The organism is Rhizobium ecuadorense (assembly GCF_001187535.1).
Classification (GTDB): domain Bacteria; phylum Pseudomonadota; class Alphaproteobacteria; order Rhizobiales; family Rhizobiaceae; genus Rhizobium; species Rhizobium ecuadorense.
Window position 1 is genome coordinate 110221 of sequence record NZ_LFIO01001267.1, and the last position, 55132, is coordinate 165352.

General features: G+C 62.6%; 58 protein-coding genes and 2 pseudogenes (2 of these 60 running past the window's edge). 26 read left to right on the forward strand and 34 right to left on the reverse strand.

Annotated elements, in window-relative coordinates; genetic code table 11:
• Window positions 1-152 carry the 3' end of an ABC-F family ATP-binding cassette domain-containing protein gene (locus AF337_RS26695; protein ID WP_049734493.1) on the forward strand. Its footprint begins 1369 nt before the window's first position, so 152 of the gene's 1521 nt are visible here — the last part of the coding sequence; its start codon lies off the left edge, out of view; it ends in the stop codon at window positions 150-152.
• A gap of 198 nt (window positions 153-350) precedes the next feature.
• Here AF337_RS26695 and AF337_RS26700 read toward each other — a convergent pair whose 3' ends face one another.
• From AF337_RS26700 to AF337_RS26710, 3 genes are read right to left on the reverse strand one after another with little or no spacing between them, the layout of a single operon-like run.
• Window positions 351-1130 (reverse strand): VOC family protein, encoded by a 780-nt coding sequence (locus AF337_RS26700; RefSeq protein WP_049734586.1) that lies wholly within the window; start codon window positions 1128-1130, stop codon window positions 351-353.
• Between the two features lie 52 nt (window positions 1131-1182).
• Window positions 1183-1647: a DUF1579 domain-containing protein gene (locus AF337_RS26705; RefSeq protein WP_049734494.1), complete on the reverse strand. Its 465-nt coding sequence runs from the start codon at window positions 1645-1647 to the stop codon at window positions 1183-1185.
• A gap of 36 nt (window positions 1648-1683) precedes the next feature.
• Window positions 1684-2412: a DUF899 domain-containing protein gene (locus AF337_RS26710; protein WP_049734495.1), complete on the reverse strand. Its 729-nt coding sequence runs from the start codon at window positions 2410-2412 to the stop codon at window positions 1684-1686.
• A gap of 86 nt (window positions 2413-2498) precedes the next feature.
• Between AF337_RS26710 and AF337_RS26715 the strand changes: the two genes are divergently transcribed.
• Window positions 2499-3020, forward strand: a complete 522-nt coding sequence (locus AF337_RS26715) for a MarR family winged helix-turn-helix transcriptional regulator (protein ID WP_049734496.1) — start codon at window positions 2499-2501, stop codon at window positions 3018-3020.
• 272 nt (window positions 3021-3292) lie between these two features.
• On the opposite strand, the gene AF337_RS26720 is transcribed toward AF337_RS26715, so the two are convergent.
• The gene (locus AF337_RS26720) at window positions 3293-3715 is read right to left on the reverse strand and encodes an organic hydroperoxide resistance protein (protein ID WP_049734497.1); all 423 of its coding nucleotides are present in this window, start codon (window positions 3713-3715) and stop codon (window positions 3293-3295) included.
• Window positions 3716-3935: 220 nt separating this feature from the next.
• On the opposite strand from AF337_RS26720, the gene AF337_RS26725 reads away from it, so the two are divergent.
• Complete coding sequence (locus AF337_RS26725; protein WP_049734498.1) at window positions 3936-4424, forward strand: MarR family winged helix-turn-helix transcriptional regulator; 489 nt, start codon at window positions 3936-3938, stop codon at window positions 4422-4424.
• A 43-nt stretch (window positions 4425-4467) separates the two neighbouring features.
• On the opposite strand, the gene AF337_RS26730 is transcribed toward AF337_RS26725, so the two are convergent.
• From AF337_RS26730 to AF337_RS26780, 11 genes and pseudogenes are all read right to left on the reverse strand, one after another.
• On the reverse strand, window positions 4468-4701 hold the full coding sequence (locus AF337_RS26730) for a hypothetical protein (RefSeq protein ID WP_003580252.1): 234 nt from the start codon (window positions 4699-4701) through the stop codon (window positions 4468-4470).
• Window positions 4702-4823: 122 nt separating this feature from the next.
• Complete coding sequence (gene rpsU, locus AF337_RS26735; RefSeq protein ID WP_003569533.1) at window positions 4824-5060, reverse strand: 30S ribosomal protein S21; 237 nt, start codon at window positions 5058-5060, stop codon at window positions 4824-4826.
• A gap of 56 nt (window positions 5061-5116) precedes the next feature.
• Window positions 5117-5401, reverse strand: a complete 285-nt coding sequence (locus tag AF337_RS26740) for a hypothetical protein (protein ID WP_049734499.1) — start codon at window positions 5399-5401, stop codon at window positions 5117-5119.
• A gap of 211 nt (window positions 5402-5612) precedes the next feature.
• Window positions 5613-5822, reverse strand: coding sequence for a cold-shock protein (locus tag AF337_RS26745; protein WP_003546468.1), 210 nt, complete (start codon window positions 5820-5822; stop codon window positions 5613-5615).
• Window positions 5823-6091: 269 nt separating this feature from the next.
• Window positions 6092-6826, reverse strand: a complete 735-nt coding sequence (locus tag AF337_RS26750; protein WP_003569537.1) for a L,D-transpeptidase family protein — start codon at window positions 6824-6826, stop codon at window positions 6092-6094.
• Window positions 6827-7000: 174 nt separating this feature from the next.
• Window positions 7001-7807, reverse strand: a complete 807-nt coding sequence (locus tag AF337_RS26755) for a L,D-transpeptidase (protein WP_049734500.1) — start codon at window positions 7805-7807, stop codon at window positions 7001-7003.
• Window positions 7808-7899: 92 nt separating this feature from the next.
• Window positions 7900-8123: pseudogene (locus AF337_RS26760) on the reverse strand (hypothetical protein).
• A gap of 49 nt (window positions 8124-8172) precedes the next feature.
• Window positions 8173-9093, reverse strand: coding sequence for an alpha/beta hydrolase family protein (locus AF337_RS26765; protein WP_049734501.1), 921 nt, complete (start codon window positions 9091-9093; stop codon window positions 8173-8175).
• A gap of 119 nt (window positions 9094-9212) precedes the next feature.
• The gene (locus AF337_RS26770) at window positions 9213-10838 is read right to left on the reverse strand and encodes a cisplatin damage response ATP-dependent DNA ligase (RefSeq protein WP_049734502.1); all 1626 of its coding nucleotides are present in this window, start codon (window positions 10836-10838) and stop codon (window positions 9213-9215) included.
• 201 nt (window positions 10839-11039) lie between these two features.
• Entirely contained in the window at window positions 11040-12050 is a 1011-nt protein-coding gene (locus AF337_RS26775; RefSeq protein ID WP_049734503.1) for a ligase-associated DNA damage response exonuclease, read from the reverse strand.
• A 46-nt stretch (window positions 12051-12096) separates the two neighbouring features.
• On the reverse strand, window positions 12097-12903 hold the full coding sequence (locus AF337_RS26780) for an alpha/beta fold hydrolase (protein ID WP_049734504.1): 807 nt from the start codon (window positions 12901-12903) through the stop codon (window positions 12097-12099).
• A gap of 116 nt (window positions 12904-13019) precedes the next feature.
• On the opposite strand from AF337_RS26780, the gene AF337_RS26785 reads away from it, so the two are divergent.
• Complete coding sequence (locus AF337_RS26785) at window positions 13020-13991, forward strand: glycerophosphodiester phosphodiesterase family protein (RefSeq protein ID WP_049734505.1); 972 nt, start codon at window positions 13020-13022, stop codon at window positions 13989-13991.
• A gap of 3 nt (window positions 13992-13994) precedes the next feature.
• On the opposite strand, the gene AF337_RS26790 is transcribed toward AF337_RS26785, so the two are convergent.
• Window positions 13995-16292: a sensor domain-containing protein gene (locus AF337_RS26790; protein WP_049734587.1), complete on the reverse strand. Its 2298-nt coding sequence runs from the start codon at window positions 16290-16292 to the stop codon at window positions 13995-13997.
• A 246-nt stretch (window positions 16293-16538) separates the two neighbouring features.
• On the opposite strand from AF337_RS26790, the gene AF337_RS26795 reads away from it, so the two are divergent.
• Window positions 16539-17909, forward strand: a complete 1371-nt coding sequence (locus AF337_RS26795; protein WP_049734506.1) for a TIGR03808 family TAT-translocated repetitive protein — start codon at window positions 16539-16541, stop codon at window positions 17907-17909.
• A 100-nt stretch (window positions 17910-18009) separates the two neighbouring features.
• Window positions 18010-18675 carry a glutathione S-transferase family protein gene (locus AF337_RS26800; protein ID WP_049734507.1) on the forward strand — a complete coding sequence of 222 codons (666 nt, stop codon included), beginning with the start codon at window positions 18010-18012 and terminating at the stop codon, window positions 18673-18675.
• 1 nt (window position 18676) lies between these two features.
• Here AF337_RS26800 and AF337_RS26805 read toward each other — a convergent pair whose 3' ends face one another.
• Window positions 18677-19573 (reverse strand): LysR substrate-binding domain-containing protein, encoded by an 897-nt coding sequence (locus AF337_RS26805; RefSeq protein WP_049734508.1) that lies wholly within the window; start codon window positions 19571-19573, stop codon window positions 18677-18679.
• Between the two features lie 112 nt (window positions 19574-19685).
• Here AF337_RS26805 and AF337_RS26810 point away from each other — a divergent pair.
• Window positions 19686-19874, forward strand: a pseudogene (locus tag AF337_RS26810) (hypothetical protein); the annotation flags it as partial.
• An 81-nt stretch (window positions 19875-19955) separates the two neighbouring features.
• Here the strand turns inward: AF337_RS26810 and AF337_RS26815 are convergent.
• Window positions 19956-20426, reverse strand: a complete 471-nt coding sequence (locus AF337_RS26815) for a GNAT family N-acetyltransferase (protein ID WP_049734510.1) — start codon at window positions 20424-20426, stop codon at window positions 19956-19958.
• A 162-nt stretch (window positions 20427-20588) separates the two neighbouring features.
• On the opposite strand from AF337_RS26815, the gene AF337_RS26820 reads away from it, so the two are divergent.
• The 4 genes from AF337_RS26820 (at window position 20589) to AF337_RS26835 (ending at window position 23124) form a co-directional block, all read left to right on the forward strand.
• Complete coding sequence (locus AF337_RS26820; RefSeq protein WP_049734511.1) at window positions 20589-21566, forward strand: phosphodiester glycosidase family protein; 978 nt, start codon at window positions 20589-20591, stop codon at window positions 21564-21566.
• Window positions 21567-21728: 162 nt separating this feature from the next.
• Window positions 21729-22379: a glutathione S-transferase family protein gene (locus AF337_RS26825; RefSeq protein WP_049734588.1), complete on the forward strand. Its 651-nt coding sequence runs from the start codon at window positions 21729-21731 to the stop codon at window positions 22377-22379.
• Window positions 22380-22462: 83 nt separating this feature from the next.
• A complete protein-coding gene (locus tag AF337_RS26830) occupies window positions 22463-22717 on the forward strand; it encodes a type II toxin-antitoxin system Phd/YefM family antitoxin (RefSeq protein WP_049734512.1) in 255 nt (84 codons plus the stop codon).
• The gene (locus tag AF337_RS26835) at window positions 22717-23124 is read left to right on the forward strand and encodes a type II toxin-antitoxin system VapC family toxin (RefSeq protein WP_049734513.1); all 408 of its coding nucleotides are present in this window, start codon (window positions 22717-22719) and stop codon (window positions 23122-23124) included. The genes AF337_RS26830 and AF337_RS26835 overlap by 1 nt, the downstream gene beginning before the upstream one ends.
• A gap of 46 nt (window positions 23125-23170) precedes the next feature.
• On the opposite strand, the gene AF337_RS26840 is transcribed toward AF337_RS26835, so the two are convergent.
• Window positions 23171-23791: a glutathione S-transferase family protein gene (locus AF337_RS26840; protein ID WP_049734514.1), complete on the reverse strand. Its 621-nt coding sequence runs from the start codon at window positions 23789-23791 to the stop codon at window positions 23171-23173.
• Between the two features lie 332 nt (window positions 23792-24123).
• Window positions 24124-24480: an NUDIX hydrolase gene (locus AF337_RS26845; protein ID WP_049734589.1), complete on the reverse strand. Its 357-nt coding sequence runs from the start codon at window positions 24478-24480 to the stop codon at window positions 24124-24126.
• A gap of 128 nt (window positions 24481-24608) precedes the next feature.
• On the opposite strand from AF337_RS26845, the gene AF337_RS26850 reads away from it, so the two are divergent.
• Window positions 24609-25364 (forward strand): DeoR/GlpR family DNA-binding transcription regulator, encoded by a 756-nt coding sequence (locus AF337_RS26850; RefSeq protein ID WP_049734515.1) that lies wholly within the window; start codon window positions 24609-24611, stop codon window positions 25362-25364.
• Here AF337_RS26850 and AF337_RS26855 read toward each other — a convergent pair whose 3' ends face one another.
• Complete coding sequence (locus AF337_RS26855) at window positions 25365-26372, reverse strand: asparaginase (protein WP_049734516.1); 1008 nt, start codon at window positions 26370-26372, stop codon at window positions 25365-25367. It lies immediately after the preceding gene.
• A 705-nt stretch (window positions 26373-27077) separates the two neighbouring features.
• Here AF337_RS26855 and AF337_RS26865 point away from each other — a divergent pair.
• A complete protein-coding gene (locus tag AF337_RS26865) occupies window positions 27078-28289 on the forward strand; it encodes an MFS transporter (RefSeq protein WP_049734517.1) in 1212 nt (403 codons plus the stop codon).
• A gap of 23 nt (window positions 28290-28312) precedes the next feature.
• On the opposite strand, the gene AF337_RS26870 is transcribed toward AF337_RS26865, so the two are convergent.
• Window positions 28313-28936, reverse strand: coding sequence for a helix-turn-helix transcriptional regulator (locus tag AF337_RS26870; RefSeq protein ID WP_049734518.1), 624 nt, complete (start codon window positions 28934-28936; stop codon window positions 28313-28315).
• A 102-nt stretch (window positions 28937-29038) separates the two neighbouring features.
• Between AF337_RS26870 and AF337_RS26875 the strand changes: the two genes are divergently transcribed.
• Window positions 29039-30466, forward strand: a complete 1428-nt coding sequence (locus tag AF337_RS26875) for an MFS transporter (RefSeq protein ID WP_049734519.1) — start codon at window positions 29039-29041, stop codon at window positions 30464-30466.
• Between the two features lie 160 nt (window positions 30467-30626).
• Here the strand turns inward: AF337_RS26875 and AF337_RS26880 are convergent, their stop codons facing one another.
• From AF337_RS26880 to AF337_RS26900, 5 genes are all read right to left on the reverse strand, one after another.
• Window positions 30627-31406, reverse strand: a complete 780-nt coding sequence (locus AF337_RS26880; protein ID WP_049734520.1) for a class I SAM-dependent methyltransferase — start codon at window positions 31404-31406, stop codon at window positions 30627-30629.
• A gap of 161 nt (window positions 31407-31567) precedes the next feature.
• Window positions 31568-32563: an NAD(P)H-quinone oxidoreductase gene (locus tag AF337_RS26885; protein WP_049734521.1), complete on the reverse strand. Its 996-nt coding sequence runs from the start codon at window positions 32561-32563 to the stop codon at window positions 31568-31570.
• Window positions 32564-32686: 123 nt separating this feature from the next.
• Window positions 32687-34510: a GGDEF domain-containing protein gene (locus AF337_RS26890; protein ID WP_049734591.1), complete on the reverse strand. Its 1824-nt coding sequence runs from the start codon at window positions 34508-34510 to the stop codon at window positions 32687-32689.
• 157 nt (window positions 34511-34667) lie between these two features.
• Window positions 34668-34910 (reverse strand): ribbon-helix-helix domain-containing protein, encoded by a 243-nt coding sequence (locus AF337_RS26895; protein WP_049734522.1) that lies wholly within the window; start codon window positions 34908-34910, stop codon window positions 34668-34670.
• A 162-nt stretch (window positions 34911-35072) separates the two neighbouring features.
• Window positions 35073-35618 (reverse strand): HdeD family acid-resistance protein, encoded by a 546-nt coding sequence (locus AF337_RS26900; RefSeq protein WP_049734523.1) that lies wholly within the window; start codon window positions 35616-35618, stop codon window positions 35073-35075.
• A gap of 157 nt (window positions 35619-35775) precedes the next feature.
• Here AF337_RS26900 and betI point away from each other — a divergent pair, with 157 nt between their 5' ends.
• The 3 genes from betI to betA all read left to right on the forward strand — a co-directional run bounded on the left by betI (window position 35776) and on the right by betA (window position 39727).
• A complete protein-coding gene (gene betI / locus AF337_RS26905; RefSeq protein ID WP_152971205.1) occupies window positions 35776-36414 on the forward strand; it encodes a transcriptional regulator BetI in 639 nt (212 codons plus the stop codon).
• Window positions 36411-37874: a betaine-aldehyde dehydrogenase gene (betB, locus tag AF337_RS26910; protein ID WP_049734524.1), complete on the forward strand. Its 1464-nt coding sequence runs from the start codon at window positions 36411-36413 to the stop codon at window positions 37872-37874. Before betI ends, betB begins: the two co-directional genes overlap by 4 nt.
• Before the next feature lie 203 nt (window positions 37875-38077).
• Entirely contained in the window at window positions 38078-39727 is a 1650-nt protein-coding gene (gene betA / locus AF337_RS26915; protein ID WP_049734525.1) for a choline dehydrogenase, read from the forward strand.
• An 11-nt stretch (window positions 39728-39738) separates the two neighbouring features.
• On the opposite strand, the gene AF337_RS26920 is transcribed toward betA, so the two are convergent.
• From AF337_RS26920 to AF337_RS26930, 3 genes are all read right to left on the reverse strand, one after another.
• A complete protein-coding gene (locus AF337_RS26920; protein WP_049734526.1) occupies window positions 39739-40212 on the reverse strand; it encodes a DUF6644 family protein in 474 nt (157 codons plus the stop codon).
• 18 nt (window positions 40213-40230) lie between these two features.
• Complete coding sequence (locus AF337_RS26925; protein ID WP_049734527.1) at window positions 40231-40617, reverse strand: DUF6152 family protein; 387 nt, start codon at window positions 40615-40617, stop codon at window positions 40231-40233.
• Window positions 40618-40732: 115 nt separating this feature from the next.
• Complete coding sequence (locus AF337_RS26930; protein WP_049734528.1) at window positions 40733-41179, reverse strand: RrF2 family transcriptional regulator; 447 nt, start codon at window positions 41177-41179, stop codon at window positions 40733-40735.
• Between the two features lie 419 nt (window positions 41180-41598).
• On the opposite strand from AF337_RS26930, the gene AF337_RS26935 reads away from it, so the two are divergent.
• From AF337_RS26935 to AF337_RS26960, 6 genes are all read left to right on the forward strand, one after another.
• Window positions 41599-42357, forward strand: coding sequence for a phosphoadenylyl-sulfate reductase (locus AF337_RS26935; RefSeq protein ID WP_049734529.1), 759 nt, complete (start codon window positions 41599-41601; stop codon window positions 42355-42357).
• Between the two features lie 114 nt (window positions 42358-42471).
• Window positions 42472-43425, forward strand: coding sequence for a sulfate adenylyltransferase subunit CysD (cysD, locus tag AF337_RS26940; protein ID WP_049734530.1), 954 nt, complete (start codon window positions 42472-42474; stop codon window positions 43423-43425).
• A gap of 1 nt (window position 43426) precedes the next feature.
• A complete protein-coding gene (gene cysN / locus AF337_RS26945) occupies window positions 43427-44920 on the forward strand; it encodes a sulfate adenylyltransferase subunit CysN (protein WP_049734531.1) in 1494 nt (497 codons plus the stop codon).
• Window positions 44921-45307: 387 nt separating this feature from the next.
• The gene (locus AF337_RS26950; protein ID WP_049734532.1) at window positions 45308-45949 is read left to right on the forward strand and encodes a peroxiredoxin-like family protein; all 642 of its coding nucleotides are present in this window, start codon (window positions 45308-45310) and stop codon (window positions 45947-45949) included.
• A 105-nt stretch (window positions 45950-46054) separates the two neighbouring features.
• Window positions 46055-48346, forward strand: a complete 2292-nt coding sequence (locus AF337_RS26955; protein WP_049734533.1) for a PBP1A family penicillin-binding protein — start codon at window positions 46055-46057, stop codon at window positions 48344-48346.
• A 193-nt stretch (window positions 48347-48539) separates the two neighbouring features.
• Window positions 48540-49493 carry an NmrA/HSCARG family protein gene (locus AF337_RS26960; protein ID WP_049734534.1) on the forward strand — a complete coding sequence of 318 codons (954 nt, stop codon included), beginning with the start codon at window positions 48540-48542 and terminating at the stop codon, window positions 49491-49493.
• A 4-nt stretch (window positions 49494-49497) separates the two neighbouring features.
• Here the strand turns inward: AF337_RS26960 and AF337_RS26965 are convergent, their stop codons facing one another.
• A complete protein-coding gene (locus AF337_RS26965) occupies window positions 49498-50418 on the reverse strand; it encodes a LysR family transcriptional regulator (protein ID WP_049734535.1) in 921 nt (306 codons plus the stop codon).
• A 112-nt stretch (window positions 50419-50530) separates the two neighbouring features.
• On the reverse strand, window positions 50531-51568 hold the full coding sequence (locus AF337_RS26970) for a LacI family DNA-binding transcriptional regulator (RefSeq protein WP_049734536.1): 1038 nt from the start codon (window positions 51566-51568) through the stop codon (window positions 50531-50533).
• Window positions 51569-52125: 557 nt separating this feature from the next.
• Between AF337_RS26970 and AF337_RS26975 the strand changes: the two genes are divergently transcribed.
• The 3 genes from AF337_RS26975 (at window position 52126) to AF337_RS26980 (ending at window position 54267) form a co-directional block, all read left to right on the forward strand.
• Complete coding sequence (locus AF337_RS26975; protein ID WP_049734537.1) at window positions 52126-53631, forward strand: DegQ family serine endoprotease; 1506 nt, start codon at window positions 52126-52128, stop codon at window positions 53629-53631.
• A 43-nt stretch (window positions 53632-53674) separates the two neighbouring features.
• Window positions 53675-53968 (forward strand): hypothetical protein, encoded by a 294-nt coding sequence (locus tag AF337_RS42615; RefSeq protein ID WP_152971202.1) that lies wholly within the window; start codon window positions 53675-53677, stop codon window positions 53966-53968.
• A 98-nt stretch (window positions 53969-54066) separates the two neighbouring features.
• Window positions 54067-54267, forward strand: coding sequence for a hypothetical protein (locus AF337_RS26980; protein WP_049734538.1), 201 nt, complete (start codon window positions 54067-54069; stop codon window positions 54265-54267).
• Between the two features lie 492 nt (window positions 54268-54759).
• On the opposite strand, the gene AF337_RS26985 is transcribed toward AF337_RS26980, so the two are convergent.
• Window positions 54760-54945: a hypothetical protein gene (locus tag AF337_RS26985; RefSeq protein ID WP_049734539.1), complete on the reverse strand. Its 186-nt coding sequence runs from the start codon at window positions 54943-54945 to the stop codon at window positions 54760-54762.
• 154 nt (window positions 54946-55099) lie between these two features.
• Window positions 55100-55132, reverse strand: the 3' end of a protein-coding gene (locus tag AF337_RS26990) for a hypothetical protein (RefSeq protein ID WP_049734540.1). It continues 396 nt past the right edge of the window; the window shows 33 of its 429 coding nt (coding positions 397-429); its start codon lies off the right edge, out of view; its stop codon occupies window positions 55100-55102.

The window sequence follows — 55132 nt, forward strand, 5'->3', positions numbered from 1 at the left end:
GCGAGCTGATGGCGCAGGAGGCGAGTTGCCTGCTGGTTTCGCACGACCGCAGTTTCGTGCGGGCGGTGGGCAACCGGTTCTGGCTAATCGAGAAGAAGCGGCTGGTGGAAGTCGACAGCCCGGAAGGGTTCTTTGCTTCGGTGGCGGGGTGACGGGTGGTGAGGGGGTGCCGTGCAGCCCCCTCATCCGCCATCGCGGCCCGCAACAAATCTCCTTCGGCCCCAAACGGAGGGGACGTGCTCTACGCGAGGTAAATGGGAACCGAGAGGTCCTGGCATATCCCCTTCTCCCCGTTTTACGGGGAGAAGGTGCCGGCAGGCGGATGAGGGGCCACGGTTGAAGTCAACTGTCTACCGCTTCGGCGCCACCAGGCAGAAGAAGGCGCCTTGCGGGTCCGTCGCCTGGATGATCCAGCTGCCGCCGGGGACTTCCATCGGGCCGTTGACGACCTTGCCGCCGCCTGAGGTGACGCGTTCGATCGCGGCATCAAGCGCCGGCACGATGAAATAATAGCACCAGAAGGGCATCGGCATGTTGTCCGGCTTGGTCATCATGCCGCCGATCTGCTTGCCGTTGCGGGCGAAGAGGTAGTAGACGCCCATCGGGCCCATGTCCATTTCACTGTCCTTCGTCCAGCCGAACAGCTTGGAATAGAAGGCGACGGCGTCTTTGCCATTGCCGGCATAGAGTTCATGCCAGCCGATATTGCCTGAAGCATCGGGGGCCAGTTCCGGCCAGGCTTTGTCCATCGGCGCCGGCGTCATTATGCAGAGCACCGCGCCATGCGGATCGGCAACGACGGCAAAGCGGCCGACGCCCGGGATGTCGTCCGGCGGACGGCGGACCGATCCGCCATTGGCGGCGAAATCCTTGGCCGCCTGGTCGACGTCGTCGACATCCACATAACCCGTCCAGTTCGGCGGGATGCCGGTGCCCTCGAGTTCGGCCGGAAATTCCATCAAGCCGGCGACGCCGATGCCGTTCGCCTCGAAGATCGTATAGGGCGGCATGCCCTCTACTTTCATTTCGGAAGTCGTCCAGCCGACGACAGAGCTGTAGAATGTCACGGCAGCCGATGTGTCGGGGGTCATCAGTTCGCACCAGATAAACTTTCCATGCGTCTCAGACATCATACTCTCCCTTTGGAGGCGCCGCTTTTCCGATATTTGCGCGCCGTGACTGTCAGATCTTGCGGGTGTAGCGCGCTTCCATGAACTGCTTCCATGAGCCGTCGGCCTGCTTGACACTGGAGATAAAGGTGCGGTGATCGGCGTCGACGAAGGCAATCTGCTCGCGGTAATCGGCAAGCCCTTCGCTATTAAAGTCGGGCCCTGTGGTATAGAGATCCAGAATGTTGCCCGAAGCGTCGAGCTCGCCCTCGTAGACCCACATGTAGTCCATCATGCTGCCGATCCAGCTGCCGACATATTTGCCTTTGGCGGCGTTGTAGCCAAGCGTCAGGATGCTGGTGCCTTGTTTGCCATCCGGCATGCGGCCCGTGCCTTCGGCAACCCACCAGATGCCGTGCAGCGAGCGGACGGTTTCGGTCCAGGGCTCGTCGCCGGACATTTCCGGTGCGGTGACGGTCCATTCGCCGATCAGCCTTTCCAGGAAGGAATGTTCCTTCAGCGCTTCTGCGGTCTTCATCGTCCTTCTCTCCCTTGCGTGATGTTGGCTTTAACTTCAGTGACAGCAGGATGGCGTCTTGGCGGTCTCCTCATATTCGTCGTGGCGACGCACGAAATTCATCGTGCCGTCCTCGTTGCGGCCCTTCGGGGCACGGTCGAGGATCATCAGGGTGCCGATCAGTTCCTCCGGCCCACGGGCATAACTCGAATAGGTATGGAAGACCTCGCCCTTGTCATTGCGGTAGAAAGCGCTCAGCCCCGGCAGTTCGTCATGGGCCTCGGCCGGCTCGATAGCAGTGAAATTGTAGAGGACCTTGTCTTTGGCAAGGTCATCGGGGCTGAAAGAGACGTGATAATCGAAATTGAATTCGCTGCCGAAGGACGAGACCCAGGGGAATTTCCAGCCCATGCGGCTTTTGTAGGCGGCGATCTTGTCAAGCGGGGCGCGCGAGACGGCGACCCAGGTGACGTCGTGATGGTTGAGATGCGGCAGGGCGCCGTCCACGTGATCGCACAGGAAGGAGCAGCCGGGACAGCCGGCATCCCAATCCGGGCCGAGCATGAAATGGTAGATCAGCAGCTGGCTGCGGCCATCGAAGAGATCGGCGAGCGACTTCCTGCCCTCGGGCGTGTCGAAAACATAATCCTTGTCGACCCTCACCCAGGGCAGCGCCAGGCGGGCGGCATTGACGCTGTCGCGCAGCCGCGTCGCCTCTTTTTCCTTCAAGAGCAGGGCACGGCGGGCCTCAAGCCATTGTTCACGGGACACAACCTCATTCTGCATGGGATGCGCCCTCCTCCGGCGCTGCCGGCGAGCCGGCACATCTCCTTCTCCTTGACTAAATACATTGATATCAATAGAAATGAGGCATGTCAAATTCGGTTGAAATTCCTTTCTCTACAACGCTGCTGGTGCGCGATACCTGCCTCTGCCTGCATGCGCAGCGGGCGGCACGGGCGCTCGCCCGGCTGTTCGACGACGCGTTGCGGCCGGCCGGGCTGACCAACGGGCAGTTTTCGCTGATGATGTCGCTGAACCGGCCGGAGCCGCCGCCGATGGGGCCGGTCGCCTCTCTGCTCGCCATGGACCAGACGACACTGACGGCGGCGCTGAAGCCGCTGCAGCGCAAAGGCTGGGTGATGGTGATGGAAAATCCGAAGGACCGACGCCGCCGGCTGCTTGTTCTCACCGGCGAAGGCAAGGCGGTGCTCGCAAGAGCGCTGCCGATCTGGAAAGAGACGCATGCGATGCTTGACGGCAGGTTGCCGGATGGCGGTTCGGCGCGGCTGCGGCAGGAGTTGCTGGCGGTGTCCGGGATGGCGGTCGAGACGCCGAAATCGGCTGCATCGCTGCGCCGGCCGCGCCACAGCGGACGGGCGATGGGCGAGTAGGACAAGCCGAACATCGCCGTGGATCTTCGAGAAATCGCGTCGTTCACGCCATGCAACCAGAGTGGGCATGTGGGTCCTCGGGTCAAGCCCGAGCACGACGGAGATTGAGGAGCACGATTGGCTGGAGGCGAGAGGCCTCCCCTTGCTCCGTCGTCCTCGGGCTTGACCCGAGGACCCATGCGACGAGCACTACGTTGATATCAGCAACAGAAAAGCGACGGCCCCGGCCGAAGCCGAAAGCCATCGCCCGCATTTCACTGGACGCGCCCGGATCAGGCGACCGTGACCGGAACTTCGGTCGAGGTGCGCATGGCGTGGCTGTAAGGGCAGACGATGTGGGCAGCGGCGGCGAGCTTCTCGGCGGTTTCACGGTCGAGGCCGGGGATGTCGACCGTCAGGGCCACTTCGATGCCGAAGCCGGTGCCATCCTCGCGCGGGCCGATGCCGACCTTGGCGGAGACCGTCGTTTCCTCTGGAATCTTGACCTTCTGCTGGCCCGCGACAAATTTCAGGGCACCGAGGAAGCAGGCGGAGTAGCCGGCAGCGAAGAGCTGCTCAGGATTGGTGCCGGTTGCGCCGTCGCCGCCGAGTTCCTTCGGAACGGCCAGGGTCACGTCCAGAACGCCGTTTTCGGAAACGGCGCGGCCGGCGCGGCCGCCGGTGGCAGAGGCTTTGGTCGTATAGAGAATAGGCATGACGATCTCCTTTGGTTGACCCTTCGATCGGGTTGGATTTTTATTATCGCACAATTAAATTGTACGCAAGTGAATTTTGCAAATTGCATTTCGACAAGGAAAAGAAGACAATCACGGCCTTAAGAGCAGGATGATTTTAGGCCGGCTCGGCCTACGTTAAAGAGTGAGAGCATGATGTCATCCGAAAATCGCTCACACTTTTCGGCATCATGCTCTGGGGATGATGGATATGAAAGCGCAGACGATAAAAACGATGGAGATACCGCAGGAGGAGAAACGGCTGGAAAAGCAGTTGTGCTTCGCGGTCTACGCGACGGCGCACGCCTTCACCCGCGCCTATAAGCCGATCCTGGACAGGGTGGGTCTCACCTATCCGCAATATCTGGTGATGCTGGTGCTGTGGGAACGCGGCGAACTGCCGGTGAAGACGATCGGCGAACAGCTCGATCTCGATTCCGGCACGCTGTCGCCGCTGTTGAAACGGCTGGAGCAGAGCGGGCTGATCAAGCGCCTGCGCGACCTGCGCGACGAACGGCAGGTGATCGTGTCGCTGACCCCGAAGGGCGAGGCGATGAAAGGGGAGATCGATACGATCATGACGGCGATCGGCCAAGCTGCCGGCTGCACCCTCGAGGAACTGGCAGCGATGCGCGACATGCTGCATCGGCTGCGGGGCAATCTCGGCCGGGCCGCCACGAGCGGCGACTGACCGCATCCGCCGGGCCAGCCCAAAACGGGTGTGCGCCCGAGGATCAGGGCCGCTTCACAGCCGCCTTGGCCGGCGACCGGCGTTTCTTGGCAGGCGCCGCTTCAGGTGCTGCCTCGGCCTCCTGCTGCAGACGCAGGGCCTTCAGCTTTTCCGTCTTCTTGTCACGGGCCGATGCCTCGGCCGCGATGATGGCGCGCGCCGTGTGATCGGTCGCTTCCGCCTTGTCGCGCGACGAAAGCTTGGCGGGATTGAAGAATTCTCCCTTGGTGGCGGTCATGTGCCCCTTTCTCAGGTGATGACGGCTGATTTAGCCATGGCCCCGTGGCCGAAACCATGGTTCCACGGCTGTTCACGGCGGGGGCCGTGATTCCACGTTGGCCGCGATTCCGCGGCCGGGGATCAGCGGGCGCGGAGAACCTTCTTCGGTGCCGGCAGCAGGCCTTCGCGCTGCAGCTTCTTGCGGGCAAGCTTGCGCTGGCGGCGAATGGCCTCGGCCTTTTCGCGGGCGCGCTTCTCGGACGGCTTTTCAAAAGCGCTGCGCGCCTTCATTTCCCGGAAAAGGCCTTCCCGCTGCATCTTCTTCTTGAGCACGCGGAGCGCCTGATCGACGTTGTTATCCCTGACGAGAACCTGCAAAACGATATCCTTCCTGTCGGCGGCCAAGCCGCGCTGTGATAGTGAAAACGGCTGGACTACTTGCCCGTCCGGATGCTCGAAAACTTCAGCCAAGGCTCGGCGCCGTCGGATTTGGCCACCGCCTCGGGGGAAAGCCTGGAGGGCGATTCCCCGGTATCGATGTCGGCCTCGGTGATGCGGCGCTCGAAATTCTCCGCATCGAACCGGACGCGATATTGCACATGCCCGTGGTCGTTGGGCAGGATGCTGGCGATCCGGCAGCGCTTATCGGCTTTCGCCGTGCGGGTGAGACCCGATTTCAGCACGATCATATCGCCGATTTGATAGTTTGGTCTGCCCATTTCAGGGTCCCTTCAACTCTTCGGCTGCTCAACCGGTCAATCAGAACGACCGGGAGCCGTTCCGATGACCAGCGATCAAAGCAAAAAGGCCGGGTTGGCACCCGACCTCTTCCAGTCACTCAGCCATTTCTCTGCCAATAGGTCAACTCGCTGCCAGTACATCCGTGGTCAGCGCGCTGCCAGCATCTGGTCAGCATAGGCGAATGACAAATCATGCGGCCTGAAGGTTGTCGGCCGAATTCTTGCCCGACTTCTTGTCGCGAACGAGATCGTAACGGATCTTCTGGCCTTCAACGAGTTCGCGCATGCCGGCGCGTTCGACCGCTGAAATATGGACAAAAACGTCCGTAGAACCATCATCGGGCTGAATGAAGCCGAAACCCTTGGTGCCATTGAACCACTTGACGACGCCTGAATTCATAACGATCTCCTTTTCAACCGTTTGTGTTTCGCTTGCGGAATGTCCGACAAGCCGTATCGATGTTGAGAGGATATCTGACGGAGCGCTTCAGCGCCTGGACAAAGGTCGCAAGCAATTCGATACGCACGATGTAGGTTATTTAGCGAATTAAGCAATGGTTTTTTGAAAATAAAACTTTCCAAGCGGTGGAAAGCGGAAGCTTTTACCCCTGAACGGCCGTCTGGATCAGGCAAGATCGGGCGACCGGATCTCGGCCGCCCGGATTGACATCACTGCCAGACGACGATCGGCGCCTTCGTCGGAACGCGATCGTAGAGATCGATGATATCCTGATTCATCAGCCGTACGCAGCCGGAGGAGACCGCCTTGCCGATCGAGCGCCAGTCGGGATTGCCGTGCAGGCGGTAGAGCGTGTCTTCGCCATTCGAGAAGATATAGAGCGCGCGGGCGCCGAGCGGGTTCTTCAGGCCCGGCTCCATGCCGCCGTTGTCGATCGAATATTTGACGAGTTCCGGCTGGCGGGCGACCATCTCGTTCGGCGGCTTCCAGCGCGGCCATTTCTGACGCCACTGAATGACGCCCGAGCCCTGCCAGGCGAAACCCTCGCGGCCGATGCCGACACCGTAGCGCATCGCCATGCCGTCACCCTGGACGAGATAGAGGAAACGCGACGGCGTATCGACGACGATGGTGCCGGGCGGCTGGCCGGTTGGGTCGAGAACGCGCTGGCGATAGTAGCGCGGGTCGATCTGCTCATAGGGAACGGCGGGGATGAGAAAGCCGCCATCCTCGACGGGGCCATACATGACGGCAAGCTCGGCCCCGCTCGGCACGCTCGATGCTCCCGGGGACTGGAACAGGCGCATCGGCGAACGGTAGATGATCGTCGTATCGCCCGAAGTGACCGTATTGGCCGAAGAGGCGCAACCGGTGAGCGCGGAGGCTGCGGTCAATGCCGAAAAGGAAAGAAAGCTGCGGCGGGAAAGATGTCTATCGAAGCTCATGACGCGGGACTGATTTCCTCTGATGCGGGAGCCGGACGAAACCGCGCGTGAACGGCGATTCGCCCGATGCCGAGAACAACATCAGAAGATCTATCGGCTTGCGCCAAATAAACCATAGCTTCACGCAGACGTGTCCGGCCTCGATCGGACGATATCAGCGGCGCTGTTGCAGCGCTACATCACAACGATCTCCGCCTTGGCGGGAAGCCGGTCATAGAGATCGACGACGTCCTGGTTCAGCATGCGCACGCAGCCCGACGAGGTGGCCTTGCCGATCGACTGCCAGTCGGGGGTGCCGTGGATGCGATAGAGCGTATCCTGCCCGTCCTTGAAGATATACATGGCGCGGGCGCCGAGCGGGTTCTGCAGCCCCGGATTCATGCCGCCGTTTTCGGCCGAAAAGGCGCGAACATCGGGCTGGCGCGAGACCATTTCGACCGGCGGTGTCCAGCGCGGCCATTTCTGCTTCCACTGGATGACGCCGCGGCCCGACCAGGCGTAACCCTCGCGGCCGAGGCCGACGCCGTAACGCATCGCCTTGCCGTTAGCCTCGACGAAATAGAGGAAATGCGCCTTGGTATCGACGATGACAGTACCGGGGCGCTCGGTCGTCTGGTAATCGACTTCCTGGCGCAGGAACTGCGGCTGCACCCGGCTGACCGGGATCGCCGGCAGGGTGAAATCCTCATCGCGCAGCGCGCCATACATCGCCATGTGCACCGGATTGCTGACCGGCAGGCCGTAGGTCTGGTGGAACTGGGTCTGGTAGAGCTCGCGCGTCTGCGGCACCGGCTGATCGGGAATCGGGCGCACCCGGCGCGGATCGACGCCCGGCGGCTGATAAAAGACCGGCGAGGTTTCCTGGACGAAACGGGCGGGCGAATCGGCGGCGACATCGGGAATGAGGATATTGCAGCCGCTCAGCGACGCGACTGCAGTCACGAGCCCGGCAAGCGGGAAGACCCGGCGCAGAATATTCATGGAACCACCCTTATCAACGATCGGCGAGACAGCGAGATCTGGCGCGACGATGGCATGCGCGGCTGGCGCGAGGCTGGTGTTGAGGCGGAAAATCAGGAGACGAGCAGAACACCGTTGCCATAGGCGGCAGCGAGATCGGGATCAGTCGCATCTCCCGCTCAGTCAGTTTGCCTGTATCGACGAAACGCCAGTTGCGTTCATACAACGCGAAGGCCTCGCGGGCAGGCATCGCGCGCAAGGGATCCCGATTCCAGACGAGCGATTTCAGCTCGGGGAAGTCGTTCGGCACGATCACGGTCTCTGCGTTCGTCGTCATGCCAGAAATATAGGCCTAATTGGTCTGCATCTGACGCGACGGCGAAAAATCAGGCCGCCACCCCATGGAAGAAGCGGATGCTCTGTTCGATCTCGGCCGGCAGCGCCGAGGTGTGGTTGCCGGCGACGGTTTCGGTCTCGATATGGATGCCGGCGGCGCGGGCGCGGCGGGCGAGCAGATCGGCCCGGTCGTTGAAATGGACCTCTTCCGTGCCGTGGACGACACGGACGGGACATTTGAAGCTTTCGGCGTAACAGAGCGCCGAACGCACCTCGAACTCATGCGCATTGCTGTCGTCGAAGCGGATATCCTGGGGATAGCGGTCGAAGAAGCGGAAGGCATTGGGATTGCCGGAAATCGGCGCGGCGGCGCGGAATTTATGCGTGCTCATCGCCGTCAGCATGGTCAGCGTGCCGCCGATGCTGTGGCCGGCGATGAACAGGCGTCCGGAATCGACCCCCGGCAGATGCGCCATGCGCTCGGCGGCGGCGAGAACGTCGTCGACCTCATCGTAGAAGCCGGAGAAATTGCCCATCTGGCCGTTTTCGCCGCGCAGTGACGGCATCATCACGACATAGCCGGCATCCATATAGGGCTTCATCAACTCCCAGTGGCCGATGCCCATGGCGTTGCCGCCGTGCAGAAAGAGCACGGCCGGCTTGGCGGTGCGCTCGCGCTTGTACTTCGACACCCAGGCGGCCAGTTCGAGTTCGCCGTAGCCGGAGCGGTAAAAGATCTTCTCGGCGTCGGCAGGCGCGCTCAGCGGTTCGTATTTGTCTGGCGCCGGCCCCTTCTGCAACAGCTTCGTGCGGAAATGGCTGCGCACCTTGGCGTAATCATGCTTGGCAAGGCGCGGCTCGTCCGGGACATCGAAAGCGGCCGCCATGCGCGGCAGGACGAGCGCACCGGCAAGCCCCGCCAGCACGGCGCGGCGTTGGCGGAAAAAGGAATTTCGTTCATGCGAGCTCATAACGCAGCACCCAAATCATTTTCCCGGCACACAAGATTTGCACCGGAAGATCGTTGCCGCCAATACACATCCTGTTGAAATTTTGGGACTGCGTCATTGTTGCGCAGGGCGATCGGAGATTATTCCGGCTTGGCGTCGATCATGGCGATCAGCGTGCGCAGCCGGTCGGCCTCGTAAGGCGGCTTATCGGGGCGAAGGCGGGCGATGCGGGGGAAGCGCATGGCGACACCCGATTTGTGCCGCGTCGAGCGGTTGATGCCCTCGAAGGCCACCTCGACGACGAAGCCGAAATCCTTGTCGGCGCGCACGGCGCGCACCGGCCCGAAGCGCTCGGTGGTGTTGTTGCGCACAAATTTGTCCAGCACTTCGAGCTCGGCATCGGTGAAACCGAAATAGGCCTTGCCGACGGGCACCAGCTGTTCGCCATCCTCGTCGTCGGCCCAGACGCCGAAGGTGAAATCGGAATAGTAGCTCGAGCGCTTGCCATGGCCGCGCTGGGCATACATCAGCACCGCATCGACATTATAGGGATTGCGCTTCCACTTGAACCAGGGACCCTTCATCCGGCCGGCCTGGTAGATGCTGTCGCGGCGTTTGATCATCACGCCCTCGATGACCGGATCCGGCGGGGCGGCGCGGAGGCGGTCGAGCTCGTCCCAGGACGAGAAAGGCACCAGCGGCGAGAGGTCGAAACGGTCGTGGGGGGCGCGATCGATGATTTCGGTCAGACGGTCGCGGCGGTCGGTATAGCTCCGGCCGCGCACATCCTCGTCATCGTCGAAGAGCAGGTCATAGGTGCGGATGAAGGCCGGATAGTCGGCCAGCATCTTCGGCGTCACCGTCTTGCGATTGAGGCGCTGCTGCAGGTCGGAGAAGGTGCGGGTCGGGCTGTTGGAGCGGGCGGTGCCGCCGACCAGCAGCTCGCCGTCGACGACGCCGGAAAAACTGATGGCGTCGAGAATATCGGGAAAAGCGCCTGAAATGTCGTCGCCGGAGCGCGAATAGATCTTGCGCCGGTCGCCGGAACGGGAGAGCTGGACACGGATGCCGTCCCATTTCCATTCGGCGGCGTAGTCGGCGGGATCGAGACCGCTCAAGTCCCCCTCCTCCACCGCGTTGGCGAGCATGACGGAATGGAAGATCGCCGGTGTCGCCAGCACCGGTTTTTCGCCACCGTCCGCCAGCCATTCGAACAGCGTCTCATAGGGCGGCTGCAGCCCGTGCCAGAGGGTTTCGATTTCGGTGACGTCCTTGTCGCCGAGATCGGCCAGCGCCTGTTTGGCCAGACGGGCCGAAACGCCGATGCGCATGGCGCCGGTCGCCAGCTTGATGAAGGCGAACCGGCCGGACGAATCCAGCCGGTCGAGCAGGTCGCGGACGAAGCTGCGCACTTCGGTGCGGCCGAGCGCATTCATGCCGGCGACGACCTCGCCGAGCCGCGGCTGGGAAAGGGCGGAGCGGTCGATATCGCGCTCATTGTCCCAGACGAGCGAGATGGTTTCGGCGAGATCGCCGACATAGTCGTAGGAATAGCGGAACAGCACCTCGTCCATGCGCTCCAGCACCAGCTCGCGCAGCATGGCGGGCTTGACGTTGCGCACCTCCAGCGTGCCGGCGATGGCGGCAAGGCCATAACCGCGGTCGGGATCGGGCGTATCGCGGAAATAATCGGTCAGCAGCTTGAGTTTGCCGTTGCGGCTGGGGGTGAGGACGAGGCGATCGAGGAGGTCGGCGAAGGCTTTCATGAGAGCCGCCTCATTCCGGGGAAAGACCCCTCCCCAACCCCTCCCCACAGGTGGGAGGGGCTAACCCGCGGCACTGCGCTGCCCTCTTTCGACCTCAGCGTTCCCGGCAGTGATTTTGTGGTGGGACGGGTCGACAAGTTAAGCCCCTCCCCCTTGTGGGGAGGGGTTGGGAAGGGATTTTCAGGCAGCACACGGCTCATCTCAATCCGCCTCATCTTCATAGCCCACCAGATGCAGCGGCTTGGCCTTGATGCCCTGCAGCTGGCACCAGCGCACCAGCGCCTCCTCGCGGCCATGGGTCACCCAGACTTCGGCCGGGTGCAGTTGCCGGATGGTTTCCGTCAGTTCCGGCCAATCGCAATGATCGGAGATAACGAGCGGCAGTTCGACGCCGTGCTGTTTGGCGCGCTGGCGCACCATCATCCAGCCGGAGGCGAAGGCCGGCAGCGGCTCGTTGAAGCGGCGGGCCCAGCGGTCGGCGAAGGCCGAGGACGGACCGATGACGACGGCACCTTTGAAGGTGGATTTGTCGCGGCTCTCGATCGTCGCCGGCAGCAGCTCGCCGAGATCGATGCCCTCACCGACATAATAGTCGCAGAGCCTTTCCATGGCTCCATGAATGTAGATCGGCTCGGTGTAACCGGCATCGCGCAGCAGCCTGATGACGCGCTGGGCCTTTCCCAGCGCATAGGCGCCGACCAGATGGGTTCGCTCGGGAAACTGCCGGAGCGAGGCCAGCAGCTTGGCCGTCTCGTCCATCGGATCGGGATGATGGAAGACCGGTAGGCCGAAGGTCGCCTCGGTGATGAAGACATCGCAGGGAACCGGCACATAGGCGGCGCAGGTCGGGTCGGGGCGGCGCTTGTAGTCGCCGGAGACGACGATGCGGGTACCGTTCTTTTCGATGGCGATCTGGGCCGAGCCGAGCACATGGCCGGCCGGATGAAAGCTCACCTTGACGCCGTTGACCAGCAGCTCCTCGCCGAAACCGGTACTCTGCTCGCTGGCGCAGAAGCCCTCGCCGTAACGCAGGCGCATGATGTCGAGGGTCTGGCGGGTGGCGAGCACGTTCACATGGCCCGGCCGGGCGTGATCGGAATGACCGTGGGTGACGAGCGCCCGTTCCACCGGCCGCACAGGATCGACATAGAAGCCGCCTTCCGGGCAATAGAGCCCTTCCGGGGCGGGATAAAGCAGTGCATCAGGTCTCATACAGCAAGAGATAGCGGCAAATGGGCGCGAGGCCAGAGGGAGCCATTCAAGACGGGAGCCCGTCGAGGAAGGACAACACTGCGGCGTTGAACTCGACCGGCCGCTGCAGCGGCGCAAAATGGCTGACGCCCTTGAGAGTGATCATCCGAGCGTCCGGAATGCTGCGGGCGAGATATTCGGCATGTTCCGGTTTGATGAACTCGTCATGTTCGCCGAGCACGATCGCAACCGGCACGCGGATGCGGCCGAGATCTTCGGCCCGATAATTCGGCTCCGTCCGCATCATCAGGCTGACCGCCTCGACGAAGCCATTGAAATCGTCCGGCGTGGCGGACAATGCCGCATAATCCTTGGCGTGGCGACTGAAGCATCGGTCGACGACCGGGGTCGCAACGAATTCCAGCGTGCCGCTCGGATCCATGTTGCAGGCGAAGAAGAAGACGCCCGCGACACGTGACGGCGCCGTCGCGGCGAGAATCAGCGCGATGCAGGCGCCATCGCTCCAGCCGACAAAGGCCGCTTTCTCAAGAGAGAGCTCGTCCATGACATCAAGCACGTCTGCAGCCATCAGCTCATAGGTATAGGGACGTGCATCGCGGCTGCTGCGGCCATGGCCGCGGCTGTCGATCAGCACGACGCGGCGGCCGCTTTGGAGCAGCGCCGGGACCTGATAGCCCCAGTTGCCGCTATGGCCGAGGCCGCCATGCAGCAGGATGACGGCAGGCCCGGCGCCGTAGCTCGCATACCAGATGCGGGCGCCGGCGCGTCCGACATGACCTTCGACAGAAGCCGGTGGCAAGGGCGCGGCGCCATGGGCTTCGAAACGGATGAGTTCGTCGTCCTGTTGTTCCATTGTGATGCCAATCCTCTCCTGAGATAACCGCGCATAGAAAAGCCGGAAAACAGCCCAAGAACAACCAGAATCGCTTTCTAGCTGTTGTCTTCTTCGATGCAATCAGGGGGAGCAATATGGGCAGGAAGCTTTTCTATGGCGCGGTCGCGGTCGCGCTCGCCGCGGCCGGCATCTATCTCAACAATAGCAGCCTGCTTGCCGCGCATCGGCCGGGAAAGCCGGTGCTGCTCGCCCATCGCGGCATCGCCCAGCGGTTCGACGAGACCGATCTGAAGAACGACACCTGCACGGCGAGCCGCATGCTGCCGCCGAAACATGATTACCTCGAGAATACCATCCGTTCGATGCAGGCCGGCTTTGCGGCCGGCGCCGATATTGTCGAGATCGACGTGCATCCGACCACGGACGGCGCATTCGCGGTCTTTCACGACTGGACGCTCGACTGCCGCACCGACGGCCACGGCGTCACCCGCGAGCATTCGATGGCGGAAATGCGAAAGCTCGACATCGGCTACGGCTATACCGCCGATGGCGGCAAGACCTTTCCCTTCCGCGGCCGCGGCATCGGCATGATGCCGACGCTGGCGCAAGTCCTTTCGACCTTTCCGGATCGGCGCTTCCTGATCAACGTCAAGAGCCGCGATCCTTCCGAGGGCGAAAAGCTCGCCGCCGTGCTCAACGGGCTTCCCACCGAGCGGCGGGCAGAGATCATCGTCTATGGCGGCGACGAGCCGATCGATGTCCTGCGCCGGCTGGTGCCCGAGATCAAGACCGCCTCGCGCAAGAGCCTGAAGAGCTGCCTCTTCGGCTACATCGGCTATGGCTGGACCGGAGTGCTGCCGGATGCCTGCAAACACGCGATGATGCTGGTGCCGATCAACATCGCGCCATGGCTCTGGGGCTGGCCGGACCGTTTCCTCAACCGGATGCACGATGCCGGAACCGAGGTCTTCGTGCTCGGCCCCTATCGCGGCGGCGATTTTTCGACCGGCATCGACGACGCCGCGCACTTGGCGCGGCTGCCGGAGAACTATGCGGCGGGTATATGGACGAACGAGATCGAGGCGATCGGCAAACATTTCAGGTAAAGCTCAGAGATCCCGCGCCCGTAGCAATGCCGGGATTTCCCCTGGGGAAACCGGCTTGGAGAAACGGTAGCCCTGCGCCTCCTCGCAGCGCGCGTGACGCAGGAAATCCATCTGGGCGTCGGTTTCCACACCTTCAGCGAGAACCGAAAGCTTGAGCGTCTGCGCCAGCGAAATCACCGCCGAGGCGATGGCGACGGCGGTTTTGTCGCCCGGCAGGGCCTCGACCAGCGAACGGTCCATCTTCAGCCGATCGAAGGGGAAGGTCTTCAGCGCCGCGAGACTGGAATAGCCGGAGCCGAAATCGTCGATCGACAGGCGCACACCGAGCGCCCGCAGCGATTCCATCATGGCGAGCGCACGTTCGGCATCCTGCATCACCACGCTTTCGGTGACTTCCAGCTCCAGCCAGCGCGACTGCAGGCGATGGCGCTCCAGCGCCTCGGCGACATGACTTGCGAAATCCGGATCGGCGAACTGCTTGGCCGAGACGTTGACGGCGATGGTCAGCGGCGCCAAGCCCATATCCTGCCAGTGGCGCGCCTGGCGGCAGGCCTCGTTCAGCACCCAGAGACCGAGGGGAACGATCAGGCCGGTCTCTTCGGCGAGCGGGATGAAATTGACCGGCGGCACCCTGCCCTTGGCCGGATGGTTCCAGCGCACCAGCGCCTCGATGCCGGTGATGCGGCCGGTGGCGACATCGACCTGCGGCTGGTATTGCAGGAGCAGCTGGTCGCCGGTGATCGCCTGGTGCAGTTCCTCCTGCTCGCCGATCGGCATTCCCACCGGCGTGCCGCCGCCATCGTGATGCTGCAAGGTGTTACGGCCGAGTTCCTTGGCGCGGTACATGGCGCGGTCGGCATTGGCGAGAAGCTCTTCCGAGGTCGCGCCGTCGAAGGGGAAGGCGGCGACGCCGATGCTCGAAGTGACGGTGATCTCGCCGCCATCGAAGGGGATCGGCCTGTTGATCGCCTTCTGCAGCTCGCGCAGGCGACGCGTGATGCCGGCATCGTGGCTCGACTGATGAACGAGCACCACGAGGAATTCGTCGCCGCCGAGACGCACCACCATATCGGATGCCCTGACACTGTTGGCCATACGGGCCGCGGTTTCCTTCAGCACTTCGTCGCCGGCGGCGTGGCCGCGGCCGTCGTTGATGTCCTTGAAATTATCGAGATCGATATAGGCGACGGTGACCTTGCGGGTGTTGCGCCGGGCCTGGTCGAGGATATTGGCCAGCCGCTCCTTGAGGAAGGCGCGGTTCGGCAGGCCGGTCAAATCATCATGATGGGCCATGAAATGGATGCGGTCATCGACACGCTTGCGCTCGATGGCAATGCCGGCAATGTGGGTGGCGAGCGCCACCAGCTTCATCTCGTGCTCCGTCGGACGGCGGACTTCCCTGGAATAGAGGGCGAAGGTGCCGAGCACATTGTTCTGCGAGGTGGCGATCGGCGTCGACCAGCAGGAGCGGAAACCAAAGGGCGCGACCAGCGCGCGAAAATCCTCCCAGAGCGGATCGCTCATCACATCCTCGACGATCACGGTCTGGCCGCGCCAGGCGGCGGTGCCGCAGGAGCCGACCTTGGGACCGATGGTGACGCCGTCGATCAGGCGGCTATAGCCGCCGGGCAGATTGGGGGCGGCGCCGTGATAGAGCCTGGTACCCTCGCCGTTCAGCAGCAGCACCGATCCGTCGATGCCGGTCAGTTGCGCCTCGATCATCAGCACCAGCGCCTCGAGGATCATCGGCAGCGGCTCGTTGCGGGCGATCATTTCCAGCAGGTTCGCCTGCTCGCGGTGGAGATCCTCCTGGCGCTTGCGTTCGGTGATATCGCGGGAAACGCCGATCAGGCCGACAATCTCGCCGCGATCGTTGCGCAGCGGGATCTTCGAGGTCAGCCGGCATATCGGCCTTTTGCCGCCGGGCAGGACGTAACTTTCCTCCATGTCGATGCAGGCTTGCCCCGTCGCCATGATCTGCTGCTCGATATCGAAATGGCGCCGTGCCGTCTCGAAATCGAACAGGTCGAAATCACGCTTGCCGGTGATCAGGTCGGCGCTCTCCAGGCCGAGGCTGCTGGCGGTGACGGCGTTGGCGAAGACGAAGCGGCTGTCGCGATCCTTGACGTAGAGGAAATCCGGAAGCTCGTGGACGATCGCCTTCAGGCGCAGGTTCTCGATGCCGTCGGAAAGATGATGGGCGGTCGAGGCCATCATCGCTTCCGTCGCAGCGACGATGCGCCGCGTTTCGGCCGACAGGGCATCGGTCGATTCCCATCGCCTGGCACTCGGTTCCTGCATGCCGCCATTCTCCCCGGCGGGCCGAAGGTCCGCATCCCGCATAATCACCCCGTAAATTTCCCTCTAAAGTAGTCCCCATTCCCTTCGGCTTGCTTAAATGAAAGGGTGAACAAGAGGACAAAATCCGCGGCGATATCCTGCCCTTATCAGAGGCCACAACCGCAATTTCGGTCGCCTGTGCCAGAAAGGGACAGGCCCGTCTGGCATGTTTCGTGCTACAGGCGCCTTATGACTGGAGAATCCGGAATGCCTTCACGCCGCGACATGCTGTTCTTTCTCGCCGCCGCGGCGGTTGCGGGAGGTACAGTGCCGCGCGCATCGGCCGCGACGCTTGCGGCCGCCGGACAGCCCGATCTGCGCGGCGCGATCGACGCGGTGGAATATCGCGCCATTCCCGAAAGCGGCGACCGCAAGACCCGCAACCTGCAGCAGATGGTCGAACAGGCGGCGGCCGAGAATGTGCCGGTCTTCCTGCCGCCCGGCACCTACCGGATCTCCAATCTCAACCTGCCCGACAATACGCGCCTTACCGGCGTGCCCGGCGCGTCGCGGATCGTCTATACCGGCGACGGCCATCTCTTTGCGGCCGAGAATGTGCGGCGCATCGAGCTTTCCAACCTCGTCATCGACGGCGGCAATCGCTGGCTCGGCGACTATGCCGGCGGACTCGTCCAATTTACCGGCGTCGACGAGGTGCTGATCGACAATTGCGAGATCGGCGGCAGCCGCAAACACGGGCTGCAGCTGGAACGCTGCGGCGGGCGGATCGAGCGCAGCCGCATTTCGGGGGCGGCCGAGGCCGGGCTTTATGCGGTCGATTCCGCCAATCTTTCGATCACCGGAAATACGATCGCCGATTGCGGCAATGGCGGCATCCTGGTGCACCGCTGGAACAAGGCGGAGGACGGCACGCTTGTCTCAGGCAACCGCATCTCCAACATCCGCGCCAATGACGGCGGCACCGGCCAGAACGGCAACGGCATCAACATCTTCCGAGCCGACGGCGTGATGGTGGTGAACAATCACATTTCCGACTGCGCCTTTACCGCGATCCGCGCCAATTCGGCGTCGGACATCCAGATCAGCAACAACCAGTGCCGGCGATCCGGCGAGACGGCGATCTATGTCGAATTCGCCTTCGAGGGCGCTGTCGTTTCCGCCAACATGATCGACGGGGCGGCGAACGGCATCTCGATCGCCAATTTCGACGAGGGCGGCAGGCTGGCAAGCGTCACCGGCAATGTCGTGCGCAATCTGACGCTGCGCGGTCCATACAAGCACGAGGTCGGCTTCGGCATCGGCATTGCGGCGGAGGCCGATACGCTGATCTCGGGCAATGTGATCGAGGGCGCGCCGCGCTGGGGCATGCAGATCGGCTGGGGTCCCTATCTGCGCAACGTCGTCGTCAGCGGCAATGTGGTGCGCAAGGCGCCGGTGGGATGCGCCGTCTCGGTCGCCGATGGCGCCGGCACCGCCATCATCACCGACAACGTCTTTCAGGATACCACGGAAGGTGCGGTTTTAGGCTTCCAATGGGAGAAGAAAGTGTCGGCCGAGATGGCTGGCGGCGGCACGTCCTACAAGCAGCTGACGGTCGAGCGAAACCGCGTCTCCTGAAGAGCATCAAAAGCTTTCATCATCTCATCAGCGGCAAGGACTTTCCCGCAGCCGCTGCGGCCTCTACCCTTCCGGACAGTAACATCGAGGGGACAAGGTCATGCTGACAATCTACGGAGTCTATCGATCGCGGGCGTCACGCGTCTACTGGATGGCGGAGGAGCTCGGGCTCGAATTCCGCTCGGTGCCGGTGCTGCAGGCAAGGCGGCTGGCGGAGCCCCTATCCGAGGACGCGCCGCTCAACACGCATTCGCCCGATTTCGCTGCCGTCAATCCGATGGCGCAGATCCCCAGCATCAAGGACGGCGAACTCGTCATGCACGAGTCGCTGGCGATCAATCTCTACCTGGCCCGCAAACATGGCGGGCCGCTGGCCGGACAAACCGTCGAAGAAGACGGATTGCTGACGATGTGGACCGTCTGGGCGGCCTCGCAGGTCGAGCCGCATTCGGTCAGGATCGTGCTGACCTATGATAACGGCCTCGAAAACAGCGAAGAGGGCAAGCAGACGATCGCCGCCGCCTGCCAGGCGCTGCGCCGGCCGCTGGCCGCTCTCGAGGCCCAGCTTGCCGGCCGGCAGTGGATCGTCGGCGACCGCTTCACCGTCGCCGATCTCAACATTGCCGAGGTGCTGCGCTACGCCCAGAGCGAGGAAGCGCTGTTCGATGCGCATCCCAACGTCAAGGCCTGGATCGGACGCTGCCAGTCCCGCGCCGCCTACAAGAGAATGCAGGAGACGCGCGGCAAGGAGCCGATCGAGATCTGAGTTACCGGAACAAGGTGAGCGTGCCGGCCATTTCCTCGCGGATCCAGGCCTTGAAATCCCTGACCTTCTTCGGCTCGCGCGTGCCTTCGGCGGTGACGAAATAATGGCCGAAGCCGGTGCGCGCCCGAATGCCGAAGGGGGCGGCCAGCCGGCCTTCGGCGAGCGCGAAGGCGGCAAGGGTCTGCCAGGCGAGCATGACGCCCTGGCCGGCGATCGCCGCATCGAGGCAAAGCGAGGCGTCGTTGAAGACGTGGCGGGTCGCAGGTGTCGCGCCTGACAGCCCCGCCTCGCGCATCCAGACCTCCCAGCCGAACATGGCGCGGCCGTCGACGACGGCGGGCAGCGTCAGAATATCGGCAGGCTCCTTCAACTGCGCCGCCATCTCGGGCGAGCAGACGGGAAAGACCTCCTGCTCCAAGAGCAGTTCGGCCTTCACGTCAGGCCATTTGCCGGCGCCGACGCGGATGCCGATATCGACGTCACAGATGGCGGGATTGACGAGATTGGTCGTTGCATCGAGCCGCAGCTTGATCTCGGGGTGGCGCTCGGCGAAACGGTCGAGCCGGCAGACGAGCCAGCGGGCGGCAAAAACCGGCGCCACCGAGATGGTCAGGATCGTATCGTCCTTACGCCCTGCGATCGACACCGCCGCAGAGAGGCGGGCGAACCCCTCGTCGAGCGCATGAAGCACCGGCCGGCTTGCTTCGGTCGGGATCATTCCGCGGGCGGTGCGCTCGAAGATTACCAGGCCAAGCTGCGCCTCGGCCTTGATCACCTGCTGGCTGACGGCGCCGACCGAGACGCCGAGCTCGTCGGCGGCGGCCTGCAGCGAGCCGAGACGACCGACGGCTTCGAGCGCCCTGAGGCCGTTGAGATGGACGGAATTCAGGTTCTTCATATAGTTTTTCTATAGCAGCGCCACACTAATCTCAATTGAAAATCCGCTTGGTGGAGCAGACATTATAGCCTGCGGTCACGATCCCATACTGTTGGAGAAAGCGAGGCATACCATGTCGTTGCTGAAGTTTTTCTTGAAGCCTGCCCATGCCATGGGCGACGCGGACACTGCCCTGGCCTGGAAGGACGATCCGCTGCGGCATCCCGAAGTCGAGCGCATGTCGATGCGGGAAATTGCCGATCTGCCGCTCGGAACGGAGACCGGCCTTGCCACCGAGGCCAAACCGCCGCTGGCGAAATGCGTGACGGTGCGCGCCGTTTCAGCCGGCCTTAAAGCGCGTCGCATCACTCGTTGACGCGACGCGTTCTCTGGGCGACTTGCCTCAGTCGATCGATGCCTGCCAGCAAATCAACGGACCGTCTTCCGGATCGATACGCTCCCCCGTTTGGACGAAGCCGTTGCGCTCAAGGACACGCTGCGAGGCGATGTTTTCCACGCCGGTATCGGCCGAAACGAGCCTCACGCGCGGATCCTTCCGGGCCCATGCGAGCAATTCTCCGATAGCGCGGGTGACGTATCCACGCCGCTCGCGGCTCGGAGCAATCCCATAGCCGATATGGATTGCGCCGTTCTCCGGCACACGGATGATGGAGCACAGTCCGACGATTTCGCCCTCCTCGACCATCATCCAGGCGGACGGGGCAAACGCCGCGCCGACCTCGGCTGCAATCCTCGCCAGCATCTCCAGTACCTCAGGCGGCGCGATGGCGCTATCGGGAACCAGCCGCAGATTTTGCGGGGCGAAGCCTTTCAGCAAGGTGGCGAAATCATCGGCAGTCAGTTCGACGATCATGTTTTTCTCGGGGTTCGGGAGGCGCGTCGGCTTCGGCGGATGAGGGTGTTTGCGGGCCGGCCGTAGAAAAACCGCACTTGGCACTTGCATTCGCGCGACGTCACGTCAACCCGGCGTCGCAAACCTACCCATTTGAGCCCCATTTGAGCAAAGAGATTTTCAATGTCAGCAATTCGCAAGACCCTATTCGGACTCGTCGCAATTTTAACGGTCGCGGTTGCCGTCGGTGCCGGCTGGCTCTGGCAGGTCGCGGGTGCTTACGGTTTCAACACTGTCTTGCGGCGCGGCGGGACCTATTGGACCACTATGAAACCTGACGACGAGCGCCTTTCCGCCTCCATGCGATTGGCGTTGAACACGGTGATCCCAGCGGTTCAGCCCGGGCCGCTGACCTGGCAGGAGCCGGAGGCGGGTTTCGAGGTGGCGGAACTGCCAGTTCTTGCCGACGGCCGCGAAGTCGACCGCATTTTTCTCAGCAGAATTGACCCGGCCCGCTTTCGATTCGTCACCCGCAATGCCGCTGCCGGCGATACCGGCATCGACGAATGGGAAAAGGCTTTGCCCAACGCGGTGCTCATCGTCAACGGCAGCTACTACGACATGCACGGCAGGCCCGACACGCCATTCATCAGCGAGGGCGTTGCGATGGGTCCCCAGCAATATGATGCCAAGGCCGGCGCCTTCGTTGCCGATCAAAACGCTGCCGACATCCGTGACCTTACCCGTCAAGACTGGCAGGCCGCCTTTGCCGGCGCGTCGAACGCCATGGTCTCCTATCCCCTGCTCATCGGCGATGACGGGCAGACCCATGTGAACGTGAAAAGCCGCTGGCTCGCCAACCGCACCTTTGTCGCCAAGGACGCGCTGGGGCGTATCGTCATCGGCACGACAAAGGAAGCATTCTTTTCGCTCGACCGGCTGGCAGAGTTTCTGAAGACCTCGCCGCTCAATCTCAAGGTCGCGCTCAATCTCGACGGCGGCCCTATCGCCTGCCGGAGCGTTCGGCTGAATGGCTATCGGCAAAAATTCTACGCTAGATGGGAGGCCCAGGTGGACGACGACAGCGTAAACCTGCTCCGCTGGCCGATTTCCGAGGCCAACTGGGCCATGCCGATGGTGCTGACGGTCGAGCGGAAGTGAGTGGGCCTCATGACCTCCGCAGAAACGAAGTCGCGCGGCTTGCCACGCTGCATATTATCGCGAGCATCGATGTCGGAATCGCCTTTCGCCAGCCGTCTTCAAGCCACAGTATAAATCCCTGGATCGGCATCGATCCAAGGATAAAATCATATGGAGGACGCGATGACGATTACCATTACCGCCTTTGAACGCTCGCCCGATCGCGGCCGGGGTCTGGCGCGCGACATGCGCGTTCGCTGGGCGCTCGAGGAAGTGGGTGAGCCCTACGAGGTTCGTCTCGTTTCGTTCAAGGCGATGAAGGAACCCGCGCATCTCACGCTTCATCCTTTCGGGCAGATTCCGACCTATGAAGACGGCGATCTCGCTCTGTTCGAGTCCGGCGCGATCGTGTTCCATATCGCCGAACGCCATGCGGGTCTGCTGCCTGCGGATGCGAATGCCCGCGCGCGCGCTGTCGCCTGGATGTTTGCCGCGCTCAATACGGTGGAGCCATCGATCTTCGAGCGCAGCCTCGCCACGATCCTCGAGCGCGACGAGCCCTGGTACGAGCAGCGCCTGCGGCGCCTCGAGGACAGCATCCGCAAACGGCTGGGCGGCCTTTCCGCGCGCCTTGGCGACGCCGACTGGCTCGATGGTGCGTTCAGCGCCGGTGACTTGCTGATGGTGACGGTGCTGCGCAGGGCGCAGGGAGCGGGTCTCTTGGAGGACTATCCGAATCTTGCCGCCTATGTCGCCCGCGGCGAGGCGCGGCCGGCCTACAAACGGGCTTTCGCCGCTCAACTGGCAGTGTTCACCGCCGCATCGGGCGACTGACAAAGGTTTGTTTCGAGCATGGTCCCATTGACCCATCCCGCTTCCCCGCCTACATATCTAGACAGTCTAGCTAGGAGCGAAAGATGGAATGGCAGCTGCAGGAGGCCAAGAACAAGTTTTCGAAAGTCGTGCAGAAGGCGCGAGATGAAGGACCGCAGGTGGTGACGCTCCGCGGCGAGCGGACGGCTGTCGTGCTGTCCGCCCGCGACTATGACGCCCTGCGCGCCGGCCGGCCGTCGCTGGTCGACGACCTGCTCGGCGGCCCCACCTGGGACGACGAGCTTGCCGATGCGGTCGAAGCGCGCGTTGCGACGCCAAGCCGCAACGTGACCTTCTGATGTATCTGGTCGACACCAATATCGTTTCGGAGGCGCGACGCGGCACGCCGCAGGCAGTTTCCTGGTTGCGCTCCGTCGATCCGCTGAGCATTCATCTGAGCGCCTTGACCCTTGGCGAGATCATGCGCGGCATTGCTCTCAAACAGAGGTCGGACCCGAAGGCCGCCGCCCACCTCGCCGAGTGGCTACGCAAGCTGCGCCACGACCATGGCGCCCGCATCCTGCCGGTGACCGATCAGATCGCCGTGGAATGGGGCCGCATCGCCGCGATCCGGCCACGCGGCGATATCGACGGGCTGATCGCAGCGACCGCGATCGTCCATGATCTGATCGTCGTCACCCGCAATGTCGGCGATTTCAACGACACCGGCGCATCGGTGATCGATCCTTGGGAGATACCGGCATGAACTCCGCAGCCCCTACGCCCCAAACCGCACCGGGTATGCCAGCCTATCAGCCCCGATCATAGGCCACCGCCCGCTGGACGGCGGGGCGCTGCAGCATGCGGGCATGGTGGTCGCTCACCTCTACGAAGCGGGCGGGATCGACGCCGTCGGAGGGCAGCCAGTCGGTCATGACGAAGAGATAGGGATCGGCAAGCGAATAGGTCTCACCCATCACCCACGGACCCTTGAACATCGTCTCTTCGATCAGGGTGAAGCAATCCGCCATGTTTTGCGGCACCTTGGCCTTCATCGCCTCGATCACCGCCGGATCGTCGGACCAGCGGGAGCCGCGCGGGCGATGGGCATGGTTCACATGCACGGTCGAGCAGAGATAGCTGCTGAAGGACTGCAGCCGCGCCATTTCGAAGGCATCGCCGAGCGGCGCCAGTTTGGCGGCCGGCGCGCTTTCCGCGATAAAACCGAGGATCGCCGGCGTTTCCGTCAGCACGCCGCGATCGGTGACCAGTGCGGGCACACGGCCCTTCGGGTTGATCTTCAAATAGTCCGGCGAGCGCTGTTCGCCATTGGCGAAGCTGAGCTTTCGCGTTTCGAAGGCGAGGCCTGATTCCTCAAGGGCAATAAGGCTTGCGAGCGCGCAGGTTCCCGGCGCGTAGTACAAAGTCAGCATGGTGGTCCACTCCCTTTCGGCCGCTGGTATAGCGCAGGGATGGGTGCGCCGGAACTGGGGAGATGGCGTTTTGTCTCTGCGTGGCGGGGACGAGGAGCAATGATCGGCGTGCCGTGCGGCCCCCTCATCCGACCCTTCGGGCCACCTTCTCCCCGAGGGGAGAAGGGATATTAGGCAGCGCCCCACTCCCTCTCAAAGCGCCTATCGTGGAAACCGGGAAACCAGCTTGCTCTCTCTTCTCCCCAGCGGGGAGAAGGTGGCCCGAAGGGTCGGTTGAGGGGGTGAGCGGCCTAGCCGCGAATGCGCTGAGCGCAAGCGAAGGGCAAAGCCCTTCAACCGCAGCCCGGCACGTCTTCCAGCCGGTGCCAGACCGGGATGCCGCGTTCCCTGGCGATGCGCACGTCATTGTCCGCCCCCTTGGAATCGCCGGCCAAGCGCAGCACGCCTTCGCAAAGCTGCAGCAGCCGGCCGGCGACCGGGTGGAAGATCTCCTCGTAGAGGGTATCGCCGACCGACTTGCCGCCGGCGGCGTGCCAGATCGGCAGGGCCACCCATTCGCCGATCATCGGCACGTGGCCGGCGGCAAACAGCGCGTGCGAAGGCTGCTCCAGCCGCTTCAGATTGGCGGTCATCTTTTCCGGGTCGTCGCCGGTTCCCGACCTGTAAGGGCCGGCAATCAATATCAACATCATCCACTCCATCGCTGAGCATTCCCGGCTTCATGCACGGGATTTCGTGAAAATGCACGGAATTTCTTGAATGTCGAGTCTGTTCGTGCAATATCGGGCCATTATGTTTAACTTCGTGCAGAGAGCTCATGCTGACGTCACAACGCAAAACCCTCATCCTCGACATATTGCGCCGTGACGGCCAGGTGATCGCCAAACGCGTCGCCGAGGATTTTTCCCTTTCGGAAGACACGATCCGGCGCGATTTGAGGGAAATGGCGGCGGAGGGGCTGTTGAAACGTGTGCATGGGGGCGCGATGCCGCTTTCTCCCGATCTGCCCGATTTCACCGCACGCCGCAGCGTCGCCTCAGAGATCAAGGCGCGGCTGGGGGCTGCGGCGGCGGCGATGATCAAGCCGGGGCAGATGATCTTTCTCGACGGCGGCACGACGACGGCGGAGATCGCCCGGCGCTTGCCGCGCGACATGCCGCTGACGGTTGCGACCCACAGCCCGACGATCGCCGCCGAACTCGAGCACCACCCGACAGCCGAGGTGATCCTGACCGGCGGACGGCTCTACAAACATTCGATGGTGGCAACGGGTGCCGCCGCGGCAGCGGCGATCTCGCAGCTGCGCCCCGATCTGTTCTTCCTCGGCGTCACGGCGGCGCATCCGGTGCACGGGCTTTCCACCGGCGATTTCGAGGAAGCGGCGATCAAGCGGCATATCGCCCGCTGTTCGGCCGAAACCCATGCGCTGCTGACGCAGGAAAAGTTCGATCTCGTCTCGCCCTGCCCGGTGCTTGCGATTTCCGAAGTAGCGGGGATGATCGTGCCGGCGGAGATGCCGGCAGAACGGCTGAAACCCTATCGCGACCTCAATGTCGCGATCGCCGCGGCATAGTCACTCAGTCAGGGCCGAGGTGACCCTGATATCGCCGACATGGATGCCGTTCCAATTGCGCATCGAGGTTGCGGCAAAGGCCGTCAGGGCGGCATGAGCCTCGTCTTCGGTCTCGAAGAAGCGGGCGAGCGTGGCGGCGACCATGGCTTCGGCGGCACGGGTGGCGCCATCCTCGCATTTCAGCGCGATGGCGATGCCCTTTTCCGGGATCGCGGCGCAGAAGACGCCCTCGGCGCCGGTTTTGACGAAGATGCGGCCGGGGGCGATCTGCATCAGTTTCGTGCAGACGCGGCCGGAGCCGGCGACATAAAAGGGTTCGGCCATGCAGGCCTCGATCAGCCGGCGGGATGCCCTGGCGCGCAAGGGCTCCAGACCGGTGCCGGTCGCCATTTTGGCAAAACCGTGGGCAAGGCTCCTGAGCGGCACGGCATAGGTAGGGATCGAGCAGCCGTCGGTGCCGCAGCTCTCGGCGCCGAGCACGGCACCGGTCAGGCTTTCCATCGTTGCGCGGATCTCGACCTGCAGCGGGTGCTGATAGCCGACATAGCCTTTCGGATCGATATCCTGGTGGCAGCAGGCGCAGATGAAGCCGGCATGTTTTCCCGAGCAATTGTTGTGCAGCGCGGTCGGCGCATCGAGCGTGCGGGCCTGGTGGATCAGGACCTTCTGGTTCATCGACCAATGGGCGCCGCATTCCAGCGCTTCGCCATTGCGGCCGGCCCGCGCCAGCATGGAGGCCGCAAGCGCCACATGCTCGTCCTCGCCATTATGCGAGGCGCAGGCCAGCGCCAGCTCCTTATCGCCGAAACCATAGGCGTCGGCCGCACCGCTCTCGACCAGCGGCAGCGCCTGCATCGCCTTGCAGGCCGAACGCGGGAAAACGGCGGCGTCGATGTCGCCGAGCGAGAAAACGAGCTTACCGTCGCCGTCGACGACCGCCACCGCGCCGCGATGGCGACTTTCGACGAGCAGGCCACGGGTAACTTCAACGGTGACGGGATTGGTCATGGGCTCTCTTCCGGGTGCTGGCGGGATGCGGCAGGCATAGCGTGTCAGGGCGCGAAAGCCAACGGGGTTTAGGCTTTGCCGGAGTGTCGCAACGGCGTGCGCGGACGGCGGGTTTGGCGGAAACACACCGCCAGTCTCCGTCATCCCAGGCCTTGAGCCTGGGACCATGGTCGCAGTTGATGGAGACGGCGTGGATCCTCGGGTCAAGCCCGAGGAGGACGGAGGGTGGGGTGGGCTTCTGGAGCAAGTACCGCGACAGATGGCGTAATGGGAGATTAGTTGCGTCCCCTGCCGCGCTCAGACCGGCCTTGAAGTTGGATGCCTTGAGACGATATCCTGCAACACAGTTCGCATTCGCAGGAATCGTTTTGCAATCAGGCCTATCCATTTCAGAGTCCATATTGTGGGTATTTTTCACGGTCGCCTCTCTCAGCCTGGCGTGCTGGTTGGCGCGCTGGCCCAAAAGGACAAGCGTTGGAATCATCCTTGGAGCACTTCTGGGGTTGGTCTTGATGTCCATTGCCTCAGTCCTGGTCGGCTTCCTCGCAAATGTTCTGCCCCTCGGCCAAATCGACTTCTGGCTCTCCAATTTGACAGCGCAGATCTGAAGCGGCAACCATCACAGGAATTGACCGCGCCGATCGAAAACTATCGTTTCTCTGATGTACCCGATCCAGCTAAAGGAGGTGCATCAGGAACCGCCCCATGTCATCCACCTTTTCCTTGATCCTGCGCGATAAGCGGATCCGCATTCCGGCCGTGACGCTCGTCGCGCTCGCCTTTACCTATGCCTCGACCGCGCCCTATCAGTCGATCATCGGGATCAACGAACTGGGCTTGAGCAACGGCACCTATTCGGCGCTGATCTTCTTCTCGGCGATCGTCAACGTCACCACCAGCCTGACGCTCGGCATCTGGTCCGACAGGCTGAAAGAGCGGCGGCCGCTGGTGCTGGGGCTTTGTGTCGCCGGCATGCTCGGCTTCGGGTCGATCGCGATCTTTCACAGCCCTGCCGTCTTCATCGTCTCGACGCTGTTGCTGGTGCCGATGAGCAACTCCACCTACTCGCTGCTGTTTGCCAGCCTGCGTGCCAGGACCAACCAGATGGATCGCGGCCAGGCGGCGGGAATCACGGCAACGGTGCGGGCGCTGTTTTCCGGTTCCTGGGCGCTGGCGCCGGGGATGATCGGCCTCTATCTCGTCAATTCGCCGTCGATGACGCCGGCCTATGGGATTGCGGCCTTCGCAAGCCTGACCTGTTTCTGCCTGTATTTTTTCTTTGCGCCCGGAAACGGCACGGCCGGTCCCTCCCCCGATCAGCCCGGGTTCCTGGCGTCGCTGAAGCGGATCTTCATGCCGTATGTCTTGGTCCGTGTCATCGTCATGGCGCTGCTGTTCGGGCTGCAGCGGTTAAACAGCATGCTCCTGCCGCTGATCATCACCCATGCGGCTGACGGAAGCGTGGTCGACGTCGGCTTCATCGCCGGGCTGACGGCCTTTCTCGAAATGCCGTTCATGGTGATGTGGGGCATGGCGCAGCGGCGGTTCCGCACCGTGCATGTGCTCGCCTTCGGCGCGCTGATCTATTGCTGCTATCTACTGCTGCTCGGATTTGCCTCGGCACCCTGGCACATCTATGCGCTGCTTCTCCTCAACGCCTGCGGGGCGGCGGCGATCCTCAGCGTGCCGATCACCTATCTGCAGGACCTGATCGCAGACCGGCCGGGGCTCGGAACTTCGCTGATCTCGCTCAATACCTTCATCGGCACCGGCATCGCCGCCGGGTTGTTCGCCTTCGGCACTGCGATCACCGATTATTCCGGAACCGCCTTCGTCGGCGCTGCCGCCGGTCTCGCGTCGATCGGGGTCTTGCTCTATCTCGAAAGCGCGCGGCGGCAGGCGCGGCAGCCGGCCTGACGGCCGCTTGCGAGCGGTATCGTTCAACGCGGCGTGATGCGATAGGCGCAGCGGCGGGCGCCCAAGAGGATGTGTTCGCTGCGCTCGACGTCGGCGCCGAGAGCGGCGCGGAAGGTTTCGAGTTCGGAGCGGCAAAAGCCGGCGCAGGCAGAAGCGGCTGCGCAGATCGGGCAGTGGTTTTCAACCAGCATGAAGGAGCCGTCCGCCTCCTGCCAGTGATCGGCCATATAGCCCTCGCGGGTGCGGATGGCGGCAAGGCCTGCGACACGCGCGGCAAGGTCGCCGGCATTTTCCAGTTCCTGCCGATAACGCTGCAGCGTCTCGGCCTCGCGGGCGGAGATGACGGTGTCAAGGGCTGTGGGTCCGAGCTGTTCGGTGAGAGTGACGAGCAGGTTTGCCGTCAGTTCGGCATGGCCGTCCGGGAATTGCCGGTTGCCCGCGGCAGTCAGGTGCCAGAGCTGACGCGGCCGGCCCCTGCCCGTGGTCCCGACGGTGACCGGCTCCACCAGCCCCTGCTCCGCCAGCTTGGCGAGCTGCTGGCGGGCGGCCTCGCCCGAAATGCCGAGCGCATCGCCGATCGCGGCGCCGAGCTGCGGTCCGTCGGTCTTTATCAGGATCAGGATGCGGTTGGCGGGCGACTGGCGCATATTTTTCCAAGTCACGTCTTGTTTTAATCGGGGTGGCATGTAATTTTCCAACTTATAACTTGGAAAATAATCCTTCGCCAGCAAAAACATCGAGATCGTCCCATGTCGGATATCGACCAGACTGCAACCGTTCCCAATGCCAGCTCCCTCCTTCGCCTCTTCCTGCCCGAGCATCTGCCGGCAACGTTGATCCTTGCCGGCGGCGTGACGCTTTATGCGGTGGAGACTTACATCATGGCGACGATCGCGCCTTCGATCGTGCGCGACATCGGCGGGCTCGCACTGTTTTCCTGGGTCACCAGCCTGTTCGTCGCCGCCGCCGTGCTCGGCTCGATCTTCGTCGCCATGCGGCCGCGGGGGATCGGGCTTCGCGCCGTCTATGTGATCGCAGCGCTGGTCTTCGGCGTCGGCAGCCTGATTGCCGCAGCCGCGCCGTCGATGCCGATGGTGTTGGTCGGACGCGCGGTGCAGGGTCTCGGCACCGGGGCGCTGGCAGCGCTTGGTTATGCCTTCATCCGCTTCGTCTATCCCGAGCCGCTATGGACGAAGGCGTCGACGCTCTATGCGGCGATCTGGGGTGTGTCGACCGTCATCGGGCCGACGCTTGGCGGCTTCTTCTCCTCCGGCAGCAACTGGCGTTATGCCTTCATTGTGCTGGTGCCGCTCGGCCTGGCGATGGCGGTGCTGGCGCCACGGCTGCTGCCTGAGGTCGAAGACGACCGCGAGCAGGCGAAAACGCCAATTGCCCAGATCGGGCTGCTGCTCGGCGCCGTGCTGATGGTCAGCACCGCCGGCACGATCGAGACCACGGCTGCGAAAATCGCTTTGATCGCGGCCTCGGTCGCCGCGGTCGGCGGCATGCTTTTCATCGAGAGCCGAAGCCCCAACCGGCTGCTGCCCTCCGGCGCGGTCAGCCTTTCCCGGCCGATTGCACGGGTGTACCTGATCATGCTTGCGATGACCGTCGTGCTCGTCAGCGACGTCTTCATTCCCTATTTCCTGCAGGTGCTGCACGGGGTGACGCCGCTTGTCTCGGGTTATCTGGTGGCGCTCGTCGCCCTCGGCTGGACGTTTTCGGCTTTCCTCAGCGGCTCGCTGACCGGCGGCCGCGCGCGGGCGGCCATCGTCGCCGGGGCGCTGATCGAAGCGTCCGCGACCCTTTCGCTGGCGGTCTTTCTCGCGCGCGACAATCCGCAGGCGCATATCCTCTTCATCGTGCCAGCGGCTACGGCCATGTTCATGATGGGTTTCGGCGTCGGGCTCGGCTGGGCGCATCTCGTCGCCATGGTCCTGACGCTCGTCGCCGACAGCGAGCAGGACAAGGCGTCCTCGGCGATCCCGACGATGAGCTCGCTCGGCGGCGCTTTCGGCGCGGCCTTTGCCGGCCTCATCGCCAATGGCGCCGGCCTCGTCGATCCGGGCGGCGTTGCCGGCAGCATCTCGGCGGCCTACTGGCTCTATGCCGCAATGGCGCTGCCCGGCTTCGTCGCGATTGCGGCGGCGATGACGCTGAGAGACGGCCGAAATTAAAAAAGGCGCCTCGGTTCGAGGCGCCTTTCACGCTTGAACGCAGAACCTAAAGCGCGCCGCATCAAACCTGATTCATGCAACGCGCTTTAGCTCATTGTTTTATGCATGTCGTTATCCCGGAACCGCTGCACACTTCCGGCAACATGCATTAGTCGTACTCTCAGGCAACGTTGCGGTCCGGTTCCGGCTCCTGCTGGACGGCCTGCTGCTTTACGCCGAGATAAAGGACGGAGTTGCGGCCGATGCCATAGGTATCGCAGACCTCGGGTGTCAGGAATTCGGTAACCGGAATTTGCTGGACCCCCAAACCGGCGCGACGGATCACATCGATGAACCCGGACTTTGAGAAGAGACGCACATGGTCGTCCTGGCCGAAATGCGCCCAGCGGCCTTCCGGCGTCGTCACGTTGGGATCTTCATGGGTGTCCTCGATCGACAGGCAGATCGGTGCCATCAGGATGGCGACACTGTCCCGCTTGAGAACACGCCGGATTTCGGCGTTGGCACGCACCGGATCCTCGACATGTTCGAGCACATGGGAGCAAAGCACGAAGTCGAAGCTCTCGTCTGCATAGGGCAGGTTGTGAATATCAGCCTTGTCGTCTGCCTCGGGCAAATACATGTCGCAGCTGCGGTAGAAGACATGTGGGTGGGTCTTGAGCCAGAAGGTCAAGGCCCGGCCCGGCGCAATGTCCAGGAAGCGGACGGCCTGCGCCTGATCGAGGCGCTGGAACACCGGCGTCAGGAACAGCGCGAAGAGCCTGTCGCGATCGGTCGAATGACAATTGGGGCAGCTATAGGCCTGATGGTTGATCGTCTCGAATTCATCGACGCGATAGGGAAACCCGTGCTCGACCGCCTTGTCGATGTAGTAGCGCGGAAGCGGTACGAAATGCGGAATTCTGCTGCGGCAGATGGGGCAGGCGTGGAATAGGGCCATTGTATTCCTCGTAGGGACCGTACAACGCGCAAGCAACACCACATCAAGATGCGCAGTTTCGGGGCCGGGTTTCGATCAGACAACTGTTCAACGACCCCGGAGACTCACAAACAACCAAGATCGGCTTCACCTTGCACATGAATGCTGGTCTGAAGCTGACCTCAGAGGGTGAGCATGATCTTGCCGATATGGCTGCCGTCCTCCATCAGCCGGTGCGCCGCGACGACCTCTTCGAAGGCAAAGACCTTGTGGATGACCGGAGCGACGGTGCCAGCCTCCAAAAGCGGCCAGACCTCGGAGAGAAGATCGTCGCGGATGGCGCGTTTTTCCTCCGCCGTGCGCGGGCGCATGGTGGAGCCGGTCACCGTCAGGCGCTTGACCATGATCGGCGAGAGGTTGACCTTTTCGGCAACGGCCCCGCCGAGGAAGGCGATGATCGACAGGCAGCCGTCTTTTCCAAGCGAGGCGAGATTGCGCTCGAAATAGGCCGCACCGATCATGTCGAGGATGATATCGACGCCCTGGCCGGTCTCGGCCTTGATCACCTCGGCGAAATCCTCGCTGCGGTAATTGATCGCGCGCTTGGCGCCAAGCCTTTCGCAGGCCTCGCATTTCTCGCTCGAGCCTGCCGTCGCATAGACCTCGGCGCCGAAGGCGCGGGCGAGCTGGATCGCCGTCGTGCCGATGCCGCTCGTGCCGCCATGGATCAGCACCCTCTCGCCTTCCGTCAGCCCGGCCATCTGAAAGAGATTGGCCCAGACGGTGAAGAAGGTTTCGGGAAGAGCCGCGGCCTTGACCGCATCATAACCCTTGGGAAAGGGCAGGATCTGGCCGGCCGGCAGCAGGCAATATTCGGCATAGGCGCCGCCATTGGCCAGGCCGCAGACCTTGTCGCCGATGCCGTAGCCACTGACGCCAGGGCCAATCGCAACGATTTCGCCAGACAGTTCCAGGCCGAGGATCGGGCTCGCATCCTTGGGCGCGGGATAGCTGCCCTGGCGCTGGGCGACATCGGGACGGTTGACACCGATCGCCTCGGCGCGCACCAGAACCTGACCTTCGCCCGGGACAGGCAGCGCCTGTCTGCCAATCGTCATCACGTCAGCTGCCCCGAAGGACGGCAGATCGACGAAACGCATTTCCTGAGGCAGTGACATTTCCCGAGGCAGTGACATGGCGCGACCCTCCCTGATCGGAGCAATGAAATAAGTCAGCCCCGCGGGCTTGGGAAGGCTTGATGTGGCAAGGGCGTCAATTCGCCTCGCCCACCCTTTGCGCGGCTAAAGGGACGCGCTGCGCTGCAGGAGATGGAAGACGAGACCTTCGTCGCTCTCCTTGGCGGCCGACTTGATGACGGCGATCTCGGCACTGACCCGGTTGATATCGTCGATAACAAGACCTTCCGGCAGTTCGATGACGCCGATCGAGCAGCGCATCAGCGGAAACAGAGCTTCGGCGCCGCTGCGGTCGTGGCCGAGGATGCGGCCGGCGGCGCGATGTTCGTCGGAATAGAGATCGAGCACATCGTCGTGAAAATCGCTGATCAGCCGGTCGAGAATCTCGGTCAGTTCCTCCTTCGTCCAGCCGACGACGCCGATGAAGAAATCATCACCGCCGACATGGCCGAGAAAGTGCCGCTCAGCGAAGAAATAGCGGCGCATCAGCGCGGCAAACAGCGAGATCGCGTGATCGCCGAGATGGAAGCCATAGGCATCGTTGAACGGCTTGAAATTGTCGAAATCGCAATAGCAGAAGTGGCGAACCTCATCGCCGTCGCGGCCGGACTGGCGCATGAAATCGCGGATGGCGCGATTACCAGGCAGGCCGGTCAGCGGGTTCTGATCCTGGGCAGTTTTCAGCTGCTTCTCGTTGATCACCTTGATCAGCGAGGCGGCGGAGACGACGCCGGCATAGCGCATATTGTCGGTCAGGATCAGGCAGTTGCTGCCTTCCATATTGGCGAAGATCGCCATCAAATGCTCGGCGTCGCTGTCGAGGCCGACGATCGGCGCCATCTCGACGAAATGCGAGATGCTGCGCTCATACATCTTGTTCTTCAGCAGATCGCGGCCGAAGGGCTGGTAGATATATTCCTTGAGATGCTGCTCGTGAATGATGCCGCGCGGCTCGCTATTGGCGTTGAGCACAGGAAAGAAGGCCTGGCGCGGGTTGCGGCGGAAGAGTTCGAAGACGCTGTCGATGCTGTCGTTCTCGTACACCGCCGGCAGGAGTTCGATCTGCTTGCGGATAAGGATCTCGTCGAGCGACTGGCTGCCGCGCTTGGTCTTTCCGAGTTCCTGCAGATGCGGGAACGACGGCGCCAGTTCCGACATGTGAGTCGTCGGGCGGGAGATGAACCAGCCCTGGACGAGGTCGACGCCATATTCGCGGCAGGCGATGAATTCGGCCTCGGTCTCGATGCCTTCGGCAATGACGCGGGTGCCGAGCACATGAGCGATGTTGACGATGCTCTTCAAGAGATGGCGCTTGCGCGGGCTGCGGTCGATCTCGGCAACGAAATGGCGGTCGATCTTCAGATAATCGACAGAATGATCGCAAAGCAGCTTCATCTCGCCGTGACCGACGCCGAAATCATCGATCGCCAGCTTGAAACCGGCCTTGCGCAGCTTCGAAACAAGGGCCGCAAATTCCGGCACGCTGGTATTGTCGAAGCGTTCGGAGAATTCGAAACAGACTGAGGACGGCGGAATATTGGCCTTCCGCAAGTGCTGCAGCAGGTTCTCGACCAGGCGTTCGCCATGCGGGATCAGCCGGACATCGAGATTGAGGAACAGTGTCGAGGTGGAGAAATTCGACAGCGTCGCAAATTTGGCGAGCGCGCGGCTAGCGAGCATCTGCTCGAACTGCAGCAGTTGGCCGGCCTGATGGGCCTCGTCGAGAATGTCGACCGGCGTGTCGTAACCGATGCGCTCCTGGCCGCGCATCAGGGATTCGTAACCGAAAACCGTGCCGGTTCCGGCCTCGACGATCGGCTGGAAAGCATTCTCGACCACGAGCTTGGCAAGCGTGACGATCTGATCGCTGGCATAGCGGCGCAGGACGCCGGGCTCGACGGTGGCCGCCAGGGAAGTCCCGCTCTTCATGTGGCTGATCTCCACTGCGACGTGTTCTTTTTCATCCGGAACATGCCGCGGAAGGATCAATGAACCCTTTCGCCAATATGAAAGTTTTGTGAAAGACGCAGGCCGTCGCCACGCGCTCCGCGTTTATCCGAATTCTAAATTACAATCAGGCGCTTATTCAAGCTGAACGACGGCGCTGTGCCTCATGATCGGCGAACATGTCGGCGACGCATCTGCCGCCGGATGGCGTGTCCTCGTCGTCGAGGACATCGTCGCGGAATTCGTTGAGCTTGCGGGCGGCATCCCAGAGGCGCAGCGCCTCGCGGACGACCTCGCTGCTCGAGGCATAACCGCCATTATCGACGGCGGCGCGGATGCCCGCTGCCTGTTGCGGAGAGATGGAAACGGTGACCATCGGCATGAACTTCCTCCCTTTTTTATTCAGGCAGAACCCTGCCTTTGGGGGACGCATGACCATTTGCGGCGATCGTACACAGGACCACCCGCTTTTGGCGAGCGGTCCATACCCCTTAAGTCTAATCCCCTGTCATGCCCTTGTCAAAATAGGCGTATCAAAAAGGTTTCAACTGCGGATGCCGAGGCCGAAGGCGATCATGGTCGAGCCCTGGACGATGAGATCGGCGGCCAGGAACAGGCCGAGGACCCAGAGGCTGTTGACCGGCCAGCCGAGCGCGATGACGAAGCCGGCCAGCGCTGTCATGACGCCGCTGGCCGCGATCCAGCGCCAGCCCCTCAGCGGCCGCATCCGCATCCCGACCCAGAGACGGAAAATGCCGGCAACGAGCAGCGCAATGGCCAGAAACAGCGTCAAGGCCGCCGAGGTGAAGATGGGATTGATGAAGGCGCAGATGCCGGCAAGCAGGTAAAGCACGCCGCTCAGAGCCCAGAAGAGCACTTGATCCCAACGGCGCACCTGAAACGCATGGACGAGATAGATGACGCCGCCTGCCAGCATGAGCATGCCGACATAAAAGACCGAAGCGACGGTCGCCATCAACAGATTGCTGAGAGCGATGATGCCACAGATAAGAAGCAGCACGCCGAGGCCGAGGAACCAGACCCATTTCGACCGAAGCGGTCCGGGCATTTCGTTGAAGACGCTGGTCATGGCACACCTCCTGATCAACTTCGAATATGTTGCGCTCGTTTCTGCGGAAAAGATCTGCGCGAAATCAATTCGGCCAATATTTTTGTTGATTGATCAGTCAATCAAAAATATCCTTATCGAAAATTCGTGAGGAGTTGGCGTTTTGCCGAAAGTCGGAATGGAGCCAGTGCGCCGCAAGGCGCTTGTCGATGCGGCGCTGCGGGTGATCGGCGATCACGGCTCGCTTGGTGTCACCATGTCCGATATCGCCCGCCAGGCCGGCGTCTCCCCTGCTCTCGCGCATCACTATTTCGGCAGCAAGGAACAGTTGTTGATCGAGACGATCCGCTCGCTTCTGCGGCAGCTGCGCCATGATACGGTGGCGGCGCTGAAGGCGGCGCGCACACCGCGTGCCCGGCTTTCGGCCGTCATCCGTGTCAACTTCCACGCCGACCAGTTCGCGCCCGACACGATCGCCGCCTGGCTTGCCTTTTATGCCGAAGCGCAGCGCTCGGAGGAAACGCGGCGCTTCCTGGTGATCTATGCCCGGCGGCTGCGCTCCAACCTGCTTGCCGATCTCAAGGCGCTGCTGCCGGCCGACGCCGCAGAACGCATCGCCGAGGGCGCTGCGGCGATGATCGACGGGCTGTATATCAGGCAAAGTCTGAAATCGGCGCCGATCGGCATCGAAGCCTCGATCGCGCTGACGGAGGATTATGTGAACGCGCTTCTGGCCGCCACCTCCCCTTCCCTTCCCTTGGACACCCCAGGGGAGAAGGGAAAACCATATCGCACCACCCAAGGACAAATGACATGAAAGCCCAACCGAAAGCCTCGCACTTCATCGACGGCGAATATGTCGAGGACACAGACGGGGCCGTCATCGAGAGCCTCTATCCGGCGACCGGCGAAGTGATCGCCCGACTGCATGCGGCAACGCCTGCAATCGTCGAGAAGGCGATCGCCGCGGCCAAACGCGCCCAGCCGGAATGGGCGGCGATGAGCCCGATGGCACGCGGGCGCATCCTCAAGCGCGCCGCCGAGATCATGCGCGAGCGGAACCGGGCGTTGTCCGAACTGGAAACGCTCGATACCGGCAAGCCGATCCAGGAGACGATCGTCGCCGACCCGACCTCGGGCGCCGACGCATTCGAATTCTTCGGCGGCGCAGCACCCGCAGGGCTCAACGGTTCGCATATCCCGCTCGGCCAGGATTTTGCCTATACCAAGCGTGTCCCTCTCGGCGTCTGCGTCGGCATCGGCGCCTGGAATTATCCGCAGCAGATCGCCTGCTGGAAAAGTGCGCCGGCGCTGATCTGCGGCAACGCCATGGTCTTCAAGCCCTCGGAAAACACCCCGCTCGGCGCCTTGAAGATCGCCGAGATCCTGCATGAGGCGGGGCTGCCGAAGGGGCTCTTCAACGTTATCCAGGGCGACCGCGACACCGGGCCGCTGCTGGTCAACCATCCCGATGTCGCCAAGGTCTCGCTGACCGGTTCGGTGCCGACCGGGCGCCGGGTGGCGGCCGCCGCCGCCGGCAGCCTCAAGCATGTGACGATGGAACTCGGCGGCAAGTCGCCGTTGATCGTCTTCGACGACGCCGATCTCGACTCGGCGGTCGGCGGGGCGATGCTCGGCAATTTCTATTCCACCGGCCAGGTCTGCTCGAACGGCACCCGCGTCTTCGTGCAGAAGGCTGTTAAGACCGAATTCCTGAGGCGGCTGAAGGCGCGCACCGAAGCGATGCTGATCGGCGACCCGATGGATGAGGCAACGCAGATCGGCCCGATGGTTTCCTGGGCGCAGCGCGAGAAGGTGGTCGCCTATATCGAAAAGGGCAAGGCCGAGGGCGCAACGCTTGTCGCCGGCGGCGGTATTCCCAACAACGTTTCCGGCGAAGGCTATTACGTGCAGCCGACGGTGTTTGCCGACGTCACCGACGACATGACCATCGCCCGCGAAGAAATCTTCGGGCCTGTCATGTCCGTGCTCGATTTCGACGATGAAGACGAAGTCATCACACGCGCCAATGCCAGCGAATTCGGCCTGTCTGGCGGCGTCTTCACCGCCGACATCACCCGCGCCCACCGCGTCGTCGATCGGCTGGAGGCCGGCACGCTCTGGATCAACACCTATAATCTCTGCCCGGTCGAGATCCCCTTCGGCGGCTCGAAACAATCCGGCTTCGGCCGCGAGAATTCGCTGGCGGCGCTGGAGCATTATTCCGAGCTGAAGACGATTTACGTCGGCATGGGGCCGGTGCAAGCGCCTTATTGAACGGCGCAAGACGCGGCCCCTCACCCTAACCCTCTCCCCGCTCGCGGGGAGAGGGGACGTGGCAAACGGGGCGGTCAAGAATGCCGAAACGGTGCGGCATATCCCTTCTCCCCGCGAGCGGGGAGAAGGTGGCGGCAGCCGGATGAGGGGCAGGCGCGGCGAACAAACAGCCGGCCGAAGGGCAAATCGAGAAAGACAGAACCATGCAAGCAGATTTCGTCATCATCGGCTCGGGCTCGGCGGGGTCCGCGCTTGCCTATCGCCTCTCCGAAGACGGCAAGAATAGCGTTCTCGTCATCGAGGCGGGCGGCAGCGATTTCGGGCCGTTCATCCAGATGCCGGCAGCGCTTGCCTGGCCGATGAGCATGAAGCGCTATAACTGGGGTTATCTCTCCGAGCCGGAACCCAACCTCAACAACCGGCGCATCACCGCACCGCGCGGCAAGGTGATCGGCGGCTCCTCCTCGATCAACGGCATGGTCTATGTGCGCGGCCATGCGGAGGATTTCAACCGCTGGGAGGAGCTTGGCGCCGGCGGCTGGGCCTATGCCGACGTTCTCCCCTATTTCAAGCGGATGGAGCATTCGCATGGCGGCGAGGAGGGCTGGCGCGGCACCGAAGGGCCGCTGCATGTCCAGCGCGGCGGCTTCACCAATCCGCTGTTTCGCGCCTTCGTCGAGGCCGGCAAACAGGCGGGCTTCGAGACGACGGAGGATTATAACGGCAGCAAGCAGGAAGGCTTCGGGCTGATGGAGCAGACCATCTTTTCCGGCCGCCGCTGGTCTGCTGCCAACGCCTATCTGAAACCGGCGCTGAAGCGGAAGAATGTCGAGATCGTCTACGGTTTCGCGCGCAAGGTGATAATCGAGAACGGCCGGGCGACGGGCGTCGAAATCGAACGCGGCGGCAGGACGGAGGTGGTCAAGGCCAATCGCGAGGTGATCGTCTCGGCCTCCTCCTTCAATTCGCCGAAGCTGCTGATGCTGTCGGGCATCGGACCGGCCGAGCATCTGAAGGAGATGGGCATCGAGGTGAAGGCCGATCGGCCGGGTGTCGGCGCCAACCTGCAGGACCATATGGAATTCTACTTCCAGCAGGTGAGCACCAAGCCGGTATCGCTCTATTCCTGGCTGCCGTGGTTCTGGCAGGGGGTGGCGGGGGCGCAATGGCTGCTGTCGAAGGGCGGGCTCGGCGCCTCGAATCAATTCGAAGCCTGCGCCTTCCTGCGCTCCGCGCCGGGGCTGAAGCAGCCCGACATCCAGTATCATTTCCTGCCGGTGGCCATCAGCTATGACGGCAAGGCGGCGGCCAAAAGCCACGGCTTCCAGGTGCATGTCGGCTACAACCTGTCGAAATCGCGCGGCAGCGTGACGCTGCGTTCGGCCGATCCCAAGGCCGATCCGGTGCTGCGCTTCAACTATATGAGCCATGCCGAGGACTGGGAGAAATTCCGCCACTGCGTGCGCCTCACCCGCGAACTCTTCGGGCAAGCGGCCTTCGACCACTATCGCGGGGCGGAGATCCAGCCCGGAGAGGGCGTGCAGAGCGACGAAGAGATCGACGCCTTCCTGCGCGAGCATCTGGAAAGCGCCTATCATCCCTGCGGCACCTGCAAGATGGGCGCCAAGGACGATCCGATGGCGGTGGTCGATCCGCAGACCCGGGTGATCGGCGTCGAGGCCCTGCGCGTCGCCGACAGCTCGATCTTCCCGCACGTCACCTACGGCAACCTCAACGGCCCGTCGATCATGACCGGCGAGAAGGCCGCCGACCACATCCTCGGCAAACAGCCGCTGGCGCGCTCGAACCAGGAGCCATGGGTCAATCCAAGGGCGGCGGTCAGCGATCGGTGATTTAGCGGCCCTCAAAGAAATCCGATCCACCGCCCGGCAACCACGGCGGCGATCCAGATTGCCGCCGATAGGGCGGCGGCGAGGCGCAAGCCGGGCCGGACGATTCCTGTTGAAACCAGCGTTTCCCAGCCTTGCCCCAGATGAACCGTCAGCAGGTTGAGCAGGCCGAGCCCGATCAGGCAAAGCTTGGCGAGGAAGGCGGGATTGGCGGCATATTCGACCGCCCGGACGCTGAAGAGGCAGAAGCCGGTGAGAATGGCGGCGGCCAGGCCGACGGCCGCGGAGCGGGAGAGGAACGGCGCGATGATCTCCGCCGGCACCTTGCGGAAGAAGCCGGCGAGCCTCAGATCAAGCGGCAGAATGGCGCCGACGAGCAGGCCGATCGCCAGGATATGGCCGGTATTGACGAACATGTAGAGTGTTGCGGAGCGCCGGAGCGCGACCGCCGGTGCGGTGGCCGACAGCCATTCGAGAATGTCGATCACAGCTCGGCTCGCCCTCAGTCAGTTCGTCCGGATGCGATCCGGATAGATATCGTAGCGCTTCTCGCCGATGGTGATGCGCACCGCCTTCATCCGCTTCTCCTGCGGATCCTGCGACCGGTTTCCGAGTGCCGTCACCTGGTCGCCGGGCTTTGCGACGCCTTCGACGAAGCCCGAGCGTTCCGTCTGGCGCGGATTGCCGAGTTCGACACGCCACAGGCCGTCATCGGCGGTCGCGACATCGAGGGTCGGATGCGGGCCGCCCATCGAGATCTTCTCTATGGTGCCGCGCAGCTCGATCTGGTCCGCCTCGGCCCAGGACCAGCCGTGATGAGCGGCAGCGCCTGTGGCAAGGGCAGCCGACAGACCGACGACAGCCAGCACATGCTTTGTCGAAAGTGCAAACATGGTTGTTCTCCCTATCCCAATGGACAGGCAGGTGGAGCACCGCACCAGCGAAAAAAGGCGTTTCACCAAATGTTGAAGGAAGACAGATCCCTCGGCTCTCCCCGAAGTCCGATGCTCAGGCGAGCAGTCGGGTGACTTCGGCGCCGTGCCTCGGGCCGACGGCGTCGGCGATGGTGGTGGAGAACAGCACCTTGCGGGTGGCGTCGGCCACCTTGGCGAAGACGTGGCGGATCTGGCAGTTCTGTTCGCCGTCGCAATCGTCGCACTTTCGGTAGGCGGTGATCGACAGGCACGGCAGCGGCGCGATCGGGCCGTCGATGATGCGCAGGATTTCGCCGAAGGTGATGGTGTGGGCGGGCTTCAGCAACAGATAACCCCCCTGCTTGCCGCGGCGGCTGACGACGATGCCGTGATGCTTCAGGTCGAGCAGGATCTGTTCGAGGAATTTTTTCGGGATCTTTTGCTGCGCGGCGATGTCGGAAATCATCACCGGTTCATCGGTATCGGCATCCGCCAGGACCGTCAGCGCCCGCAGCGCATATTTCGCCTTTTGCGTAATCATCTCAGACCATCGACACACAGGCGGCGCGAATCTCCGCGCCGCTACGGAAGTACTTTCGCCTCTATGGCACAACCAGCATGAACGGAATTTGAACGCGCCGGAGAAAGCCTTGAGGAGCAAGTGTTTTCGGCCTTGTTTTTCCCTCTCGGCCAAGCTGTCACAATCTACGCTTAAACCGCTCTCTCCGCACCTTTTTCGGCATCACTTCAGATTTCGGATTGACAGGCCGCGTGTAACTCTACTATTTTTATAGACATACCAGCTGTTCGCGGGGATTTTTATCTCCGGGCGGCTGTTTTTTTGCATTGCGGCAGCTTCGGAGAGATATTTGCTCCTCCGGCCGCAGCTTTCGAAATCCCTTTTTCTGTCCGATCCAGGATTGAACTGCGATACTCCCGTCAACAAAGGACAGGATTCTCATGACTGTTATCAATAGGATTGCGGAAGAAGGGTCGATTGCGCAAGCCGAGGCGCTGAACGAGAAGCTGGCGGGTCTCGACCTGGCCGGGCGCCTGTCGCTGGTCGCGGGCCTTGGCGGCCGCGTGGTGTTCACCACCTCGCTCGGCATCGAGGACCAGGTGATCACCGCCGAGATCGGCACGCATCGCCTGCCGATCGATGTCGCGACGCTGCAGACCGGCCGGCTGTTTGCCGAGACGCTGTCGCTGATCGAAGAGACGGAAAGCCAGTACGACATCCAGATCCAACGCTACGAGCCCGAGAAGGCCGACATCGACGCCTATGCGGCGCAATACGGCCTCAACGGTTTCTACGAGAGCGTCGAAGCACGGCATGCCTGTTGCGGCGTGCGCAAGCTGAAGCCGCTTGCGCGCGCACTCGAAGGTGCGACGATCTGGATCACCGGCCTGCGCCGCGGCCAATCGGCCAACCGCGCCGAAACGCCGTTTGCCGAGTATGACGCCGAACGGCACCTCTTGAAGGTCAATCCGCTCGCCGATTGGGACCTGGAGGCGATCAAGGCCTTCGTTTCCGACAATGGCGTGCCGGTCAATCCGCTGCATGCCCGCGGCTATCCCTCGATCGGCTGCGAGCCCTGCACCCGGGCGATCAAGCCCGGCGAGCCGGAACGCGCCGGCCGCTGGTGGTGGGAGCAGGACGAGACGCGCGAATGCGGCCTGCATGTCGCCGAAGAGGCCTCAGTGATCGCCGCACAATAATCCACTTCACGGCTTACCCGATCAGGGCGCGGCGATCGCCGCAGCCTTGGGGAAGCTAACGCTTAAGAAATTGCCTTGCGGGCAGCCGTAAGGATCGACAGTCTGGAGTAAGACATGCCCGATAGCCGTCCGGATACGGAACTCAGCAATCCCCAGAGCGCCAAGGCGCCGCTCGACCCGCATCTGAAGGCGCTGGAAAACGAATCCATCCATATCTTCCGCGAGGTTGCGGCCGAGTTCGAGCGTCCCGTCATGCTCTATTCGATCGGCAAGGATTCGTCGGTGCTGCTGCACCTGGCGCGCAAGGCCTTCTATCCCGGCCGCGTGCCCTTCCCGCTGTTGCATGTGAACACCGGCTGGAAATTCCGGGAGATGATCGCCTTCCGCGACGCGACCGCGAAGAAGTACGATCTCGACCTGATCGAGCACATCAATCCGCGCGGTGCGGCCGAAAACATCACGCCCTTTACCCATGGTTCGGCGACCTTTACCGACATCATGAAAACCGAGGGCCTGCGCCAGGCGCTCGATGCCGGCCAGTTCGATGCCGCTTTCGGCGGCGCACGGCGCGACGAGGAGGCCAGCCGCGCCAAGGAGCGCATCTATTCCTTCCGCACCCCCGACCACCGCTGGGATCCGCGCAACCAGCGGCCGGAACTTTGGAACGTCTATAACGGCATGATCCGCAAGGGCGAAAGCGTGCGCGCCTTCCCGCTGTCGAACTGGACCGAAGTCGATATCTGGCGCTACATCCAGGCTGAGGACATTCCGCTGGTGCCGCTCTATTACGCCAAGAAGCGGCCGTTCGTGGAGCGCGACGGCATGATGATCCTGGCCGAGGATCCGCGCCTGGAACTGCTGCCCGGCGAAGTCCGGCAGGAAGGCATGATCCGCTTCCGCACCCTCGGCGACTTCCCGCTGACCGGCGCCATCCGCTCACAGGCGACCACGCTGGAAGAGGTGATTGCCGAACTCGAAATTGCAACGGTGTCCGAACGCCAGGGCCGCGCCATCGACCGCGACCAGTCCGGCTCCATGGAAAAGAAAAAGCGTGAAGGATATTTCTGAGATGACCGCAGCCAACACCGCCGTCTCGGCCACCGCCGTCAGCCTGCCCGCGGCCGAGCCGCAGAAGGCCCAGCGCGACTCTCGCCCGCTGCGGCTGATCACCTGCGGCAGCGTCGATGACGGCAAGTCGACCCTGATCGGCCGCCTGCTCTGGGACACCAAGGCGGTCAAGGAAGACCAGGCCGCCACGCTGCAGCGCGATTCCACCGGCAAGCAGAACGATCTCGGCCTGCCCGACTTCGCGCTGCTGCTCGACGGCCTGCAGGCCGAGCGCGAACAGGGCATCACCATCGATGTCGCCTATCGCTATTTCTCGACCGACAAGCGCTCCTTCATCGTTGCCGACACGCCCGGCCACGAGCAATATACCCGCAACATGGCGACCGGCGCCTCGACCGCCGATCTCGCCATCCTGCTCGTCGATGCGCGTTTCGGCATTCTCGAACAGACGCGCCGTCACGCGACGATCGCCTCGCTGCTCGGGATCAAGCAGTTCGTGCTTGCCGTCAACAAGATCGATCTGACGGGCTATGACCGCGCCGGTTTCGACAAGATTACCCATGAATTCCGGGAATTTGCGCTGTCGCTCGGCGTCAAGCAGATCACCGCCATTCCGATGTCGGCGCTGAAGGGCGAAAACGTCGTCTATTCCGGCCAGGCCGCCATGCCCTGGTACACCGGCCCGACGCTGGTGGAGACGCTGGAGCTTGCGACCGTGCGCTCGTCGCAGACGGTCGGCTTCCGGCTTTCGGTGCAGCGCGTCTCGCGTCCGGGCGAAAGCTTCCGCGGCTATCAGGGCACGGTTGCCGGCGGCTCGGTCAAGCCGGGTGACAGCGTCATGATCCTGCCGTCGGGCATGGTCGCCAATGTCTCCAAGATCGTCACCTTCGATCTGGTGCGCAATGCCGCCGTTGCCGGCGATGCGATCACGCTGGTGCTCGACCGCCAGGTCGATGTGGCGCGCGGCGACATGATCGTTTCGATCGACGCCCAGCCGCAGGTCGGCCTTGCCTTCGACGCACAGATCGTCGCACTGCAGCCCGAGGGCATCGAACCCGGCAAACGCTACTGGCTGAAGAGCGGTTCGCGCCGCCAGCGTGTCCAGGTGCAGCCGCTCAGCCAGCTCGAGCTGAAGACCGGCACATGGACTGCCGCCCAGCGGCTCTACATGAACGCCATCGGCAAAGTCCGGCTCGTCTTCGATGAAGCGGCAATCTTCGACCCCTATGAGCAGAACCGGCTGTCCGGCTCCTTCATCCTGATCGACCCGGAGACCAACAACACGGTCGCCGGCGGCATGGTGACGGGCAAGCGCACCGAACTCGGCGGCCTGCACAATGGCGAAGGCCGCGTCATCCTCTCGCTTCCGGCCGATCTTGCCGAGCAGATCATGGCCAGCGAACTCTTCGCCAGCCGCAGCCACGAAGCCGAGGTGCGCCGCATGACGGCAGCCGAGGCGGCCGACCTCTGGTCGAGCGCTGCGAGCGATATCTGACAGGAGATAAGAGGCCAGCAAGGCTGGCCTCTTATGGGAGGCCCGAACCCGCTGGCTGCTGGCTGGCGGATTCTCTGTCGAGCGGCAGGGAACCGATGAGAAGCTGAGACTTTGCCATGCTGCTTGACGCGCAATTGGCAGATCCCTCAGCTCAATTCTCTGTGTCGGTCTCTCCAGCCGCTAAAGAATCAGAGTTTGCGGAAAACAGGCTTTCTCGGTTCACGATTCGCTGTTTGCCGCTTGCCCGCGGGCCAATATGAGCCCATTTTAGATCGGATCCTGGCGGTGCGGTAAGGACAAGAGGTCAGGCCTGCAACGCTCACTCTCGACCTCGAAGCACTGACGTGGCGCCTTTTCTCGACTGATCCCCGAGCGAGGAGGTTGTCCATGTCCACGCGCTATGTCGACCATCCGCTGCAACCGGGCGACCGGGTGCCGAACGTTGAGTTTGATGCGATCTCGCACGAGGGGAAGATCGCACTTGATGATTTTCGCGGCCGCAGCCCATTGTTGATCGGGTTGTTTCGAGGCCTGCATTGCCCGTTCTGCCGGCGCCATGTGGCGGCCATGGCATATCTCAACCCGATGCTGCGTGAGAAAGGCGTCCAATCGCTGGCTGTTGTTAACACCCCGGTCGAACGCGCGCGGCTCTATTTCCGCTACCATCCGATACCCGATCTTCTTGCTGCTTCCGACCCGGTACGGGCTTCGCACCAAGCCTTCGGCCTGCGCGAGATCGGGATCGACGCGGTCATGGCGATACGGATCGATCTTCCGGGCGAGTTGCCCGAGCCCTTGAGCGTGATGGCAATGGACGAATTTCTCAACGACAAGGAAGGATATCAAATTACGGAAGCCGATCAGCAGATGATGACTGCCGACCATGGGCAGCTTGTCGGTCAGTTCCTGATAGACCGGGAGGGCATCGTGCGTTGGAGCTTCACCGAAGTTCTGGAGGCTGGGCTCCAGACATTCAAGGCACCCAATTCCCAGGAATTGATGTCGGTCGCTTCGGAAGTCGCCCTTTAAGCTGTCATTGTCACAGGAGCAGTCCGTCGGGGCCTTTTGCGGTAGAACACCCGGCATCCCCCGGTTATAAAGCTCGTGCTGCGTAGGCCTTTTTAACGGTAACCGATGCCCAATTCCTCCGAATCCTCAGGTGAAAACGTTAGCAGCTCGAGCCGCAAGCAGACCCTGGATTCGCCAGCGCCAGCAGCCGCCTCGGATTCGCCAGGCACCACTCAAGGCGAAGACCCGCAGCCGCCCCATGGATCCTTCGACCAGACCAGACGGGCCGCCAGAACTCTATTTCGTGCGATACGCCAGGATGTGCAGGCAAGTTCTGCCTTGGCAAAGGTCAAGACGACCGGATTGTATTGGAGGACGAAGCTCAGGAGGGCGACGCGGCTTGGGATCACGTCCGCTCCCTACAAAGGGATGACGACTGCTTTGGTCAAAGCCGGGCGCGGTATTCGCGATCGGCGTTCAAAGCCGAGTGAAAGTCGCCGGAGCGCATCGCTCGTTGCCGGCTGGCGGAAATTCGCTCTCGGGTCGATCCTTCTTGTCTGCCTCCTCGTCGGAAGCGTGCTGGTGTGGGCACTCAAAGACGTGCCCTGGAGCGAAATCCGGGATGGAACGTTGAAGCCGGTCGTGGTGCTCGAAACCGCCGATGGCGCGCCGTTGGTAAGACAGGGACCTTATCAAGGGCCCTATGCCCGATACGACCAGTTTCCACCGCATCTGATCGATGCCGTGCTCTCGATTGAGGATCGCCGGTTCATGGATCATTTCGGCGTCGACCCCAGGGGCATCGCGAGAGCGTTTCTGCGGAACCTGGAGGCTGGCTCGGTGGTGGAGGGTGGCAGCACGATCACCCAGCAACTGATCAAGCTGCAATATCTCGACAGCGACCGAACAATAAAACGAAAGATTCAGGAGGTCGTCATCGCCTTCTGGCTGGAGTGGAAGCTCGGCAAGGCGGAAATCCTGACGCGCTATCTCAACAGCGTCTATCTTGGCGCGGGCGCTACCGGCATGCCTGCCGCCGCGCGCATCTATTTCAACAAGGATGTCGGCGCCCTCAACCTGCCGGAGTCGGCGATGCTGGCGGGATTGCTGCGGGCGCCGAGCCAATGGAATCCCATCGACAATTTCGAAGGCGCGCGGCAGCGCACCCTGGTCGTTCTCGACGCGATGGCGGCCAATGGCAAGATCACCGCGCCAGAGGCGGCGGAGGCCAAGACGAGCTTTGCCAGGCTGCATCCGACGACGCCCACGCCGCGCTCCGGAAGCTGGTTTGCCGACTGGATTTCGCCGCAGGCGAGCGAAATCGCCGGCTCGTCGCCGGGCTCGACGACAGTGCGCACCACACTGGTGCCGCAGTTGCAGCAGAGTGCCGAACGAATCGTGAAAAAAGCCCTGGACGGTGAGGGAAAGACGGTCGGCGCATCGCAAGCCGCCTTGGTTGCAATGACGCCCGACGGCGCGGTCGTCGCGATGGTTGGCGGGCGCGACTATAAGGCCAGCCAGTTCAACCGCGCCGTCACCGCGATGCGCCAGCCGGGTTCCACCTTCAAGCTGTTCGTCTATTACGCAGCCTTGAAGGCTGGGCTCACTCTGTCCGACCAGGTTCTGGACGCGCCAATTGACATTGACGGCTGGTCGCCTGAAAATTCCGGCGGCGACTATCGCGGTTGGGTAACACTTGCCGAGGCCTTCGCGCGATCGCTCAATGCCGCATCCGTGACGCTTGCCCAAGAGGTCGGTCTCGACAATGTGATCGCCGCAGCACGCGAACTCGGCATCGATGCGCCCCTGGCCAATACGCCGTCCTTGGCGCTTGGCACATCCGAAGTCAATCTGCTTAACCTCACCAGCGCCTATGCGTCCGTCCAGCTCGGCAAGGCCCCTGTCAAACCCTGGGGCATCATCGACTTTCAAGCGGCAGGGCAGCCCAAGACGTTTCGCGTCGGCTCACAATCCAAGCCGAATGTCGATCTTTCGCCCTACCAGTCCGATCTCCTCGGCCTCCTGCAATTGGTGGTCGAGCGCGGTACCGGACGCGGAGCAGATCCCGGTGTGTTTGCGGCCGGTAAGACCGGCACGAGCCAGAACAATCGTGATGCCTGGTTCGTCGGCTTCACGGAAGCCCTCGTCGTCGGTGTCTGGGTTGGCAATGATGACGACGCGCCGATGAAGGGGGTGACCGGCGGCGCCCTGCCGGCGCATATTTGGCGGGACTTCATGCGCGAGGCGACGAGCGAACCGACGCTGAACGGAGTGCGATCGTCGGAAGCAGTCGTCGACGGCCAAGGCGCACCGCAATCCTGCAACATCAGCGCCTGCTCGCGCAGCTACCGCTCCTTCCGGCCGTCCGATTGTACCTATCAGCCATATTCCGGCGGCCGACGGCTTTGCGAAAAGTGATGTAGTCCGGCGGGCGTGGGGCGGCCTGCCGCCACTTATCCATAAAATGGCATTATCTTATGCATTTCGGCCATCTACAGCGATAAACCCTGTTTCGCTAGAGTGCCCACCGTCGAGGCAGGGCGATCGGCCCTTCCTTGCCAAGACGCCCGCCGTTCCGGTCGGCGCGAGCGACAGGGAAAGGATCAAAGCCATGTCTACAGACAACAAGCCGTTGATCGCGGTTACCGGTGCAACGAGCAAACAGGGGCGCAGCGTCGTTGCGACACTCCTTGAAAGCCAGCGCTTCCGCGTCCGCGCTTTCACGCGCAGAAAGGATTCGCCGGAAGCGTTACGTCTCGGGAAACTCGGCGCTGAAATCGTCCCCCTACCTCTCGAACTCGGCCGCCAGAGGGAGCTCGTTGCTGCATTCAAGGGCGCGGATGGCGCCTTTCTGATGACGCCGCCGATCGCCCCGCCGGAGACAAGCGAGGCTCCTCTCGGGCGGCAGCTGGCGGACGCGGCGGTGGAGGCCGGCGTCGGGCACATTGTCTTCAGCACGCTCGAGAATGTCGACAAGATCACCGGTGGAACGAAATATGCGCCGCATTTCACCGATAAAGCGCGCGTTGCAGATCACATTCGCGACCTGCCGATCTCGCATTCCTTCATCATGCCGGCATTCTTCTACACCAATCTTCTCGAATATTATGCGCCGCGCATGGAAGGCGACACCCTGCTCTTGCCGATTTATCTGCCGGAAGATTTCGCCGCACCTTTTGTCGATCCGCTGACGGCGACCGGGCCTGTTGTCCTCGAGATCTTCTCAAACCCCGAGCGCTACAACGGCAAAACGCTGCCGATCGTCGGCGATATCATTTCTCCGCGCGAGATGGTCGAAACCTTTCAGCGCGTGACCGGCCTCAAGGCCGAGTATCGGAATGCTTTCACGAGGGGCGGCTTGCTCGCCTATTTTCCGGAGTTTGCCGCCAACGATTTTCTCGTTCGAGAGCTTCTCGGCATGGTCGAATATGCCGTCGAGTATGGCTATTTCGGCAAGGAGCACGATCTCGAATGGAGCCGTCGCCTGCCCCCCGAGACGCTCAATTGGGAGCAGTTTCTGCGGACGACAGGGTGGCGCGGCGACAAGCGCTCTTTCGGAGGTTGAAGGCTTACGATGGCCGGATTCCGGGCAGCTTGGCGATCTCCGCGGCAAGAAAGTCGACGAGGAGGCGAACGCGAGCAATGGCTGCACGCTCCGGCACGATCAGCAAGCTCAGCGGAACCGGCGAAGGCCGATAGTCGCCGAGCACCACCTCGAGCCGGCCATCGTCCAGAAGATCGTGAACCAACCATAGATGTGTCGGACCAATGCCGCGTCCGGCGGCAAGGGCTGCGCGCGCCGCAAGCCCGTGATCGACGCGCAGCCGGCCGCTGACGGGGACCGTCAGGCTGGTGCCATCGGGCGCGGAAAGAAGGAGCTGATTACTGCCTGCGACGTTGGACATCACGATGGTTTCGTAGCGTGACAGATCGGCCGGACGCTCCGGCCGTCCCCGGGCGGACAGATAGGCCGGAGCGCCGACCAGCAGCCGCTGGCTCTCTCCGACCGCATGAAGTTTCATTGAGCTATCGGCGAGCGGTCCAAGACGCAGCGCCACGTCGACGCCTTCGCGAACCAGGTCGATACGCTCGTCCGTCAGGTTGAGGTCGACGCGGATATCAGGGTGCCTGTCCTGGAAGTCGAAGATCATTCGCGTGACATGCATGACTCCAAGCGCTGCCGTACAGGAGAGGCGAACCGCGCCAGCCGGCGCCTGACGTGCATCTCTGGCTTCCTCAGCAGCCTGTTCGACCAGACGCAGTATCTGAAGGCAGTTGGTATAATAGCGACTGCCTTCTTCCGTCAGGGCGACCCGACGCGTGGTGCGGCTGAGGAGGGCCACGCCGACAGCCTCCTCGAGTTCGTTGAGGTGCCGCGTCACGGTGGATTGGCCGATGCCCAGCTCCCTTGCGACCATCGACAGGTTGCCGCGCTCGGCGACGCGAACAAAGGTGTGCATCCTGTCAAAAAACAGCGCCGCCTTATCCATATTTCAGCACAGTAAACGTCATTTCGCCCATATACGGAATAATCCGGACTGTGGCTAGCGCCAGCTTCAGCGGCGCTCGGCTTCGCTTCTATTGTCGCGGTATCCTAGCCGATTACCGCGTCGAACCCCGCGGAATAATGGTAAAGCCGACGTCGCTCTTGTCTTCGCTAGGGGGCTCGTCGCGGACGGCGCGCAGCAGCATGTCGGCGGCGCGGTAACCGATATCGTAGCGCGGAATGTGCACCGTCGTCAGCGACGGCTCGATGAAGGGCGAGAATTCCAGATCGTTGAAGCCGCAGATGCCGAGATCCTCCGGCACGCGGATGCCGCGGGCCTTGCATTCGATGAGGACGCCGAGCGCCATTTCGTCGCTCTGGGCAAAGACGGCATCGACATCGGGCACGCGCTGCAACAGGCCGGAGAACAGCTCCCTGCCGAGGCCGGTGCGGCTTGGCGCATCACCGCCGATGATGAGATCGGGTTCGAAGCGCCCGGCTTCCCGCATCACATCCTCATAGCCTTCTATGCGGCGGCGCGAGCGGACATCGGCGCCGCGGCCCATGAAAGCGATCCTGTTATAGCCGCGCGACAGCAGGAAGCGGGTGGGCCCGGCACCGGCCGTATAATGATCGAGTCCGACGACCAGCGCTTGCGGCTCCTGGCTGAGATCGGCGATATGGGCGATCGGACAGGCAGCGCTGTCGATCAACGGCAGAAGATCACGATAGGATTCAGCGCCGGCGATGATGACGCCGGCCGGCTTCTGCGTCAGGAGAGATCTCAGCAGGCCGGCCTCCCCCTCGGCGTGGCGCAGCGTATTGGAATATTGCACGGTGAACTCGGTGTCGCGGAAGCGATCCTCGATGCCGATCATCAGGTCGGTGAAGCCGTACTGGTGCAAGGCCGGCGTGATGACGCCGACGACGCCGTTGTGGCGGCCGGCGAGCGCGCGGGCGGCAAGATTGGGGATATAGCCCATTTGCTCGACCGTGCGCAGGATCACCTCGCGCAGATCTTCCGAAACGATTTGCGGATTGCGAAGCGCGCGCGAGATGGTGATCGGGCTGACGCCCACCTTCTTCGCCACATCGCTCAACCTCACATGCGGGCCGCCCTTGCCGTTGCGCCCCCGCTCCACTGCCTTGCTCATTGCCCCTCATATGCCACCGCGAGACTCGCCCACCCACGATTCGCGGTCTTCACTTTCTGAAGAATAAATAATTTAGAGTCTACTAACATTTTATATTCGCAACAGATTTCGAAACGGAATTTCCGGAAACAGCGGCGTGATCGTCCGTCGGCAAAATTACGGGCGCATGCGGCGGGCGGATCACCGCCTGCGGGAATAAGTCCATTTATTTTCGAAGGAAATCGCCGCGGGGAAGGCGCGGCAAAATGCAAGGCCGGCCGGTTCTTCCGGCACGCGGCAGATGGCTGAAAAGCCGTTGCCGCCAAGATTAAATTCCCGTCATATCTTACAAATCGGCAATATAAACATGATCAATATTTAATTTGCAAATCCATCGGCCGCGATCATATGAATCCCGAGCGCGAATTCTTCCATTCGCCCGGTCGCCCCAACGACTGCGCTGCGATGAGAGGCATTGGCGCCAAACGCCATCCGACGCCAGGTCCCACGACATGAACCACGACGCCATGGAACCCCGACGCCATCTGAAGCCAACGCTCTCGCAAGGGACCATCCCCATGTCACACATCCTCCGCAAACATCGCACTGCTGCCCTTTTCGGCGCTGCCATCATCGCCGGCGCGGCATGCCTGCCCTTCGCCATCAACACGTCGAACGCCATTGCAGCGCCTGCCGATGCCGGCGGCATTCTTGCCGCGAGCGGCTCCTTCGCCTCCATCGTCGATGCCGACAAGCCTGCGGTCGTCACCATCACCACCACTGTGAAGGCGACCGATGTCAGCGCCGGCCAGCAGGATTCGCCGATGGACGAGCAGTTCCGCCAGTTCTTCGAGGATCAGGGCATCCCGCTGCCGCGCCAGGCGCCGAAAAACCGGCCTTCGCAGCAGGCGATGGCCCTCGGCTCCGGCTTCATCATCAGCCCGGACGGCGTTGTTGTCACCAACAACCATGTCATCGACAATGCCGTCGACATCAAGGTGACGCTTGATGACGGCACGGAACTGCCGGCCAAGCTGATCGGCACCGACCCGAAATCCGATGTCGCCGTCGTGAAGATAGAGGCGGGAAAGCCGCTGCAGACCATTGCCTGGGGCGATTCCGACCGGCTGAAGCTCGGCGACCAGATCCTGGCGATCGGCAATCCCTTCGGCATCGGCACCACGGTGACGGCAGGCATCGTCTCGGCCCGCGGCCGCGACCTGCACAGCGGGCCCTATGACGATTTCATCCAGATCGACGCGCCGATCAACCACGGCAACTCAGGCGGGCCGCTGGTCGACCGCAGCGGCAATGTCGTCGGCATCAACACCGCGATCTATTCGCCGAACGGCGGCAGCGTCGGCGTCGGCTTCGCCATTCCGTCCGACGAGGCCAAAGCGATCGTCGCCAAGCTGCAGAAGGACGGGTCGATCGATCACGGCTATCTCGGCGTGCAGATCCAGCCGGTCACCAAAGACGTCGCCGATGCCGTCGGCCTCGACAAAACCGGCGGGGCGCTGGTTGCCGCCGTCACCGCCGATACTCCGGCAGCCCATGCCGGGGTGAAGCCCGGCGATATCATCACCTCAGTCGGCGGCGAGACCGTCAAGACGCCGAAGGACCTGTCGCGGCTGGTGGCAGACCTTTCGCCGGGCGCCAAAAAATCTCTCGGCATCTGGCGCGACGGCAAGACGCTCGATCTCAACGTCACCGTCGGCACCAATGAGGACGGACAGAAGCAGGCCGCCGCCGAAAGCCCCGATTCCCAGGGCCAGCCCTCCGGCCAGCCGAGCCTCGGCATCGGCCTTGCCGAGCTGACGCCCGACCTGCGCCAGCAGCTCGACCTGCCGCGCGCCGTCAGCGGCGCGGTGGTCGCCAGCGTCAACCCCGACAAGGCGGCCGCGGCCGCCGGCATCCAGTCGGGCGATGTCATCGTCTCGGTCAACGACAGACCGGTCCACAACACCCGCGATGCCAAAGCGGCGATCGCCGAGGCCGGCAAGGCCGGCCGCAAATCGGTGCTGCTGCTGATCGAACGCGACGGCAATAAGACCTTCGTCGCCGTGCCCTTTGCCGCGGCCTGAAACCGTCGTGCATGTCGAAACTTGCCTTTACAAGGAGAAGCCCGTGAAAGCGGGCTTTTCCCTCGCGGTGTGCGGTCCCGATACAGATGCCGGCGCTTTGCACGTCAGCGCTGCCGCAGCGCGCGGCGAACATCGGCATTTCCCGGTAAAATTGAAAAAACGCCGCCTTTTTCGTCCCGGAAAGCGACACGCAAACAAAGGGTTGCGCCATAGCCTGACATACCGGTTGAGGATCGATCAACCCTCGGTGGACGAATTAACCCTACTGGCTTACCTTAATATCAGCCTCACCTTGATTACGCCGAGCCCTGTGCCATCGTATTTTCACGATCACTAATTTGGTTCCGGGAAAGCTCGCCGGAACCGTGGCCCGCCTCCTCGAAGAGACCGGCTTCCATGCAGAAGGGCCGAGCTCGATCAGATGGAGGGTATGCCATGAACAACGTCTTGCAGTTTCGTCCCAAATGCCCGCATGCCGAAAGCTTGGCAGACTGCCGGGAAGCGCTCGAACCTCTCGTCATGAAAATCCTCGGCGAGGCCATCGGCAAAGGCTATCCGCCAGCGGAAGCCGCCATGGTGGTCGCCGATATCGCCGACGACTACATCCTCATGCTGTCGCGCCAGCTGACGCATTGATCGGATTTGCAGCCTCGCGCCTCGGGCCGGGTGGGACGGCACGGACCAAAGGATCGTTTGCTCCATCCCGGATGGGTCAGTGGACCGCGCAGCGACTGCAGGGGTAGCAGTTGGTACAGGAGACGAGACCTGCTACGCGGTCCGTTTCGCCCCAACGTCGCTATTTGCCGGAAGTTCCGCCAATATTGGCGCTGCGGATACGCCCTTACCCTTGCAAGTCGGCCGGAGGAACAAGCGAAAATTGCTTCGGTCCGCTTCAATCGTTAGACTGGTATGCTTCGACGGCGGCGAAAATCAAACGCGCATCACCACTCCAACAAAAAACCCCGGCGAAGCGGGGCTTTCAGCTGGTTATCGTGGAGTAACCATCACAATCGGCCTTACCTGACGAACAGGATCAGCCTCCGAGACCCGAAAACAGGATCATCTCCCCTCGCCTTTCCCGCTTCGCTCAATCTTTGAATCAAGGTGGTAACGGAGCGTGAAACAAGTCTAGCGCCACCGCGGCTGCCGCGGCGGCGCATTGGCCTGAATTTCATGCAGCGGCGCCCGGCACCCGAGCAGTTTTTTCAGCTTCCTCTCCTCGGCCGGGCTGATCCCAAACTTGCGGCAATGTTCCGCGACATCATGCTCCCGGGGACCCGGAATGCGAACTTGGCGATTGTTCATGCTTTTCATGACCGTTTCCTCCTGAGAGGAAAACCAGCACGGCGCGGATTTGTTCGTTAGCAAAGTCTAAAATTTGGTTCTGCTTATTCTCCTGTCGGCAAGAAGATGCTGCGGGAGAATTTTCCGGAACATCGAGGCGGAAGCGGCGGAGTAACTTGATTGCTCAACTGATCTTCAACCAATGCCTGAGCGCCGC

Coding starts and splice junctions, on each gene's coding strand:
- AF337_RS26700 (WP_049734586.1), bottom strand. CDS start 1,130: ATGTCTGAGACGCATGGAAAGTTTATCTGGTGCGAACTGATGACCCCC.
- AF337_RS26705 (WP_049734494.1), bottom strand. CDS start 1,647: ATGAAGACCGCAGAAGCGCTGAAGGAACATTCCTTCCTGGAAAGGCTG.
- AF337_RS26710 (WP_049734495.1), bottom strand. CDS start 2,412: ATGCAGAATGAGGTTGTGTCCCGTGAACAATGGCTTGAGGCCCGCCGT.
- AF337_RS26715 (WP_049734496.1), top strand. CDS start 2,499: ATGTCAAATTCGGTTGAAATTCCTTTCTCTACAACGCTGCTGGTGCGC.
- AF337_RS26720 (WP_049734497.1), bottom strand. CDS start 3,715: ATGCCTATTCTCTATACGACCAAAGCCTCTGCCACCGGCGGCCGCGCC.
- AF337_RS26725 (WP_049734498.1), top strand. CDS start 3,936: ATGATGGATATGAAAGCGCAGACGATAAAAACGATGGAGATACCGCAG.
- AF337_RS26730 (WP_003580252.1), bottom strand. CDS start 4,701: ATGACCGCCACCAAGGGAGAATTCTTCAATCCCGCCAAGCTTTCGTCG.
- AF337_RS26740 (WP_049734499.1), bottom strand. CDS start 5,401: ATGGGCAGACCAAACTATCAAATCGGCGATATGATCGTGCTGAAATCG.
- AF337_RS26745 (WP_003546468.1), bottom strand. CDS start 5,822: ATGAATTCAGGCGTCGTCAAGTGGTTCAATGGCACCAAGGGTTTCGGC.
- AF337_RS26750 (WP_003569537.1), bottom strand. CDS start 6,826: ATGAGCTTCGATAGACATCTTTCCCGCCGCAGCTTTCTTTCCTTTTCG.
- AF337_RS26755 (WP_049734500.1), bottom strand. CDS start 7,807: ATGAATATTCTGCGCCGGGTCTTCCCGCTTGCCGGGCTCGTGACTGCA.
- AF337_RS26765 (WP_049734501.1), bottom strand. CDS start 9,093: ATGAGCTCGCATGAACGAAATTCCTTTTTCCGCCAACGCCGCGCCGTG.
- AF337_RS26770 (WP_049734502.1), bottom strand. CDS start 10,838: ATGAAAGCCTTCGCCGACCTCCTCGATCGCCTCGTCCTCACCCCCAGC.
- AF337_RS26775 (WP_049734503.1), bottom strand. CDS start 12,050: ATGAGACCTGATGCACTGCTTTATCCCGCCCCGGAAGGGCTCTATTGC.
- AF337_RS26780 (WP_049734504.1), bottom strand. CDS start 12,903: ATGGAACAACAGGACGACGAACTCATCCGTTTCGAAGCCCATGGCGCC.
- AF337_RS26785 (WP_049734505.1), top strand. CDS start 13,020: ATGGGCAGGAAGCTTTTCTATGGCGCGGTCGCGGTCGCGCTCGCCGCG.
- AF337_RS26790 (WP_049734587.1), bottom strand. CDS start 16,292: ATGCAGGAACCGAGTGCCAGGCGATGGGAATCGACCGATGCCCTGTCG.
- AF337_RS26795 (WP_049734506.1), top strand. CDS start 16,539: ATGCCTTCACGCCGCGACATGCTGTTCTTTCTCGCCGCCGCGGCGGTT.
- AF337_RS26800 (WP_049734507.1), top strand. CDS start 18,010: ATGCTGACAATCTACGGAGTCTATCGATCGCGGGCGTCACGCGTCTAC.
- AF337_RS26805 (WP_049734508.1), bottom strand. CDS start 19,573: ATGAAGAACCTGAATTCCGTCCATCTCAACGGCCTCAGGGCGCTCGAA.
- AF337_RS26815 (WP_049734510.1), bottom strand. CDS start 20,426: ATGATCGTCGAACTGACTGCCGATGATTTCGCCACCTTGCTGAAAGGC.
- AF337_RS26820 (WP_049734511.1), top strand. CDS start 20,589: ATGTCAGCAATTCGCAAGACCCTATTCGGACTCGTCGCAATTTTAACG.
- AF337_RS26825 (WP_049734588.1), top strand. CDS start 21,729: ATGACGATTACCATTACCGCCTTTGAACGCTCGCCCGATCGCGGCCGG.
- AF337_RS26830 (WP_049734512.1), top strand. CDS start 22,463: ATGGAATGGCAGCTGCAGGAGGCCAAGAACAAGTTTTCGAAAGTCGTG.
- AF337_RS26835 (WP_049734513.1), top strand. CDS start 22,717: ATGTATCTGGTCGACACCAATATCGTTTCGGAGGCGCGACGCGGCACG.
- AF337_RS26840 (WP_049734514.1), bottom strand. CDS start 23,791: ATGCTGACTTTGTACTACGCGCCGGGAACCTGCGCGCTCGCAAGCCTT.
- AF337_RS26845 (WP_049734589.1), bottom strand. CDS start 24,480: ATGTTGATATTGATTGCCGGCCCTTACAGGTCGGGAACCGGCGACGAC.
- AF337_RS26850 (WP_049734515.1), top strand. CDS start 24,609: ATGCTGACGTCACAACGCAAAACCCTCATCCTCGACATATTGCGCCGT.
- AF337_RS26855 (WP_049734516.1), bottom strand. CDS start 26,372: ATGACCAATCCCGTCACCGTTGAAGTTACCCGTGGCCTGCTCGTCGAA.
- AF337_RS26865 (WP_049734517.1), top strand. CDS start 27,078: ATGTCATCCACCTTTTCCTTGATCCTGCGCGATAAGCGGATCCGCATT.
- AF337_RS26870 (WP_049734518.1), bottom strand. CDS start 28,936: ATGCGCCAGTCGCCCGCCAACCGCATCCTGATCCTGATAAAGACCGAC.
- AF337_RS26875 (WP_049734519.1), top strand. CDS start 29,039: ATGTCGGATATCGACCAGACTGCAACCGTTCCCAATGCCAGCTCCCTC.
- AF337_RS26880 (WP_049734520.1), bottom strand. CDS start 31,406: ATGGCCCTATTCCACGCCTGCCCCATCTGCCGCAGCAGAATTCCGCAT.
- AF337_RS26885 (WP_049734521.1), bottom strand. CDS start 32,563: ATGTCACTGCCTCAGGAAATGCGTTTCGTCGATCTGCCGTCCTTCGGG.
- AF337_RS26890 (WP_049734591.1), bottom strand. CDS start 34,510: ATGAAGAGCGGGACTTCCCTGGCGGCCACCGTCGAGCCCGGCGTCCTG.
- AF337_RS26895 (WP_049734522.1), bottom strand. CDS start 34,910: ATGCCGATGGTCACCGTTTCCATCTCTCCGCAACAGGCAGCGGGCATC.
- AF337_RS26900 (WP_049734523.1), bottom strand. CDS start 35,618: ATGACCAGCGTCTTCAACGAAATGCCCGGACCGCTTCGGTCGAAATGG.
- betI (WP_152971205.1), top strand. CDS start 35,776: ATGGAGCCAGTGCGCCGCAAGGCGCTTGTCGATGCGGCGCTGCGGGTG.
- betB (WP_049734524.1), top strand. CDS start 36,411: ATGAAAGCCCAACCGAAAGCCTCGCACTTCATCGACGGCGAATATGTC.
- betA (WP_049734525.1), top strand. CDS start 38,078: ATGCAAGCAGATTTCGTCATCATCGGCTCGGGCTCGGCGGGGTCCGCG.
- AF337_RS26925 (WP_049734527.1), bottom strand. CDS start 40,617: ATGTTTGCACTTTCGACAAAGCATGTGCTGGCTGTCGTCGGTCTGTCG.
- AF337_RS26930 (WP_049734528.1), bottom strand. CDS start 41,179: ATGATTACGCAAAAGGCGAAATATGCGCTGCGGGCGCTGACGGTCCTG.
- AF337_RS26935 (WP_049734529.1), top strand. CDS start 41,599: ATGACTGTTATCAATAGGATTGCGGAAGAAGGGTCGATTGCGCAAGCC.
- cysD (WP_049734530.1), top strand. CDS start 42,472: ATGCCCGATAGCCGTCCGGATACGGAACTCAGCAATCCCCAGAGCGCC.
- cysN (WP_049734531.1), top strand. CDS start 43,427: ATGACCGCAGCCAACACCGCCGTCTCGGCCACCGCCGTCAGCCTGCCC.
- AF337_RS26950 (WP_049734532.1), top strand. CDS start 45,308: ATGTCCACGCGCTATGTCGACCATCCGCTGCAACCGGGCGACCGGGTG.
- AF337_RS26955 (WP_049734533.1), top strand. CDS start 46,055: ATGCCCAATTCCTCCGAATCCTCAGGTGAAAACGTTAGCAGCTCGAGC.
- AF337_RS26960 (WP_049734534.1), top strand. CDS start 48,540: ATGTCTACAGACAACAAGCCGTTGATCGCGGTTACCGGTGCAACGAGC.
- AF337_RS26965 (WP_049734535.1), bottom strand. CDS start 50,418: ATGGATAAGGCGGCGCTGTTTTTTGACAGGATGCACACCTTTGTTCGC.
- AF337_RS26970 (WP_049734536.1), bottom strand. CDS start 51,568: ATGAGCAAGGCAGTGGAGCGGGGGCGCAACGGCAAGGGCGGCCCGCAT.
- AF337_RS26975 (WP_049734537.1), top strand. CDS start 52,126: ATGTCACACATCCTCCGCAAACATCGCACTGCTGCCCTTTTCGGCGCT.
- AF337_RS26980 (WP_049734538.1), top strand. CDS start 54,067: ATGAACAACGTCTTGCAGTTTCGTCCCAAATGCCCGCATGCCGAAAGC.
- AF337_RS26985 (WP_049734539.1), bottom strand. CDS start 54,945: ATGAAAAGCATGAACAATCGCCAAGTTCGCATTCCGGGTCCCCGGGAG.